Origin of the sequence: Emticicia sp. BO119, assembly GCF_013912375.1 — a bacterium.
Classification (GTDB): Bacteria; Bacteroidota; Bacteroidia; order Cytophagales; family Spirosomataceae; genus Emticicia.
The window spans coordinates 57,672-115,342 of sequence record NZ_JACETV010000003.1; the positions used below are offsets into that span (position 1 = coordinate 57,672).

Annotated in this window: 35 protein-coding genes and 1 tRNA gene (2 of these 36 cut by a window edge); 19 read left to right on the forward strand and 17 right to left on the reverse strand. The window is 40.9% G+C overall.

The features are described from left to right. Positions 1-732, reverse strand: partial view of a sigma-54 dependent transcriptional regulator gene (locus H1R81_RS11735; RefSeq protein ID WP_181840920.1) — the 5' portion only. Its footprint begins 432 nt before the window's first position; 732 of the gene's 1,164 nt are visible here — the first part of the coding sequence; it begins with the start codon at positions 730-732; the stop codon falls past the left edge of the window. 461 nt (positions 733-1,193) lie between these two features. Here H1R81_RS11735 and H1R81_RS11740 point away from each other — a divergent pair, with 461 nt between their 5' ends. The 3 genes from H1R81_RS11740 (at position 1,194) to crtD (ending at position 5,086) form a co-directional block, all read left to right on the forward strand. Then, positions 1,194-2,279, forward strand: a complete 1,086-nt coding sequence (locus H1R81_RS11740; protein ID WP_229251115.1) for a GRAS family protein — start codon at positions 1,194-1,196, stop codon at positions 2,277-2,279. Positions 2,280-2,321: 42 nt separating this feature from the next. Next, positions 2,322-3,473: a histidinol-phosphate transaminase gene (locus H1R81_RS11745; protein WP_181840921.1), complete on the forward strand. Its 1,152-nt coding sequence runs from the start codon at positions 2,322-2,324 to the stop codon at positions 3,471-3,473. A 128-nt stretch (positions 3,474-3,601) separates the two neighbouring features. Then, positions 3,602-5,086, forward strand: a complete 1,485-nt coding sequence (gene crtD / locus H1R81_RS11750; RefSeq protein ID WP_181840922.1) for a 1-hydroxycarotenoid 3,4-desaturase CrtD — start codon at positions 3,602-3,604, stop codon at positions 5,084-5,086. Between the two features lie 15 nt (positions 5,087-5,101). Here crtD and H1R81_RS11755 read toward each other — a convergent pair whose 3' ends face one another. The 4 genes from H1R81_RS11755 to H1R81_RS11770 all read right to left on the reverse strand — a co-directional run bounded on the left by H1R81_RS11755 (position 5,102) and on the right by H1R81_RS11770 (position 7,974). Beyond that, a complete protein-coding gene (locus H1R81_RS11755; protein ID WP_181840923.1) occupies positions 5,102-5,482 on the reverse strand; it encodes a hypothetical protein in 381 nt (126 codons plus the stop codon). A gap of 39 nt (positions 5,483-5,521) precedes the next feature. Then, a complete protein-coding gene (locus tag H1R81_RS11760; protein ID WP_181840924.1) occupies positions 5,522-6,286 on the reverse strand; it encodes an alpha/beta fold hydrolase in 765 nt (254 codons plus the stop codon). A 197-nt stretch (positions 6,287-6,483) separates the two neighbouring features. Then, positions 6,484-7,353 (reverse strand): aldose 1-epimerase family protein, encoded by an 870-nt coding sequence (locus tag H1R81_RS11765; protein WP_181840925.1) that lies wholly within the window; start codon positions 7,351-7,353, stop codon positions 6,484-6,486. Between the two features lie 207 nt (positions 7,354-7,560). Beyond that, entirely contained in the window at positions 7,561-7,974 is a 414-nt protein-coding gene (locus H1R81_RS11770) for a hypothetical protein (protein WP_181840926.1), read from the reverse strand. Between the two features lie 356 nt (positions 7,975-8,330). On the opposite strand from H1R81_RS11770, the gene H1R81_RS11775 reads away from it, so the two are divergent. Beyond that, entirely contained in the window at positions 8,331-9,635 is a 1,305-nt protein-coding gene (locus H1R81_RS11775; protein ID WP_181840927.1) for a TolC family protein, read from the forward strand. 18 nt (positions 9,636-9,653) lie between these two features. Here H1R81_RS11775 and scpA read toward each other — a convergent pair whose 3' ends face one another. Further along, positions 9,654-11,798, reverse strand: a complete 2,145-nt coding sequence (scpA, locus tag H1R81_RS11780; RefSeq protein ID WP_181840928.1) for a methylmalonyl-CoA mutase — start codon at positions 11,796-11,798, stop codon at positions 9,654-9,656. Between the two features lie 155 nt (positions 11,799-11,953). Then, positions 11,954-12,256 (reverse strand): helix-turn-helix domain-containing protein, encoded by a 303-nt coding sequence (locus tag H1R81_RS11785; protein WP_181840929.1) that lies wholly within the window; start codon positions 12,254-12,256, stop codon positions 11,954-11,956. A gap of 521 nt (positions 12,257-12,777) precedes the next feature. On the opposite strand from H1R81_RS11785, the gene H1R81_RS11790 reads away from it, so the two are divergent. Then, positions 12,778-15,204, forward strand: coding sequence for an ABC transporter permease (locus tag H1R81_RS11790; protein WP_181840930.1), 2,427 nt, complete (start codon positions 12,778-12,780; stop codon positions 15,202-15,204). Between the two features lie 234 nt (positions 15,205-15,438). Then, positions 15,439-16,803 carry an aldehyde dehydrogenase family protein gene (locus tag H1R81_RS11795; RefSeq protein ID WP_181840931.1) on the forward strand — a complete coding sequence of 455 codons (1,365 nt, stop codon included), beginning with the start codon at positions 15,439-15,441 and terminating at the stop codon, positions 16,801-16,803. Here H1R81_RS11795 and H1R81_RS11800 read toward each other — a convergent pair whose 3' ends face one another. The 4 genes from H1R81_RS11800 to rsmA all read right to left on the reverse strand — a co-directional run bounded on the left by H1R81_RS11800 (position 16,804) and on the right by rsmA (position 20,071). Next, positions 16,804-17,388: a Uma2 family endonuclease gene (locus H1R81_RS11800; protein ID WP_181840932.1), complete on the reverse strand. Its 585-nt coding sequence runs from the start codon at positions 17,386-17,388 to the stop codon at positions 16,804-16,806. 80 nt (positions 17,389-17,468) lie between these two features. After that, positions 17,469-17,921, reverse strand: a complete 453-nt coding sequence (dtd, locus tag H1R81_RS11805; RefSeq protein WP_181840933.1) for a D-aminoacyl-tRNA deacylase — start codon at positions 17,919-17,921, stop codon at positions 17,469-17,471. Between the two features lie 5 nt (positions 17,922-17,926). Continuing rightward, positions 17,927-19,282 (reverse strand): magnesium transporter, encoded by a 1,356-nt coding sequence (mgtE, locus tag H1R81_RS11810; protein ID WP_181840934.1) that lies wholly within the window; start codon positions 19,280-19,282, stop codon positions 17,927-17,929. Positions 19,283-19,291: 9 nt separating this feature from the next. Beyond that, positions 19,292-20,071, reverse strand: a complete 780-nt coding sequence (rsmA, locus tag H1R81_RS11815; protein ID WP_181840935.1) for a 16S rRNA (adenine(1518)-N(6)/adenine(1519)-N(6))-dimethyltransferase RsmA — start codon at positions 20,069-20,071, stop codon at positions 19,292-19,294. 173 nt (positions 20,072-20,244) lie between these two features. Here rsmA and H1R81_RS11820 point away from each other — a divergent pair, with 173 nt between their 5' ends. The 4 genes from H1R81_RS11820 (at position 20,245) to H1R81_RS11835 (ending at position 28,033) form a co-directional block, all read left to right on the forward strand. Then, entirely contained in the window at positions 20,245-20,922 is a 678-nt protein-coding gene (locus H1R81_RS11820; RefSeq protein ID WP_181840936.1) for an OmpA family protein, read from the forward strand. Positions 20,923-21,025: 103 nt separating this feature from the next. Beyond that, positions 21,026-21,898, forward strand: a complete 873-nt coding sequence (locus tag H1R81_RS11825; protein ID WP_181840937.1) for a hypothetical protein — start codon at positions 21,026-21,028, stop codon at positions 21,896-21,898. An 85-nt stretch (positions 21,899-21,983) separates the two neighbouring features. Then, entirely contained in the window at positions 21,984-25,355 is a 3,372-nt protein-coding gene (locus H1R81_RS11830) for a PAS domain S-box protein (protein WP_181840938.1), read from the forward strand. Positions 25,356-25,489: 134 nt separating this feature from the next. Continuing rightward, positions 25,490-28,033, forward strand: a complete 2,544-nt coding sequence (locus H1R81_RS11835; RefSeq protein ID WP_181840939.1) for a zinc-dependent metalloprotease — start codon at positions 25,490-25,492, stop codon at positions 28,031-28,033. 57 nt (positions 28,034-28,090) lie between these two features. Here the strand turns inward: H1R81_RS11835 and lysM are convergent, their stop codons facing one another. Beyond that, the gene (gene lysM, locus H1R81_RS11840; RefSeq protein WP_181840940.1) at positions 28,091-28,549 is read right to left on the reverse strand and encodes a peptidoglycan-binding protein LysM; all 459 of its coding nucleotides are present in this window, start codon (positions 28,547-28,549) and stop codon (positions 28,091-28,093) included. Between the two features lie 398 nt (positions 28,550-28,947). On the opposite strand from lysM, the gene H1R81_RS11845 reads away from it, so the two are divergent. After that, positions 28,948-29,478, forward strand: a complete 531-nt coding sequence (locus H1R81_RS11845; protein ID WP_181840941.1) for a nuclear transport factor 2 family protein — start codon at positions 28,948-28,950, stop codon at positions 29,476-29,478. 59 nt (positions 29,479-29,537) lie between these two features. Here the strand turns inward: H1R81_RS11845 and H1R81_RS11850 are convergent, their stop codons facing one another. From H1R81_RS11850 to H1R81_RS11860, 3 genes are all read right to left on the reverse strand, one after another. Continuing rightward, positions 29,538-30,605, reverse strand: coding sequence for a hypothetical protein (locus tag H1R81_RS11850; RefSeq protein WP_181840942.1), 1,068 nt, complete (start codon positions 30,603-30,605; stop codon positions 29,538-29,540). A 144-nt stretch (positions 30,606-30,749) separates the two neighbouring features. After that, entirely contained in the window at positions 30,750-33,398 is a 2,649-nt protein-coding gene (locus H1R81_RS11855) for a TonB-dependent receptor (RefSeq protein ID WP_181840943.1), read from the reverse strand. Between the two features lie 197 nt (positions 33,399-33,595). After that, the gene (locus tag H1R81_RS11860; protein ID WP_181840944.1) at positions 33,596-34,339 is read right to left on the reverse strand and encodes a LytTR family DNA-binding domain-containing protein; all 744 of its coding nucleotides are present in this window, start codon (positions 34,337-34,339) and stop codon (positions 33,596-33,598) included. Positions 34,340-34,579: 240 nt separating this feature from the next. Between H1R81_RS11860 and H1R81_RS11865 the strand changes: the two genes are divergently transcribed. From H1R81_RS11865 to H1R81_RS11895, 7 genes are all read left to right on the forward strand, one after another. Further along, on the forward strand, positions 34,580-34,972 hold the full coding sequence (locus H1R81_RS11865; RefSeq protein WP_181840945.1) for a hypothetical protein: 393 nt from the start codon (positions 34,580-34,582) through the stop codon (positions 34,970-34,972). A gap of 36 nt (positions 34,973-35,008) precedes the next feature. After that, positions 35,009-37,516: a DUF4132 domain-containing protein gene (locus tag H1R81_RS27715; protein ID WP_181840946.1), complete on the forward strand. Its 2,508-nt coding sequence runs from the start codon at positions 35,009-35,011 to the stop codon at positions 37,514-37,516. Positions 37,517-37,658: 142 nt separating this feature from the next. After that, entirely contained in the window at positions 37,659-39,029 is a 1,371-nt protein-coding gene (locus H1R81_RS11875) for a cytochrome ubiquinol oxidase subunit I (RefSeq protein WP_181840947.1), read from the forward strand. Next, entirely contained in the window at positions 39,029-40,063 is a 1,035-nt protein-coding gene (gene cydB, locus H1R81_RS11880; protein WP_181840948.1) for a cytochrome d ubiquinol oxidase subunit II, read from the forward strand. Before H1R81_RS11875 ends, cydB begins: the two co-directional genes overlap by 1 nt. 22 nt (positions 40,064-40,085) lie before the next feature. Then, positions 40,086-40,568: a lipocalin family protein gene (locus H1R81_RS11885; RefSeq protein ID WP_181840949.1), complete on the forward strand. Its 483-nt coding sequence runs from the start codon at positions 40,086-40,088 to the stop codon at positions 40,566-40,568. 333 nt (positions 40,569-40,901) lie between these two features. Continuing rightward, the gene (locus H1R81_RS11890) at positions 40,902-43,667 is read left to right on the forward strand and encodes a response regulator (RefSeq protein WP_181840950.1); all 2,766 of its coding nucleotides are present in this window, start codon (positions 40,902-40,904) and stop codon (positions 43,665-43,667) included. 240 nt (positions 43,668-43,907) lie between these two features. Beyond that, the gene (locus H1R81_RS11895; protein ID WP_181840951.1) at positions 43,908-54,314 is read left to right on the forward strand and encodes an Ig-like domain repeat protein; all 10,407 of its coding nucleotides are present in this window, start codon (positions 43,908-43,910) and stop codon (positions 54,312-54,314) included. A gap of 185 nt (positions 54,315-54,499) precedes the next feature. Here the strand turns inward: H1R81_RS11895 and H1R81_RS11900 are convergent. Continuing rightward, positions 54,500-54,571: transfer RNA gene (locus H1R81_RS11900), tRNA-Arg, on the reverse strand. An 83-nt stretch (positions 54,572-54,654) separates the two neighbouring features. Continuing rightward, positions 54,655-57,009, reverse strand: a complete 2,355-nt coding sequence (locus H1R81_RS11905; RefSeq protein WP_181840952.1) for a family 20 glycosylhydrolase — start codon at positions 57,007-57,009, stop codon at positions 54,655-54,657. 246 nt (positions 57,010-57,255) lie between these two features. Here H1R81_RS11905 and H1R81_RS11910 point away from each other — a divergent pair, with 246 nt between their 5' ends. Beyond that, positions 57,256-57,671, forward strand: the start of a protein-coding gene (locus H1R81_RS11910) for a hypothetical protein (RefSeq protein ID WP_181840953.1). It continues 1,186 nt past the right edge of the window; 416 of the gene's 1,602 nt are visible here — the first part of the coding sequence; its start codon is at positions 57,256-57,258; the stop codon falls past the right edge of the window.

The window sequence follows — 57,671 nt, forward strand, 5'->3', positions numbered from 1 at the left end:
GCTCATATCGCCAATTTCATCAAGAAAAAGCGTACCGCCATCTGCCTGTTCAAATTTACCGATTCTCTGTTTGATTGCTGAAGTAAAAGCACCTTTTTCATGTCCGAAAAGCTCACTTTCAATCAATTCTGACGGGATTGCCGCACAGTTTACTTCTACAGATGGTTGGTTACAACGGTTACTTTTTTCATGAATCTGCTTGGCAACCATTTCTTTTCCGGAGCCATTTGGCCCTGTAATGAGCACACGGGCTTCGGTAGGTGCAACACGGTCAATGGTATCCTTTACTTTTTTGATCAGGTCTGACTCCCCGACAATCTCATTGATTTTATAGATTCTGCGTTTCAGTGTCTTGATTACCTCCACGTCTTTGCTCTTTTCTATGGCATTGCGTACCGTTACAAGCAGGCGGTTTAAATCAGGTGGTTTGGTGATGAAGTCGAAAGCACCACGTTTAGTGGCTTCAACGGCATTTTCGACGTTCCCGAAAGCAGAAATCATGACAAACTGGGTCATTACACCTTCTTCTTTTGCTTTCAGTAACATTTCCAATCCATCTAACTTGGGCATTTTTATATCGCACAAAGCTACATCATAATGGGTTTTCAGCACCATTTCTAATCCTTCTTCGCCATCTTTCGCCTCATCTACTTCATATTCTTCATATTCCAAGATGTCTCTTAAAGCATCCCGAATACTCTTTTCATCATCAACAATTAATAATTTAGCCATTTGGGTTTATTAAGGAGAGTGTAAAATTACGCAAATAAGGTATATCGATTTGTATGACGCAAAATAATGAAAAAATAATAGAAATCTTTAGTAAATTCTTTTAAAAATAGATTTTAACCGACGAAATTGTTTAAGATTTTATTAAATGATGTCACTTTTTCATAAACTACACCGCTAATCCGGTTATCTTTAGGTTGAAAGAAATATGCAGGATTCTAAACAGGTTATACCGCATATATAAAAACAGCAGCCGATAAAGCATTGTAGTGCCTGAAATAGCCGGTCTCAAAAAAAGTATCATGTAATTTAAGAATTATTCGGAAATCTGATAAACGGAATTACGATTCATTTCAATCCTGATACAATTCAAGTACAATTTCTTATCGTTCGCCTGAAAAAAATTTACAGGCTAAACTCTAAATGATAATTTTGAATCATCAATCAAAACAAATAAATATTCTATGAAAACTGCCTTAGCAAGCACTCAAGTGATTCTGAAAGACCTGGCAAGCCGGATGCCTGACTCATTAACTGAAGTGGATAAAGCCTTACTGAATGATATTTACCATGAATCGTTAGAAGATTTAGATGAGCCGGAAGCTATGTTTACCTATACTCTGGCCAAAGCTATGCGGAAACATCTGACAGATGGGCAGTTGCAGGAACATATTTATTTACAACGTTTTGAGATTCCACAGATTCGCCTGTTTGAATTACTCATTCAGCAATTCCCACTGGCAAACCTTAGTCAGCATTGTACCAATACATTGTTGATTGATGTCCTGATAAACCATCCAAATCCGGTTTTGATGGATATTGGTATCGGAACGGGTTTTCAGGTAAGCAATATTATTGAAGGGCTTTCAAAAAAAGCTGACAACCAGATAAAATGTCTGACTATTATCGGAATTGAGCCTTTTGCTGATGCGTTAAGAATGACCGAAGAGAATATCAAACGTGCCAGCCAGAATGCACCTTTTGAGATCAGATTGATTATAAAAGAGGCATTTATTGAGCAAATGACACAAGAAGAGTTATCCCGGATGCTTCCGGCCGAATACGATGGCTTATATATAAATGCCTCTTTTGCCTTGCACCATATCAGGTTGATCTCTCAAAGAAAAGCGGTGTTTGAGGTATTGAAAAATCTGAATGCAAATGCTTTTGTATTGAGTGAACCAAACTCTGACCACTTTGAGCCCTCTTATGAGAAGCGTTTTCAGAATTGTAAATATCATTATGGTTTACTGTTTCAGATTATAGATACGTTGCCGATTACAGCTACGGAAAAGGCTGCATTGAAATTGTTTTTCAGCCGTGAAATTGATGACGTGCTCGGCAACACCGAGGAAGTGCGTGTTGAGAAACATTTTGCTACCGAACAATGGGTTGAGTTACTGAAGGAAACGGGCTTTACACTTCAGAAACGCCAGGCTTCGTTTGAGTACCTTGAACTAAACGGAGCATATATAAAAACCGGTTTACCCGACAGATATGCCACCGATTTTAAAGGAGAAGAAATCACGAGTCTTTTCTGGGCGATTTAATACCAACCAACAATCTATTGAAACTTTTCTAAAATTATAACCATGAATTCGACAGAACAATTAATAGCATCTACAAACAAAGTACCCGATTACTCACAAATAGAACAAATGCTGTGCGCAGAATCAGGCTCTCATGACATCATGAGATTACATTGTAACGAAACTGCTTTTGATATTCCACAAAACCTGAAACAACAGTTGGTCAACAAGATGGCTGAGGCGGCCTGGAATCGTTATCCTGATTTTCATCAGACACAATTACATACGTTAATAGCTAAAGAGGCAGGTTTATCGCCCGAAAATATCGTATTGGGTAATGGCTCGTCTCAATTGATTCAACAGATAATTAATTGTTGTTCAAAATTTCTTTCAGAAGCCATTATTGAGAATCCAACGTTTACGCTCTATCATCAGATTTGCCAGAATGAGCGAATGCCTTACAGACAGTGGGATATATGGGAAGGCGGGTTCTTTAATCTGAATGCTTTCCCAAAGATCGCAGAACCCTCGCTGATTATTCTGACATCTCCTAATAATCCGACAGGAGCCAGTTTGCCTCTGACAACCCTGAAAAACCTGTTAGGCCAATATGCCAACTGTATTTTTGTTGTTGATGAGGCTTATGGAGAATTTGGCGGAGAATCTGCCTTAACTTTGGTGAATGAATATGCTAATCTGGTAGTTCTGAAAACCTTCTCGAAAGGCTACGGCTTACCAGCTATCCGCTTTGGCTATGCTGCCGGAAGTGCATCGTTAATCAGCCTGATAAAAAAATACACGATTCCATTCACCATCAATGTTTTTACGGAAGTGGTCGTAACTGAAGCATTGAATAATCCGGTATTTATCAAAGCTTTAAAGGTAAATCAGGAGAGAGTCAAAAATCTTCGGGACTTTGTTTTGTATTTACTGAATGAAATGGCCGACGAAACTTCTTTCAAAGCATTGCCTTCTGCTTCAAACTTCATTTTATTATATTTTCAAGATACCCGTTTATTGGAGCAAGTCAAAAGCGTATTGACTGCAAGAAATATCCTGGTAAGTTACCCGCTTGCCCAATGCCTCCGCCTGACGATTGGTACTGAAGTAGAAATGAATACTGTTCTAAGGTTGATTAAATCGGCGTTGAACCAATATAACTCTTCTATTAAAGAGTTGCTGGCAATGTCATCCGAACATGAAGTAATATCATAAAACCTTTATTATTACCTTTGCGCTCTCTTAGAAAATTTTATCCGATAAGGTTTGCTTATTCTTAACGAACAAAAGTTAATCCTGTTTGTTAATAAGAAGCAAACTATATTGATTATTAAACTGACTCTATGAAAGCAGGGATTATTGGTGCAGGTATTGGTGGCATTGCTACGGCGATTCGTTTACGCACCAAAGGTTATGAAGTAGAAGTATTTGAAGCCAATAGTTATGCAGGGGGCAAACTCAGTAGTTTTGAGCAAGGCAGCTATCGTTTTGATGCAGGGCCTTCGCTGTTTACCATGCCACAATTCGTAGAAGAATTATTCGAAATATCAGGCAAAAAAGTCAGTGACTATTTTGAATATATCAGATTGCCAGAGGTATGCCGCTACTTCTGGGAAGATGGCACCCGCTTAAATGTGTCTTCTGATTCGAAGGAATTTGCCCTGGAAGCTGAAAAACAATTAGGTGAACCTGCCGATAAAATAATAAAAATGCTGCAAGACAGTGCTTTCAAATATGAAATACTGAGTGGATTATTTCTGGAAGATTCTTTGCATAAACTTTCTACCTGGACATCAGCTAAGGCATTTAAAGGCTATCTGAACCTGCATAAATTAGGTATTTTTAATACCATGAATGCCGCCAATGAGCAGTTTTTTTCTACACCCAAAGCCATACAATTATTCAATCGTTATGCCACGTACAATGGGTCTGACCCTTATCAGACACCTGCCACAATGAATATCATTCCGCATCTGGAATATAATATCGGTGCATTTTTTCCGAAAAATGGCATGTATGGCATCACCGAAAGTCTGGTGGCTTTGGCTAAAGATTTAGGCGTGAAATTTCATTTCAATACCCGGGTGAAAGAGATAGTAGTAGAAAATAAAAAAGTGAAAGGGCTAAAAATTGAAGATGCAAACGATAATAAAACCGAAGATTTTCGGGAGTTTGATACAGTAGTAAGTAATATGGATATTACCCCTACATACCGCAAACTCTTACCCTACGCCAAACACCCTGAAAAACTATTGAACCAACCTAAAAGTGGCTCAGGGTTGATTTTTTATTGGGGAATCAAAAAGGAATTTCCGGAATTGGGTTTACACAATATCTTCTTTTCAGATAACTATAATACTGAATTTGAGCATCAGTTTCAGAAGAAAACCATTTACCACGACCCAACGATTTATCTGAATATCACGTCCAAATACAAAAAAGGCGATGCCCCGACAGGTTGTGAAAACTGGTTTATCTTACTAAACGCCCCCGCCAATGAGGGACAAGACTGGGATAAAATCATTGCAGAAGCCCGACAAAATGTAATAGAAAAACTCAGCAGAAACCTCAAAATAGATATTGCCCCATTAATAGAATCAGAAAGCATTCTTGACCCCAGAAGTATTGAGATGAAAACCTCTTCGGTACAAGGTGCTTTGTATGGCAATAGCTCTAATAATAGGTTTGCGGCATTTTTGCGCCATGCTAATTTCTCTTCTCGTATCAAGAATTTGTATTTTGTGGGAGGAAGTGTGCATCCGGGTGGAGGGATACCTCTGGCGCTTTCTTCGGCTAAGATTGTTGGGGGGATGGTTGGAGTGGGGTAAAAAAATCAATACTTCTCATATTTTCTTAAAAAATATTCCTACTGATAAAATGGCTGCCACATTAAATACAAATAGTAGTAAAAGCATGAGTTTTACTCCAAAACTACTCATTTCTATCATGTTTCCCATGTTATACGCATATATCACTATCATTACAGATAAATTCACTTCTATTATTTTATAGGACAGATTTACTTTTTTGAAAATCAAAAAAGACATGCAAAAAAGAATGATTTCAAGGATTGTAGTAACAAAAAATAAGATTATTAGAGCAAGTGCAAACATTCCGACTGTTTGAGAACCTCCTTCGGCTGGTATAAAGAAACAAAAAAACAGCCCGACAACTCGGATAATAGTTTCTACCGCTACTATCTTAAAAAGTGCTGACCAGTTCATTTACAGTATTTCTTACTAATAGTTTTTAATCACAGGAAGTTACCCAATAAACCCAACCACCATCTCCACAAACACATCAGGCTTATCAGCCTGAATCCAGTGGCCTGCGCCTTCAATGGTTTCTACTGTAGCATTCGGGAATATTTTTTTAATGGCAGGAATGTCTTCATCATAAATATAGCCTGACTCGCTTCCTCTGATAAACAAAACTGGCTCCATGACTTCGTGGGTATCGGTAAAATCACCGCCTATCTGATAGATTTCTCGACTTAGAACCGGAAGATTCAAACGCCAGTCGAATTTACCTAACTCGTTGCGGTAGAGGTTTTTTAAGAGGAACTGACGTTCGCCTACACTTGTTACATAGCGGTCTAATTGCAGTTCAGCTTCTTTTCTATTGGTGAGTTTATCTAAATCTATGGAGTTTAGCCCCTGAATGATATGTCCGTGGTGCGAAGGATAATATTTAGGGGCAATGTCCACAATAATCAACTTACTGAACTTCCCTTCATATTTCATGGCAAAGTGCATCACGGTCTTCCCTCCCATCGAATGCCCAATAATAATCGGTTTATCTAATTGGTGTTCATCGATAAATTCGTTCAGATCATCGGCCATCAGTTCATAACTGAACTCTTCACTGCGTGGCGACTGTCCATGATTACGGGCATCTAATGCATAAACAGCAAAGCCTTTGTCGGCAATCATTTTACTAATTGTAAACCAGTTGTCGGAAGAGCCAAAAACGCCATGAAGAATTAATACAGGCTGACCTTCGCCTGTTTTTCTGTAAAAAAGTTTCATCTGTTGGTTATAGTTAAGCTATATTTTGGCAAAGATATGAGATTAGTCTTAAACTTTGCCTCGACGGCGGACCGTTTAAACTGATTTAAGGATTACACTGATTGGAAATTTTGTTTTCAAGATTATATTCATAATTAATCAAATCAGAAAAATCAGGTTAATCTGGTAAATCACAGTTCAAGACAAAAATCGTTAATTCACTCAACTCTCACCCCCCACGTTCTTTCAAAAGTTTCATTCATATTCAATTGATTAATTCCCTCTTTCTCAGTCAATTGCTGATTATGGTTGGCACTATCCGCAATACCAAACCAGGGTTCAATGCATACAAAGTCGGCATTTTTGGCTGCCCAGATACCTAAGAACGGAAAGCCTTTGAAATCAAATTTTAATTGATGTGATGTTTTATCTGATTTCAGGGTAACGCTATCTGACTGCAAATGCTTAAAAACGAGTGCATCCTGATAAAATAGTTCTTTGGTCAGCGGCAAATGGCTGTCATCTACGAGAAGTTTCTCTGGCGCTGCTTCAATTAAACCTTCTTTGGTTAAAGGCCAGCGCATCAGGTCTTCTGCTACATTAAATTCCAGATAAAAATCCTCATAACTTGTTCCGGCTACTACAGGTACTTTAAAAGCAGGATGCCCTCCTACTGAAAAGTACATTTCCGCCTCTCCTGTATTGGTCACTTCATATTTTACATGAAGCTGGTTTTCTTCTATTTTATAATTTAAACGAAATTCAAACTCAAAAGGGAAGACTTTCAGAGAAGCTTCATCTGATTTTAAAAGAAAAGTAACACTATCTTCTGTTTGATTTTCTACAACAAACACACGGTCACGGGCAAAGCCGTGCCGTGGCAAATGATAGGTTGTATTTTTATAAATAAAAGAATCCTCTTTCAAAGACCCTACAATCGGAAACAACACCGGCGAAGATTTACCCCAGAAAGCAGGGTCAGCCGACCACATAAAGTCAATTTCGGAAGCATGGTGAATTAGGCTTATCAATTCGGCTCCCTTAGGGTTAATCGTAGCACCAAGGTCGGCATTCTTTATAGCTATCATACAATTGAGTCATAAATAATCATTTTGCAAGTTACATATCTAAGTTAATTCTTACTTAAAAGCGGCAGATTATTTATCAATCATTTAGTGCTGGTTGTTTCATAAGCTATTTCTATAAAAAACAATGGGTAAGGTTAGTACCTTACCCTGTCCTTTACGAAAAAGCATTATTAATAAAACTCATTTATTAATGTCTTCTACCATCTGTTAGAATCTTTTGCCGTAACGGTCGTTATAACGGCCACTGGCATATCCTCTGCTGTAATCTTCGTAGGTTACACGGTCTCTGTCACGTTTTTCACGGGCAATCCAGCTATGCAATACGGCTAAATCCTGCTCTAACTCACGGCGTTCAAAATTATCTAATCTACCATCACGTTTGAAACGGTTTTCTTTCACTTCAATTCTTTCAGCTTCACGTAATAACTTTTTAGCTTCGTTTGAGGTAATTCTGCCTGTCTTGATGCCTTGGGCAATTTCGTTGCGGGCCTGAAACTGATAGCTTTCTATTACATTATCGTTTCTGCCATATCGGCCACCGTCACGTTTGTCATATCCTCTTTGCGCATTAGCACCGATGGCTCCTGCCACCAACATTGCTATCATGATTAATTTTTTCATAGTGAATTTCTGGTTATTGTTAATTTTCTGTTTTTTAAACTTATTTGATTCTTAGATGTAAAAGAGCCGCCCGGGGTTTATTGCGTATTTGTTAACGATTCGTTAAAGGGTTTTAACAGGCTTTAAATGAGCAGATTAAGAAGACTTTTGATAGCTGAAATTTAATTAAAAGAGTGTTTTCAGGGGGGTTGGTTTAATTTTAGAAGATTATTTTTACAATACATGAACTATTTTAATCTTCGTTTGTAAACCCTCAATCCAAAATCAAGTGATTTAATAGTGATTTTTTTCCGTCTTATCAAAAAAATTATACACCCCTTTTGATAAGTATATACCTTTGAAGAAAAAATTAAATTATGACACGAGTTATTCTATCATTTATACTTGGCTTTACGGTATCAGCCACATTTGCTCAAACCCTTACGCTTGAACAGGCAGTTCAGAAAGGTCTGGAAAACCGGATAGAACTGAAATCTCAAAACCTGAACTTGCAGATTGCTTCTGCTGAAAATGAGAAAGTAAAAGCGAAATGGCTACCCCAGGTGAGTGGCAATGCCGATATACGCTGGAACACCCAGCTTCAAACCACAGTATTGCCTTTTGCTCTACCAGGTTCTGGAGAGTCGCAGACCGAAGTAAAGTTAGGGCGCCCATTTAATAACAGTTTTATGCTACAGGCCGAGCAGAAGGTATATGATGCTAACAGAAAAGTAGACCGGGCTGTGAACGACACCCAGGTTGAAGCACAGAAAAACACCCTTGAACAAATACGCATCAACGTAAGGCAGGCCATTACAGAGGCCTATTATAATAGTGTGTTTGCTAAAGAAAAACTGAGCCTGTCGGCATTAGCCTTGCAAAGAGCCAATAGTTATTTTGAAGTTGGCAAGGCACGATTTGACCAGGGAGCTATTCTGAAAAATGACCTGGATAAACTTGAATTAGATGTGAGTAATGCAAAACTGGCTCAAACAAAGAACCAGCAGGATTATGACCTTAGCCTGATTGCCTTTCAATACCAATTAAATACAACAGATACCGTTGAACCAGCCGAAGATTTGCAGGCCATTTTCAACTACTCGCAGATTACGGACAATCAATCTAATATTGAAAGACGTACAGAACTGAAAGCAGAAGAGTTGAATCTCAGATTAAACCAACTGAATATGCAGAAGCAACTGGCAAGAAACAAGCCGATGGTATCGGCCTACGGCAATTATTCTTATTTCCAGTTGGCCGAAACGCTGAATCCTTTTGAGAAGGGCACGTGGTTTCCGGCTAATTATATAGGTATCAGAGCCAATGTACCCATTTTTGATGGACGACAAGCCCGACTTGCAGCCAATGATTTCAAGGTGCGCCAGCAGATTAATACTTTGAATGCCGAGCGGTTGAGGAATGATTTCGGTTATGAATCAAAAAGTACCTGGAACACCCTGCAACAATCGAAACTGAATTTAGAAGAAGCAAAGAAAAATATCGCTTTGGCTCAAAGAATTTTAGAAACAGATAAATTTCGTTTTGAGAAAGGGGTTATTCTGCTCTCGGATTTAAAGAATACTGAGTATTCACTACAGAGTGCAGAGAATCAGTATCTCTCAAGTATTTATAATTTTCTGATTGCGAGTGTAAGGTACAAAAAGGCGAGTGGGAATTTGTAGGGAATGGGAGTAGGAACCCTACTCCCCCATCAACTCCTTCAAAATCTTCTGCGCCGCAACAGAAATAACTGTGCCGGGGCCGAAAACACCTTTTACGCCGGCATCATACAAAAACTGGTAGTCCTGCGGAGGAATGACCCCTCCGGCTATCACCATAATATCTTCTCTGCCTAATTTTTTAAGTTCTTCTATTAACTGCGGGACGAGCGTTTTATGGCCTGCTGCCAGACTGGATGCCCCTACAATATGCACATCGTTTTCGGCGGCCTGTTGGGCGGTCTCCTGCGGTGTCTGGAAGAGTGGGCCAATGTCTACATCAAAACCTAAATCGGCGAAACTGGTGGCAATTACCTTGGCGCCTCTGTCGTGGCCATCCTGACCCATTTTGGCTACCATGATTCTTGGTCTGCGGCCTTCCAGTTCTGCAAATTTATCAGCCATTTCTTTGGCAATCCTGAAATTCTCATCATCAGAAACCTCTGATTGATACACACCCGAAATAGACCGGATAGTAGCTTTATGACGACCCACTTTTTTTTCCATAGCATAAGATATTTCGCCCAGGGTAGCGCGTTTGCGTGCCGCTTCAACTGCCAATGCCAATAAATTATCCTCTATTCTGCCCGTAGCATTGGCTGTTACCTCAGTAATTTTATTGAGAATCTGTTCTACTTCTTCGTTGTTCCGTTCCTTTTTGATTTTCTCTAACCTTTCAATCTGTTTCTGCCGTACACTCTGGTTATCAACTTCGAGTAATTCTATGTCAGTTTCTGCATTAGTTTTATACTTGTTTACTCCTACAATCACATCTTTGCCCGAGTCAATTCTGGCCTGTTTTCTGGCTGCCGCTTCTTCTATACGCATCTTAGGCAATCCTGTTTCTATGGCTTTGGTCATTCCGCCCAATGCCTCTACTTCTTCAATCAATGCCCAGGCTTTTTCTACTAATTCTTTGGTCAGATACTCTACATAATAAGAACCTCCCCAGGGGTCAACTACCCGGCAGATTTCGGTTTCGTGCTGAATATATAACTGGGTATTACGGGCAATACGCGCCGAGAAATCAGTTGGCAGGGCAATGGCTTCATCTAACGAATTGGTATGTAATGACTGGGTATGCCCGAGAGCAGCGGCCATCGCTTCAATAACCGTGCGAGCTACATTATTGAAAGGGTCTTGTTCTGTCAACGACCAGCCCGAAGTCTGGCAATGGGTACGTAAGGCTAAGGATTTGGCATTTTCAGGATTAAACTGTTTCACGATTTTTGCCCACAATAATCTTCCAGCACGCATCTTGGCGATTTCCATGAAGTGGTTCATTCCTATGCCCCAGAAGAACGATAATCGTGGCGCAAAATCATCAATATCCATTCCGGCGGCTATACCTGTGCGAATGTATTCCAAACCATCGGCCAAAGTATAAGCCAGCTCCAGATGCGCAGGCGCGCCCGCCTCATGTATATGATAGCCAGAAATAGAAATAGAATTGAAGCGGGGCATGAACTGAGATGTATAAGAGAAAATTTCTCCTACGATTCTCATCGAAAATTCTGGCGGATAGATATAAGTATTACGCACCATAAACTCTTTCAGAATATCGTTCTGAATCGTACCTGAGAGTTGTTCAGGACTTACCCCTTGTTCTTCTGCGGCTACTATATAAAATGCCATAATGGGTAGTACGGCTCCATTCATGGTCATTGAAACCGACATTTCATTTAAAGGTATCTGGTCGAAAAGGATTTTCATATCCTCAACTGAATCTATGGCCACCCCTGCTTTTCCTACATCACCCACCACACGGGGGTGGTCTGAGTCATAACCCCGGTGCGTAGCCAGATCAAAAGCTACAGACAAACCCTTTTGACCGCCTGCCAGATTTCTCCGATAAAAAGCATTTGACTCTTCAGCTGTTGAAAAACCTGCATACTGGCGGATTGTCCAGGGTTGCATTACATACATTGTACTGTACGGGCCTCTTAAAAACGGCGGAATACCCGCTGAAAAATGCAGATGCTCAGCATTTTGAATGTCTGCGGCGGTAAACCGTGGCTTAATGGCTATTCCCTCGGCTGTTTTGAAAACAGGGGTGTTGACTCCGATTAAGTCTGGAGTAGTATCCTTTTCCTCAAAAAGATTTATTTTAGAAAAGTCGGGTTTCATAGTTTGTCAGATACAATTGCTGTGGTAAATATCTTCTTTTTTGAAAAGAATGCAATACAATTTACCAAATTTGCAAGATACTATAACAAAAAAAGTTTGCCCCTAACAGGAACAAACTTTAATAAAAATAGAAGTAGATTTGTTTCAAAAGTTTCTCAATGATACATCAGTTCCTTTGTTTGTAGTGTAGTACTACTTATTTTTCTTAAAGGAACATTGTGCGATTGCTTGGGTAAATCTTTCAGTCCTTTCATTCCTCTTGTTTCCCAGGCATCCAACCAATTTGTAATGGTTGCTCTGCTTACCTCAAAAATGTCTGACAATGTCGTTACGTTATAGCCTTTAAAACTTAATAATATGGCTTTTGCCCGCTCACGTTCTCTGTAATTTCGGCTACGACGAGACACTTCTCTCAAATACTCCACCTGATCGGGAGTGATTTTCCTTACGTAACGCATAGGCAAAACGTTTTAAACAGTTTAATTCAAGTATCGCTTTTTCTAAAAAAGCTGCCGCGCTCATCTTCCTTCCCTTGCTTCACAGGTCTCAACCAAAGCGTGGCAGACTTTATAAACATAAGACGTTTAAAGTTTTATGAACGCTGTGAAATTTTTAAAATAAATTTTAAAAATTTAAAACCAGGCAGTTGCATGGATCAGTACCTGTGATTACCAAAAATTATTGTCTGAGCCAATACGAAAAAAAACTGATGAAGGTTGCTTAAGAATAATTGTCTGGCGGGAGATTTTGCTTTTATGATTAGCAAGGATAATGTAAAGATTTCTGAAATTATCAGAAGGGAGTTTTTCTTTTAAATCATTAGCAGGCTATGAATACGAATCTGATCCTGAGATTTTTTTAAAATTCGTCCCATTTTTAGATGGGTTTACATCATTTTTTTATTCGGCTTATAATACTTTAGTAGTTTTACCAACTATCTGAATACAAGGACTTGTAAAACTATATTACATTAAAGATTATGATTGGAAGCTACATTAAAACGGCAAAACGGAACTTGTTACGCAACAGAATGTTCTCGTTTATCAATATTATTGGTCTCGCCATCAGTATGTCGGTAGGTTTACTATTGATTGCTTTTGTACTTGATATGCGGTCGTACGACAGATTCAACAAGAATGGTGACAGAATCTATCGCATCACCAGCGTACTGACAGAAAACCGCAAGCAAAGCAGTAAGTTTGCCACTACTTCAATCAAGACAGGCAAACTGATTAAACAGAAGGTAACGGGCATTAATGATGTAACCACTCTACGACAAGGTTTTTCTCAGGATGCGAAAGTCGGAGATAATGTACTTCCGGTAAAGGGCTTCTGGGCAGACCCTTCAGTATTCAGGATTTTTACATTCCCTATGATAGAAGGCTACCCTGAAACAGCATTAAAGGATCCCTACTCGATTGTACTTACACAGACTGCCGCCAGAAAACTCTTCGGTAACGATAATGTACTGGGTAGGGTGATCAGATTTGATACCCTTGATTATCAGGTAACTGGTGTTATGAAAGATGTTCCGTTCTTTTCGCACATTAACTTTGAAGCGTTGGTTTCTCTGTCAACCGCCGAACAGCTTAACAAAAATAACAGAAACTTTGACGAATGGACAAGTATGTCGTCGAACTATGTATATCTACTACTACCCGAAAGTGCAGACATTACTTCTGTTCAGTCTCAACTGAACGCCCTTGCAAAAGAGGAAAATCTTGCTGAAGAAAATTTGAAAATCGAGCTTGAGATGTTGCCATTATATAAAACTGTGGTTGGCGAAAACTTCCGGCAGTCGGAAGGAGGTCCAGGCTCTACTGGCCCGCATATGGCTCCGGTGGTGCTTTGGATACTTGGCGGGCTTGCACTGGTAGTGATATTATCTGCGTGTTTCAACTATACCAATCTGTCGATAGCGCGTGCCATGCGCCGCTTTAAAGAAGTAGGCATACGGAAAGCTATCGGGGCGCAGAAGAGTCAGGTATGGCAGCAGTTTCTGGTAGAGTCAATCATGATTTCGCTGTCGGCTCTTCTTCTCTCATTTTTTATCTTTCTTCTACTGCGTCCACAACTCATAAACCTTGCACCTGAGATGCAACGCACGGTAAAACTTGCGCTCACACCGACTATGGTCATAGCCTTTGTTTTCTTTTCGGTTATAGTAGGTATTATTGCCGGTTTCCTGCCAGCACTGTTCTTTTCCAGAGTCAACGCCATCAATGCACTCAGAAATGTATCGTCGGTAAAAGGGTTTAAATTCGCAACATTCAGGCGTGTGCTTGTGGTAGTTCAATATACACTTACCTTGATTTTTATTACTACAACTGCCGTTGGCTATGTGCAGTATAAAAACATACTGGCATTCGACCTCGGATTTAATACAGAAAATATCCTGAACATAGATATGCAGGGTAACAAGCCTGAGGCACTTCTGAAGGAACTAAGTGAAATACCAGAAGTAACGGCGTTGTCACGCTCATTAATAATTACGAGCGTTGGAAACGCCTGGGGAGGGTTTATGAAATATAAAGATTCCCGCGACTCCGCATTAGTAATGACTAACCACGTAGATGAAAACTATCTGGCATTGCATGAGTATAAACTTATTGCAGGAGGGAACTTCAAGGCAAGACCTACAACTCCTGAAGCCGCCACAGAAATAATTGTTAACCAACAGGTTTTAAAACGATTTAATATTGGTGACAATAACCCTGAGAAGGCAATCGGAAAGGAGATTACATTCAGCAGCTTCCGTATTCATGGGCGGAAGATGACGATTGTCGGTGTAATAAAAGACTTTCATTATGGCAAGATTGATAACCTTATTGAGCCGGTTGCATTTATGTTCTGGACACCCGGAGACAGGGCTGTTATTAATGCCAGGATTCAAAGCACCGATCTACCGGCAACTATGGCCAGGATTGAGTCGGCATGGAAAAAAACAGATCGGGTACACCCATTAGATGCTAAATTCTATGATCAGGAAATAGAAGATGCCTATAGTGAATTTTCTGTCATGATAAAAATCATTGGCTTCCTTTCAATTCTGGCTATTTCTATTTCATCAATGGGGCTTTTTGGTATGGTTGCTTTTACTACCGAAACCCGACTGAAAGAAATAGGTATCCGCAAAGTGATGGGTGCGAGTTCGGGTAGTCTGGTATTCTTGCTGAGTCGTGGGTTTCTGATTATGCTTTCGGTATCGGCACTTATTGCTCTGCCTGTAACTTATATTTTCTTCGAAAAATATGTGCTTCGCAATTTTCCTTATCACACACCCGTACATATTTTAGAGCTACTCATTGGCCTGGCAGGTGTATTACTAATTGCCTTTCTTATGATCGGCTCACAGACAATGAAAGCAGCGGAAACCAATCCGGTGAAAGTTCTGAAAAGTGAGTAAAGTTCACCGACTACTTTGCTTTTTATTATATAACTGCCTTCTGATTAAATTTAACCGGAAGGCATTTTTTATGATTTATAATAGTGATTACGGCTACTGTTAAAAGCAAAAGATTTATTTGCAACAATTGTTTGTAAATGGCTGTTAGTAGTCTGAATACTGTCTTTTACTGTATTATTTTGTAGATTTGCCTTGTCAATATTACCCACATTCTATTTGTATCATTAAGCACATATGCAAGTTATAAATCCGGCTACCGAAGAAATTATTACTACGCTCGTTGAAGATAATGCAGAAACGCTTCAGACAAAACTGAAAACGTTGCAAAAAGGGCAGAAATCATGGGCAAGAACTCCTTTGAAAAAGCGTATTGGCATCATTGCCCGGTTTTCAGAATTAATTGCTGAAAATATAGAAGAATTAGCAGCTACACTTACCTCTGAAATGGGTAAGCCTTTACAACAGGCGCGCAATGAGGTAAACGGTGCCAGAGCCAGAATCAGATATTTTGTAGAAAACTCACAGAAATACCTGAAAGATGAAGTAGTAACCCGTCAGGATAATCTGACCGAACGGATCTCTTATGAGCCTTTAGGAGTTATATGTAATATTTCCGCCTGGAACTACCCTTTCCTGGTTGGTGTCAATGTTTTTATTCCGGCTTTAATCGGTGGGAATGCGGTTTTTTATAAACCTTCCGAGTTTTCTACTCTGACTGGACAAAAGATTGAAAAATATCTTAAAATAGCAGGAATACCGGAAGATGTTTTTCAAGTAGCCATTGGTGCCCGAGAAGTAGGTGAGTTATTGTTGGAAATGCCCTTAGATGGCTATTTTTTCACAGGTTCGTATCGTACCGGGCAATTTATTTATGAAAAAGTAGCCCATAAAATGGTGCCTTGCCAACTTGAATTAGGAGGCAAAGACCCATTGTATGTAGCTGATGATGTAGCTGATATTCAGGCGGTAGCTGCCGGAACAGCCGATGGAGCTTTTTATAATAACGGCCAGAGCTGCTGTGCTGTTGAGCGGATTTATGTGCACGAAAAGGTTTACGACCAGTATGTAGAAGAATTTGTAAAAGAGGTAAATGGCTATAAAATTGGCGAGCCGAAAGAAGAAGGCGTTTATATCGGGGCATTGAGCCGTCAATCCCAACTGGAGTTTTTAGAAAATCAGGTGCAGGATGCTTTGAAAAAAGGCGCAAAACTTTTGATTGGTGGTAAAAGTATTGCCGGACAAGGTTATTTCTTTGAGCCAACAGTATTGGTAGGCGTGAATCATCAAATGAGTGTAATGAAAGATGAATCTTTCGGGCCTATCATCGGTATCATGAAAGTAAAAGACGATAAAGAAGCTACCAAACTCATGCAGGATACGGAGTATGGGCTGACAGCAGCTGTATATACCGCAGACAAAAAACGCGCGGAAAAAATATTAAAACAGGTAAATGCCGGAACAGGCTACTGGAACTGCTGCGACCGTGTATCTGCTCCCCTACCCTGGAGCGGCCGTAAAAACTCCGGCTTTGGTGCAACGTTGTCTCATGCCGGGATAAGAGCCTTTGTTAAGCCTAAGGCCTGGCATTTGAGGGGGTGATTATTCCTCAACAGGAGGTATTTGAAAGCCTTTTTCAGCAAGAATCTGTTCAATAGAAAAGGAAATATTTTCAAATACCTCCATTTTTGTTTGCCAGTTGATGATACTCCAGGTTGGGTTCTCTTTTTCGGCTACAATCACTTGCCGTTGGGAAGTAAGAATCCAGAATACTTTTTCTACACCAAATTCCAGTAGTTTTTTGGTTTTGCGTTGGATATAATCATAATCTTTCCCTTTTTCCAAATCAATCTTTACGTCCACCTCTAAAACTACCTTAGGCGCAATATCCAGATATTTGGTTGAGAATATATTCCCGATTTCATTAATATCTACAATGGCAATATCGGTAGAAAGATTATTCTTCTTAGATAAATTAACACCTGATTCGCCTGTCAGCGCATACCAGTTTTTAGGAAGCAAGCCATTCACATAAGTACCTATGAAACTCACAATAAATGCCTGAAATACACTTGCGCCAATAATGTCATCAATTGTCTTTGTACCAGCTAAAACATCTTTATAACCCTTGCGATAATACTTTTTACCATCGATTTCGTCGCGCACAAGTATAGCAGGTATCTTCATACCGCTCGCTTTACTCCTCGTTTTTTCGGAAATCTCAACCATTATCGTTCTTAATTATTATCAAATTTAACGAATTCTATTCAAATCCTATTCTTCGTATCAATAATTATCGTCACAGGGCCATCGTTTAATAGTGCTACTTTCATATCAGCCCCAAACTCTCCGGTTTCAATGGGTTTACCAGAGTCCTGAGTTAATTGAGCAATCATTTTTTCGTAGAGTGGGATAGCTACCTCCGGGCGTGCCGCTTCAATGAATGAAGGTCTGTTGCCTTTTTTTGTGCTGGCATGCAAGGTAAACTGGCTAATCAATAAAATTTTACCGTCAACGGCAGAAATATCCAGATTCATCTTTCCTTCTGTGTCACCGAATACGCGCAGTCCTACAATTTTCTTTGAAAGCCATTCTATATCTTCCATTGTATCGGTATGTGTAATACCCAACAATATCAGAAAACCTGTGCCTATTTGTCCTTTTACGATATTGTCAATAGTAACTGATGCCTGACTTACACGTTGTATAACTGCAATCATAATATTTAGAGATGTAGCAATAAATCTGCGATAATTAAATAAGTACCAATACCGATAATATCATTGGCAGTAGTAATAAAAGGCCCTGAAGCAATGGCAGGGTTTACTCCTATTCTATCTAAGAGCAGAGGTGTAACCGTGCCCATAAAAGAGGCTAATACTACCACTGATAATAAAGAGAAGCAAACCACTAAAAAGAGGTCTGGCTCACCTATCAGGTAAATATAAGCCCCAGCCAATGCGCCAATCACCAGGCCATTTACAAGGGCAACTAAAATGATTTTCAGCAGCCGTTGCCATAAACTGGTGGTAATACCTGTTTTCTCGGCAAGGCTCTGTACAATGAGAGAAGAGGTCTGGATACCTACATTACCTCCAGTAGAACCCATAATCGGAATAAAAGCAGCTAAGGCAGCCACTTTCTGAAATTCGGCTTCAAAACTTTTGATAACCGTGGCCGCTAAAAGACTTCCGGCCACCCCTACTACCAACCAGGGTAAACGAGCTTTAGCGAGGTGCCATACAGTATCATCTTCTTCGGCTTCACCTGTAATACCGGCCATTACCTGAATATCTTCTTCGGCTTTATCGGTAACAAAGTCAAGTACGTCATCAATTGTAATCCTACCCAGTAACCTCCCTAAGGTATTTACTACCGGAATTGCCTCCAGGTCATACTTCTGCATCCTGTCGGCTACTTCTTCGGCGGGGTCTGTAGTTTCTACAAATACAATATCTCCGTCTAAAATATTTTCAATTCTGGTGTTTTTCCGAGCCAGTACAATCTGCTTCAGCGATACAATCCCATGTAATTTCTGGTCGTCATCTACTACATAAATTGCATATACTTTTTCAACATCTTCGGCCTGCCGTCTGATTTCCTCCACACACTCACTTACTGTCCAGTTTGTGTTTACCTTTACTAATTCTTTCTGCATCAACCCTCCGGCAATATCCTTGGGATAATACATCAGGTCTATAATAAAGCGTGCCTGCTCACGGTCATCCAATAAAGCAATTACTTTCTCACGCACCTCTATCGATTGCTCGTTCAATAAGTCTGCTGCATCATCCGAATCAAAAAGGTTTACATATCTGGCAATTTCCTCAACCGTAAACTGTTCTTTAATAAAAGTCTTACGTGCATCTGGTTCAATATGTGAAAGTATTTCTGCACCTACCGCTATGTCAACCACATTCAACAGGTAATGTCCCTGCGTTGCATCAAGCTCGAGCAGGATTCCGGCAATATCAGCCGGATATAAATCTTCCATTTCGGCTTTCAGCAGTTTTTCGTCTTTCTGCTCAATAGCCTCCTCCAGTTTTTCTATGTACTCCTTGGTTAGCTCAAAAGTAGTCATGTCTACTCATTAGTTTTCAGTAAATGCCTTTGTTAGTAGTACAAACTCTGCCACGCCTAATTGTTCAGCTCGTTTATTCAGTAATTCATGTTCAAAATTCAGTCCAATAGGTTTTAAAGCATTCCGCAGGGTTTTACGTCGTTGGTTAAAACCTGCTTTTACAACCTGAAAAAACTTTCTCTCGTCGCACTCCAGTTTATCAACCCCATTTCTTCGTAGACTAATCACGCCGGAGTCAACCTTGGGTGGAGGATTAAATGCCCCGGGTAATACAGTAAATTCATACTTAATCTCATAAAATGCCTGTAAAAGCACACTCAGAATGCCATAATCTTTATTACCGGGTGGAGAGGCAATGCGTTTGGCTACTTCTTTCTGCAACATACAAACTACTTCTACAACGGTATCTTTATGTTCCAATACTTTAAAGAATATCTGCGAGGAAATATTATAAGGGAAATTGCCGATAATAGCTATGGGTTCGGTGCTATCAAAACCTTTCAGGTTGGTTAAATCCATTTTCAGAAAGTCTTCCGAAAAAATACGGTCTCCTAAATCAGAAAAATTTTTGTTGAGATATTCTACTGACTCTGTATCTATTTCAACCACAGAAGTCTGGTAATCAGTCTTTTTCAATAAAAACTGTGTCAGTACACCCATACCGGGACCTATCTCCAGAACTTTCGTATAATTTTGATGGCGTGAAAGCAAATTCACAATCCGTTCGGCGGCATTCAGGTCTTTAAGAAAATGCTGCCCGAGGTGTTTTTTAGGTTTGACTTTTTGCATGCCCAAAATTAGTTCTTTCTGCCAAGAATGATATTGAATTGATGGAATTTTGTTGATTATCCTCTACATTTTGTCTATGCTTTTGCACTTTTTAGCCCCTACTTTATAAAAACATGATGTTTGGAACAGCTTTTTAAACATATTAATAAATTATTACCAAAAATATTAAAACCATGCAACGTAATATTGTTTCAAAATCGCTTGTTTTAGCCGCCTCATTATTAGCAGTCGGTTATACAAATATGAGTTGTCGGTCAACAGGTGGAATGTCAGGAAGAGATATATCGACCAATGACAATCAGACAACGATGATTACCCCACCACATGACGAGCAGGCGGCTATTTCGACTGTATCTTTAGGTGGAACTTCAGGAGAAGAAATTAAAAGAATGATGGCCGGATATGTTCCGGCATTGAATGAAAACCTCGGCGATATTGCGATGGTTGAGACCTATGATGAAGGGCTGATTGTGACCATGAACAAAGGTAATATATTCAATGTTGATTCATACATGATTAATGAAGAAGCAAAAGGAGACCTGTTAAGAGTGGCTTACTCTTTAAAACAAATGCCAAATACTTTTGTGGTAGTAAATGGCCACACAGATGCTACCGGCAGCAAAGAATACAATGAAAACTTATCAAAAAAAAGAGCGATTCAGGTGGCAAATTATCTGAAAGGTGCGGGTATTGAAGAAAAAAGACTTTTAGTTGACGGATATGGGGAGAAGATACCGAAGTATTCGAATAAGAGCTATACCGGCCGGAATAAAAACCGTAGAGTTGACTTTATTATTGTAGCTGATAACAACATTCGTGAAAATGTAATCAATACAGGTTCGATAAGATAATATATTACTATCTTACCAAAACCTTAATCGGGGTAGCTGTTTAGTTGCTCCGATTTTTTTGTTTTATGTTTTTTATGATACTTTTGGTTTAAAAACCAGATACATGAAACGAATCCTTACCTTTTTATACCTCCTGCTCCCCTTTATAAGTGTTGCCCAGGGAGGCACTGAAATCTATCTGTTTGATTTAAAATTCAGCAATAACCAGTTCAGTTTATCCAATCCTGTTAATATTACTATGCACAAAGGCTATGATAGCCAGCCTTTTTTTCATCCACAGTATCCTATCGTTTATTACGCTTCGGCCAATGATAGTGGTAGAACAGACATTAAAGCCTATGATTACTCCAAATATTTTACCAGACAAATTACGAATACATCTGAAAGAGAATACTCCCCTACTGTCACACCTGACGGTTATAATTTATCCTGCATCATTCAACGGGATAACGGCCAGCAGGATTTAGGGCAATACATGATTACCGGAGGAAACTCTCCTGCCAAAGTATTAATAGATAATCTGAAAGTGGGTTATCATACCTGGATTGATGCCAATAGTCTGCTTCTGTTTGTATTGGCTGACTCTACCAATAATCTACATGAGTATAACCTTGCTACCAGCGAAACCACGATTATAGCCCGAAAGCCCGGGCGTTCGCTTCACAAAATCCCTAACCAGCAAGCATTTAGTTTTATTGATAAATCTTCTGCTGACCAATGGGTAATCAAACAATTTGACCCTGCTACCAAAGCTATAAGCCCAATCATAAATACATTTGGCAAATCAGAAGATATATGCTGGACGACCAATGGCTATATTCTGACGAGCGATGGTGAAAAACTATATGCTTGCAAACCTCAATCAGGCAAAGCATGGCAACAGGTTGATACTAAAGATTTGCCTATGCTCAAAAAAATCACCCGCATGGCTGTGAATAAGGAGACTAACCGGTTGGCGGTGGTGGTGAGTGAGTAAAATTGTATAAGCCCTCTATATAATTAACATTTAAAATCTTCATCTTTCTTCGTAGATTTGGCTCTGTTAAAATACTACCCAAACGATGACGGTTGAGAGATCCCAGGAAGAATTATTGTTTGAGATTGAAAAACTCAAACGCAAGCTCGATGAAGCCGAGCATACCAATGCCATTGACCAGCTACAGGATTTAGTTGATAATACTTCAGAAATTATCATGCTCCTTTCGCTGAGTGGTCGGTTTTTGTTTGTGAATAAGGCTTTCAGAGAAGTATTAGGCTATAGCAGTGAAGAGCTTGCCCGGCTTTCTTTACAGGATATTCTGCACCCGCAATTTGCGCAGGAAATGCTTGATACTCTGGAGCAAATCAAGGCAGATAAGCAGGTAGTGGATTTTCAGACTGTTATGCGCAACAAAGAGAGCAAACGTGTGTATCTGTCAGGCGACATCAGTTGTCGGTTTGAAAACGGGCATCCTACAGCTTTCCGGTGCTTGTTCAGAGACATTACGCTACGTCGTCGGGCTGAAAGAGCACAACAACTATACTATACCATTGCCCAGCTTAATCTCAACACGCTTAGTCTTAAAGATTTTCTGACTCAGGTACACGAGGAACTGCAAAAGAAAATTCAGGCCAATAACTTCTTTGTAGCACTTTTTGAGCCGGAAGATGGCACCATTTATTACCCGTATGTAGTAGACGAGTATTACGAAACGAGCGAGAATTTTCTGCGTCGTAAACTTGGTAATGGTATTATTGAGTACTCAATGGTGCAGAATAAACCCCTTTTTCTCTACAAGGAAGATATTGAAAAATTAGCAGAAACCGAGCGTTTAACCCTATACGGCTCCTCATTGCCGGAAGTGATGCTATGTGTGCCACTGAAAGTAGATACCAATACAACTGGGGTAATTGGCGTACAATCATATAGTGACCGCAATAAGTTCAATATCAGAGACTTAGAGCTATTAGAGTTTATTTCGGGACAGGTAGCTGCCGCTTTGGTAAGAAAACAGAATGAGGAAGACCTGCTCCGCCAGACATCTCGTCTGAATGCTGTGTTTGATAGCAGTTCACACGTTATCTGGACGGTCAATCTGAAACGCCAGTTGAGCTCTTTTAACAAGAATTACGAAGAACTGATCAAGAAAAATCTTGGGTTTCCGCCTCAGATCAATTCAAGTACAGAAAAAATAGGCTGGCGGTTAATCGCACCCGAAGACCGCCCGGTTCTACGGGATAAATACAATGAAGCCTTTAAGGGCGTACCTCAGTATTTTGAAATGCACTGGGGGCAGATAGATGGAGGTGATGATTGGTATGAGTTTTATCTGAACCCTATTTTGTCGTCTTCAACCGGGCAGATTGAAGAGATTTCGGGTATTGCCCAGAATATTACAGAGAAGAAAAACTCAACCATTACACTTCAGAAAAGTGAGCAGAAATTCCGTGATACGATCGAGTCATTCATTGATATTTATTATAGAACCGATTTGGCCGGAAACATCAGCATGATTTCTCCGTCAGTATATACTCATACGGGCTATACTGTTGAAGAAGTAATGGGCAACAAGGTGGATAAATTTTTTGAGAATGCTATTGATAGTTCAAAAAATATCAAAAGCCTGCTGAAATCGGGTAGTATTACGAATTTTGAGGTAGTTGTGAAACGCAAGGATGGAGAATTGCGACAATTTATGCTCAATATCCGAATGATTAAAGACGCAAAGGGGATTCCTGTAGAGGTAGAGGGCGTAGCACGGGATATTTCGGAATTGAAAAATGCTAATGAAGATTTGCTTATTGCCAAAGATGAAGCCGAACGGTCACTAAAAGTAAAGGAACGTTTCCTGGCCAATATGAGCCACGAGATCCGAACGCCAATGAACGGGGTGATTGGCATGATTGACCTGATGTACGAAACACCCCTGAACCCTGAACAAAGGGATTATGTACAGACCATCAAGAAATCGTCAGAAACGTTGCTGACGATTCTGAATGATATTCTTGATTTATCAAAGATCGAGGCAGGCAAGATGGATTTGCATAATGCTCCGCTGGATATTAAAGAGCTACTTGAACGACTGGTAGCATTATTCCGCCAGAGAGCCATTGAAAAAAACAATAAACTTACCTACCATATTGCCGAAGATGTGCCTGCCTATCTGATAGCAGACCAGACACGCTTGCTACAGATTTTCTCGAATCTGACCTCTAATGCCCTGAAATTTACCGAAAACGGAACTGTAACCGTTTCTTTGTCTAAGGTTTCTTCCAATGGTAAAATCCATGTACTGAAAGGAGAAATCAAAGATTCGGGCATTGGTATTTCAGAAGAAGACCAGAAACTTTTGTTCGGAGCATTCCAGCAATTAGATAATTCGACCAAGAAATCCTTTGGCGGAACAGGCCTCGGCCTGGCCATTTCAAGAGAATTGTGCCGGTTGATGAAGGGTGATATGGGTGTTATATCTAACGAAGGCAAAGGCAGTACTTTCTGGTTTACGATCGAAGTACGTTCAACCAGTATCAGCCCAAGTGTTTCTGATAGCAATGAAAATGAAATACAACTCACAAACTTCTTTCACACTTATTCCCCTAAAATTTTATTGGTAGATGACAATCAGGTAAACCGGAAAGTAGCCTCAGAAATATTGCAGAAGTCAGGTTGTAAGGTAATTACTGCCGAAAGTGGGGCAAAAGCCATTGAAATTTTCGGAAACGATACCTCCTTTGATCTGATATTTATGGATATTCAGATGCCTGAAATGGACGGTATAGAAACCACCAAAAGAATGAGAACCTTGTATGGCACGTCTTTGCCCAAGGTAGTGGCAATGACCGCCTATTCAATGCAGCACGATCGCGAACGTTTTCTGAGCGAAGGTATGGACGACTACGTGCCTAAGCCTATCCGGGCGGCAGTGCTGGTGCAAAAAGTAAACGAACTGGTAAAAACCGGAGGCCGTGAAGAAAATAATTTACCATCTGACAGAGGCTCAGCTATCAGCCCTGAAACAACGCATATCCCATTTCAGCAGGTTGCCGAAAAGATTGCTTCGGAAACTATTTCAACTAACTCTGATCAATCTACACCTGATTTCAGTGTATCAGCGGATATACCTATGTTTGATATGGAAGTAGTAAACCAGTTGAAAGAAATGGTTGGCGAAGAAATGTTACTGACTGTCTTTGAAGATTTTGAAACCGAAGCACAGGAACAGATTCAGAATACCAGAGAGGCATATCCTGATAACGTTAAAACCATTCAGAGCGAACTACATACTTTAAAGGGAAACTCGGGTACAATCGGCTTATCACGCATACATGAAATCACTAAAAATATAGAAGTGCCGTCAAAAACAGGTGATTTATCGCATTTCATCGAAAAAATGATTGTTTTGGAAGAAGAATTTACTAAATTTAAGACTGAATATCACAGAGTTTTATCGTAACCACTTTCTGAGTTTATCTACTTTTGCTGAAGACAGCTATTTGGGCCTAATGAGTGAAGTCCGAATAGTTCCGTGTCTTGTTTACCCGAATCCCGTAATTGTTTTTTACGCTATTGAAGAGTGAATCTTTGAGAATGAAGACCCTTTTAACCTTTACAGTTTTGCTACTTTTGTTGGGGCAAAGTGAAAATCTTTTCGCCCAGTGGCATTGTGGTATGCCTTCTCCGACAACTCAGGAAAAAAAGTCACTCTTTACACAGTATCAGAGTTTCATTCAGCAAAAATCTTCAGGCAAGGCTCGTGTAACCAACTATAAAGTTGCCGTAAAAATCAATATCATTTCAGGCACAAACACCCCGGCAGCTTCAGTGCTGAACGAAACCGATGTAAGAGGTATCATAGCCCATGCCAATACTTACCTGCAAAATATCAATGTTGAGTTATATCTGCTCAATAATCAGGTCTACACTATTAAAGACGATAAGTATTTTGAGTTTAAAGTGGCCAACGAAGCAGAACTCAGGAAAAAATATGATGTCCAGAATGCCGTAAATATCTACTTTGCAAAAACTATCAGTCTGGCCGATTTAACCGTTTTAAGTGGCTATGCTACTTTGCCAAGTCTGGCCTCTAACAGCAACCGTATTTTCTACTCCTATTTTGAAAATACTGCGAATGATATTCAGAGCCTCAAAAACAAAACTTTTCTACATGAATTCGGGCATTATTTCGGGCTGTTGCATACCTTTCAGGACAGTAACAATCCTGATGTATCTGAAAGAGAGCTCGTTACAAGAGGGGCAGGTTCTAATTGCGTAATGATGGGCGACCAACTGTCTGATACCCCCGCTGACCCGTTTGAAAGATTACCTATTTCGGCTGCCTTTAACTGTACAGACCCGGCCCCATCAAATGTGGTAGATGCCAATGGCGACAGGTTTGCTCCTGCAACCGACAATTTTATGTCGTATTATCAGAATTGCGGGAGTGTCTTCACTGAGCAGCAGTATCTGAAAATGCAGGCTTCGTTCGGAATCAGGTTTTCACCATCTGCCGAATACCAGATTGCAGGGCAGAGTCTGAGCAATTTTGTGGCAATAAAGAACCTGAATAAAAGCATGTATTGCGTGGGCGATTCGATGCAAATCACTTATAACTTAGAGGGTTTGTTTGAAGAGGGAAATCAGGTCATAGCAGAAATATCTGATAATGCGGGTAAAAATTATAAGTTTATTGACTCAAAAAGACGTGGAAGCAGGGTAATATTACAACTACCTTATGATTTGCCGGAAGGAGAAAACTACCACGTCAGATTAACAGCCACCCTTCCACAAACTACGAGTCCAATCAGTGAGAGCTTTGCGGTTCGCAGTTATCCGGCGGCCTATTTAATTCCTGATAAAACAGCTATTGATGCAGGCGAGACTATCAATTTCACGCTTAGCCTTAAAGGGAGTGGTACATGGTCGTTTGATTTATCTGATGGTACATCTGTTAAAGATACCCGCCAGAATACCTTTACGTTTAGCAAAATACTGAACGAAACTACTGTTTTTGCCGTAACATCTGTTCGTAATATGTGTGGTGAAGGAGAAAAAAACGGAAATGCCACCATCAATGTAACACAACCTCAGATACGTGCTACAGGATTAAGCACGACAACCATTTGTCAGGGGCAAGCTATTAAACTTTCAATCAGTATTTCGGGCTCACTTTCTTTCGATAATCAGCTAAGCATACAGATTTCAGATCTATCAGGGCAGAATTTCACAGACTTACCTACACAGGTATCGTTATTTAATCTATCGGCACAGATTCCTGCCGATTTCAGAACAGGTTCGGGGTATCGTTTAAAAGTAGTGGCTAAAAACTCATCTTTATTCAGTGCTGCAATAGGGCCACTGACTATTGTTTCACCGCCTGACCCACCTCTGGTTAATCCGGTTATTAATTTATGCCAGAATAGTGCTCCTCAGACTTTAACAGCCACAGGGGCAAATATCAAATGGTATGTAGACGAAAACGATTTGAAATCTTATAATTCACTAATACCCCCTACCACCAAAGAAGGCATATTTACCTATTTTGTAACGCAGACGAATGGGTCTGGTTGTGAAAGTAGTAAAGCTAAGATAGATGTAAAAATTCATGCTTCACCTACCGCTACCCTAAGCGGAGATAATACGATTTTATTAGGTGACAGCTCTGCACTGAAACTAAATATTACAGGTAGTTTTCCGGTTTCGGTAACTTTATCAGATGGTAAAAACTTTGCTATCAATACCAGTTCTTTTGTAATAGGTGTAAAACCCGCCCGGACAACCACTTATGAACTCACCGAAGTAAAAAACACCTGCGGAGCAGGGGTAATATCGGGCAGTGCACGAATTATTATTCTGGAGCCGTTAGCAACCGAAGAAACCATAAAAGAAAGTATCAGGGTATTTCCGAACCCTGCCAGTGAGCAACTTACGGTTGAGTTTCTTTCACCCCAACCTGCTACTACAGTGATTTCACTGGTAGATATAACCGGCAAAGTGTTACGACAGGATGTATCAAAAGCTAATCAGAGAAAGCAGGAATTTATTGATTTAACCCCTTTTAATACCGGGAATTATATTCTAAAAATTACAGTAGGAGAAAAAACAATCAATAGAAAAGTAGTGATTACCAAATAAAGTTTAGAAACGCTGAAACAAAAGAAAGCCCTCTTACGAGGGCTTTCTTGTATATTATTAAAGAGCCGGAATTCTCAATACCTGACCCGGATAAATTTTATCAGGGTGGGTCAGCATCGGCTTGTTTGCTTCAAAAATAACCGGATATTTCATCATATCGCCGTAGTAGGTTTTTGCGATTTTAGACAAAGTATCACCTTTTTCTACTGTATGGAATTGTGCCTCCGGTTCAGGGGTAGCTACAGTCAACTGATTGTCAACCATGTGTACACCTTCAACGTTACCAACTGCCAAAGCAATTTTCTCGGCATCTTCCTGTTTGTCTACTTCACCCACTAAAGTTACAGTATCACCTGTTGTTTTAATGGTCAATGTATTGAATGCCAAACCAAGTTTCTGAACATGAGCTAAAAGAACGCTTGCTTTCAATTCTTCTTTTTTCTCAGCCGGTGCTGCTTCTTCTTTGTGGCCGAATAGTTTTTCACCTACTCCTTTAAAAAATGACATTAATCCCATTTTCGTAATTGTTTTGTTAATAATTGATAAATAATAAGTACTGCAAATGTATTAAAATCCTGATACCTTCACCAAAAAATACGATAATTATTTGGCTATACGTAAATTTTGGATGCGGTATCTGTTTGCAGTCGGTTTTTAGACGTATCCGCTTGCTAAAGTAACAGAAATACTTAATTATTTTTTAGATTTTATTTTAAAATTTGATTAATTACAAAATTCAGCCCAAAAACAAGATTTTTTATATCATATAAAACAAAAATTGATCTTATAGAAGATAAAAGGAGGGATTTTGCATTAAAAAAATATTAAGAATTCAGGAAATAATGCAGAAAAAAGTTGCAATACTCCGGTATTATTTTCGTTAATTTGAGGAGAAGATTAAAACCATTATACCGATGAAATGTAATAGATTATTACTCGCTTGTATCTTATTGCTTGGCTTTTCTGTGAAAGTCAGTGCACAATCGGACGACGACGCTATCAAGGAAACCCTCTACAATTATCTTGACGGGGGTGCTGCAGGAGATTCTGCCAAACTGAACCGTGCATTTCATTATGCTGCCAATCTGCGTAGCTTATCTAATGGCCGTATTGCCGAGATTCCGGTAAAGAAATTCATTGCATCGGTACCTGCCGGAGGGGCTAAATGGAAGAGCAATATTGTAAGTTACAGCTATGCCGGAACGGCCGGAACAGCCGTAACTGAAGAAGAATTTGATACCTTTAAATATGTAGATTTTCTGAATCTGCTGAAAATAAACGGAGAGTGGAAGATTGTAAGCCGTGTGTTCTCAAAAGTTGACAAAGGCACTTTAGTAGCTGCCAATGGTATTACAGCTCCTGCTGCAGGCACATTAAAAGCAGGTAATACCCCTGCCGGTAAAAAGCCTGCCGCCAAACCAAAGCCATCTGATGATGGTTGGTGATACGGAATAAGTTCTTAAGTCTTTCAAACTCCCTTTCCTGGCAGAAAGGGAGTTTTTTTTCAGGCATCAACTTCACTCAGCCACATCTTCACTTTTTGTGCCCATTCGGCTTGTTTGAAGGTATCTATGCTATGGCGGGTTTGGTCGTCGTATTCTCTTTGCAATCTGTTCATTTCTTTGTATGACTCGAGGTATTCATACTGAATCATGCTATTCAAATCTTCTATACTTTCGGCATGCATAGCCTTTATTTTTTTCTTGAAACGCTCTACCACCAGTTTGGTAATATCAAAATGCAGTTGCTCGTGCGCCAGCGAATAGTCGGTCTTGGCGGTTTCGTTAGCCCACGACATTCCTCTGACCATATAAGTTCTGGTTTCAATATATGCCTGAATCAGCCCTTTTGAAACTTTGAAAGAAGAATGATAGCCAAAATTACTGAAAATAGCGGCACCATACCGGGTAACTGATGCGGGTCTGCCCCTGAAATCGTCCCAGTTTACCTTACGTGTTTCGTAATAGATAGTATCCCTGTCATTTTTTGTATAATCCGGCAAAAGAGTTATCTCCACACCTTTGCTCAGCGCTTCGTGTTTCTCATGATTAATAGCTATCCAGTCTGTAAAGTAGTCGAGGGTCTGAACAATCAACTGATGGAGTACCGACTCAAGGTTGTTCATATTAGGTGTAGCCACTACCGAACGTTTATAGTCCATAAATACGTCGGAATTAACCAATGAAATGGTATCGTTTCTTCCGATACGTTCAAAACTCACTGATAACGACATCCTGCCATTGATGCCCCCCTCTCGCCTTGTCTCGGCGATAGTTAATTTTTTTATATGATAAAGGATTGGAACTGTATTCACATCTTTAGCCAGGGTTCTGGCGATAAAATTCTGAATGCCGTTCTTTACACCACCTGTTACAGACACAGGTTCTTTTTCATTGAGAGAAGTAATAATTGTGCCGATGTTATTTGTCTGAGGTCGCCCGTCTTTCACCCCGGCAATATGGTAGCCAACGGGTTTTATATCAATCCGTGTATCTTTTAAAGTAATCGAATATTGAGCCCAAACTGTCGGCATAATAGCCCAAAAGAAGGCCAGTATAGCTAACTTACGCATTTGCGAAATAGATTATCCTGAACTTTGATTTAACTCATTTGATGATTTCACTAATTAAAAATAGAGATTAATCATTCTCCAAGTTAATGAATTTCCACAAAAAATCAGTCCAATCATTAAATCAAAGTTCAAGACACTTAACGCTTATTTGCCATTTTTATTGAAATTGAGGTCACAAACAATTCCGGCATAGATAATACGGGTAATTGGTGCAGACCCATAAACCGTAATGGCGTTGGCGTTGGTAAGGTTTGTGCCTCCTACTTTGACAGTACTATGAATATCTTTCAGATAATAGTTCAACTGCGCATCTAAAGTGCCAAAAGCCTTGATTTCTCCCTCATCAAAAGGCATAAAATACATATAAGTGCTGCTCCAACGGTAATTAAGCGCGTATGAGAAGTTCTTTGTAATCAAACCGTTTGCGCCAATGTTAAACTTGTGCTCAGGAGTATTGAATCCGGCAATCAGGTCTTTAATATCTGAAATTTTAGCCCAGGTATAATTGCCATAGACACTTAGTTTACTATTCACCCGATAATCAAGGCTTATAAATGCCCCTTGTGTTGTAACGGGCTTATCAAAGTTAGCCCAGGTCTGAATGAACCTTCCTCTGGTGCGGTCGGGGGCTGTTTTTGACCAGTCGCCTGTTTTTTGCTGGAAATTTCCCTCAGGCATTTTGCCGTCTTCCCTTCCCTGGAAACGAACGATGCCTATAAAGCCATTATATAAACTACGGTAGTAGCTCAGGTCTATCTGCAAATCTTTGGTTAGTAATCCTTTGTAGCCTAACTCCCAGCTATTCATTTTTTCAGGTGCCAGTTTTTTTACTTCATAAGGCTGTGTACCCGCTGAACTGAGACCTTTAAAACCGTTTTCGACGTTGCCTATCAATAAAATACTACCATAATCTAAGTAAATATACTGGTCAAGCTGTGCAGGGGCCCTGAAAGCCGTGGCATAATTTGCTCTGAAATTATGACGACCCACTGAATAGACTGCCGAAATACGTGGCGAAAATCTGGAGCCAAAATTCTGGAAGAAATCTACCCTGCCTGCCGCAGCCAAGGTTAGTTTATCAGCTAAAAGTTTTTGCTGAATCTGCCCATAAACGCCTGATTCCCAATTGACAATGGCATTTCGCTTTTCTCCGGTCAAGGGTGAGAAATTACCATCAGAAAGCAATGTGCCGTTTGATTTCAAGAGGTAGGTACGATAAGCTCCGCCTACTACAATATCGGTTTTATTAAACTTAAACTCTCTTTGTGCCGAAAAATCTGTATAGCGGGCAGTATTGGTAAAAGCTGCGCCTTTTACCGTTGAACCGTTGATTGATAAATCGCCTACTCCATTGGCTACCTTGTTTGTTATCTGTCCAAATTGCGAAGCAGAGGCCCCTGCGGCCGTCGGGCTTAGTTGCAGGTTTTGTGTAAGATTAAAGGCTAATTTAGCCGCATCCTGAACAGATTGCCCACCCTGAATGGCTGGTATGGAAAAACCGGTTGGAACGCCCCCGTTTATCTGGTCTGGTGTATAAACACCAGAGAGGGCGCCTCCACCAGAGCCATTGCCCCGTGCGGCAGCAAATATCTGATTCCATGCATTGAAATAATTAGCTGCAATAGTAGGGAATGACCCATTTTCAGGACCCGTCATACGCACATTCTGCAAGGCATTAGCTACCCCTCCTATCTCATAGGCCTTTCCCCCGTAGTCGAACATCGAATAAGCCCGGATAAACCAACGGTTATTTTTTATTTCAAATTTATGCAAATCATACTGCATTTCACGCCAGGCAAATCGGCTGGTACTCTGAAAAATACCATTACCCATCGACCATCGATATTCATACGAAGCCTGTGTTCGGTCATTAATCCTGAAATGCAAAGACGGGTTCAGGCGTATGCTTCCTGCCTGAAAACTATTGATATTAATAAACTTACTTCCGGCATTAGCCCCGATAATATCAGCCTCTTTGAAACCCGGCATATAAATGCGGTAGGGCTGGTTATTATTGTATTGAGTATATTTTGGGTCTGAGACTGTCAGGCCTACATCGCCAAAATAGTTGATTTTATTCCAGCCAAAAGGTGAGCCGTAGGCGTTATTAGCCGCATCAGACCCTGCCAGCCCTCCTGCCGTAACAGCTTTGATAGCGGCATCAGATTCGCCCAGAAACTCTTTACCTTGTGTAAAATTGGCATTGAGTTTAAAAGCGAAACGCTTACCAAATACCTGTGCGTATCTCATCTGTCCATCCATCAGGTTTCTGGAACCTCCCCGGACAGAAAGGGCTAATCCTTGATGCTTGAAAGGGTCCTTCGAGTGCATCAGTATCACGCCATTAAAAGCACCCGACCCATAAAGGGCAGAATTTGCTCCATAGATCACTTCAATATTGTCTATATCCAGATCGGGCGTACCCATCCAGTTGCCTCCATATAAAGAGGAGGTTGGCGACATAAAATCGACATAATCAGCTAATTGCAGGATACGCTCGGCTTTAGAGCTGTTGAATCCACGGGTGCTTAAGCTGGTTACAAACCAACTTGACTGACTCACATCTATTCCTTTGTAGCGCGATAAAGAAGAAATCAATTCAATACCCGGGGATTGCTGGAGTTGCAGGGCAGATACTTTGGTAACCGAAACAGGAGCTTTAAAAATACTTTCTTCAATTCTTGATGCCGATACCACTACTTCATTCAACGCTTTGGCACTATCTGCCGGGTTTTCCTGTGCCCATGCCCAATGCGTGGCTAAACAAGCAATTAAGTAAAGCTTTCTTTTCATGATTTTCTTTAGTTTTATAGTAAGAGTATGTTTAAAAATTATGATTCGACCTACAAAGCCATCTTTTTCCGCTACACTGCGTTGTATTTTTTCGATGTAGCTGCTGGCTACATCTGCAAAATACGCCTTGCTTTGCAGAAAAATCTGTGCTTTTCGGTCAGAATAACAAAATTTAAACCTACTCTAATGGTTTTGTTTTATCCTTCAATCCATTTTCTGAACTGTGCTGCGTTTTCCTGACTTATACTCACTTCAGCCTTTGACAGATGCATTAATTCTAAAGCTATTTTCCCTTTAAATGAGGGTTTAAAGCTCCTGATAGCATCTATACTTACAATAAATTTCCGGTTCACTCTGAAAAACTGCCGGTTGGGTAATTCCAACTCCAGTTCGCTCAGGTTCTTTTCTATAATGTATCGTTCTCCGGTTTTATCAATCAGAAAAACCACCCTTGATTCGGTATAAATAAATGCTACTTCATCGGTTTTCATAACATAATAATTCGTACCTTTCTTCACAGTCAACCGGTCTTTGGCTGAAAACCCTTTATAATCGGGGCGTGTTTTTATAACCGCCTGCAAAAAGTGCTTGCCAAGTGTCTCGTACTTATCCAATACCCTCATTACTTCGGTCTTTTCAATGGGTTTTCTTAAATAATCTATGGCATTAAGGGGCATTGCCTGCGACCAGTATTTATCATAAGCCGACATAAAAACTACCGGAAACGCTACATTTATTTGCTGAAAGATTTCAAAACTCAGTCCGTCTGCCAGTTCTACTTCAAAAAAACCCAGACTTATCCCATCGTTCACGGCCAACTCAGCCAGAGTTTGCTGAATACTCTGGCAATGAATCAGGTCTGACATCGGATAATATTCAGCTAATACCTCAGCTATCAGCTTGAAATTATCTTCTGTTTTTTCTACAATCAGAATAGTCATTGGCTATTTCGGGGTCGTGATTTCCACTTTCAGGCAAAATATCTCGGTCTTGGCGAAAAAAAATTTGCGTTGCAAAATTACAGAGAACAAATTAGAATAATGCGAAAGCGGCAATTTCCTTCCACATTTGCCTGATTATCTCCCATCTGAAAGCAAAATCATAAAATATAGTTTCTATAATTAAGCCAAAAGTATTAATTTAGAAGTTTATGAAAACACCCAACATTACTCTGAATTAGAATGAAAACCATCACAATTAATGACGAAACTGCTGTCGGCAAAATCCTCAATCAGATTGAGATAGAAGTCAGAAATGAAACAATTACCGTCAGGGATTTAATTAAAGCCCGCATCTACACCGAAGTAGAAGCCTATAACCAGAAACCTGACAACCGCTTCTTCGGGCTTATTCAACCAACTATGATAGAAGCTATATTAAACAATTCTGAAACAAAGCAAAAGCGGCAGATAGATGCCGAAAAACAGTTTTATATTGCTTTAGATGCCTTTACCAAAAACGGCTTTTTTCTACTGGTTGACAATTACCAACCTGATAGCCTTGATGAAGAAATACTTCTTACTGATAGCACCACAGTAAGTTTTATTAAATTAACCCCATTGGTTGGAGGCTGAAAAATACACACCTCTTAAACCAAAAATAACAAGTCTGTGAACACTACAACTCCCCAATCCAGAAAGCCGATAAGTGGTTTATCTGGCGACGAATTTGAGACGGCAAGGGCTATCTTTGTTACAATTGCAGAAGAACTAAAAACTGCGTATGAAGATAGCTGGCGTTATCGGTTAGAAAATACTACTTCTTCTGAAAGATTAAAAACTGAAAGCCTTGAAACAAAGAAAAATCTATGCTTGTACTGTACTTTTCTTTTGTTTTCTTATCAACAATTTATTAATAGGGTAGATTATGAAACAATGTCTGCCGCCTCTCAATTGCTATCCCATTTGCTAAAATCTAAAAATGGTTTAGCTGAAAAAGAGTTGTTACATATTCTTCATCAGATTGCCGGACTATCCAGAGAATCCTATGATAATTTCGCATATTTCCCACATCTTCTTTTTTTGACTTATATAGAAAAATACGGGAAGACAAATCCATTGTCGGAGGAACTCAAAGAGGCGGTTTTTTCTTTGAAAAGACCGAATAATCAATATGACAATAAAGCGATTAATGCATTAGTCAAAAAAATAGGGGCTCCACCCAAAGAATTTTCTCTTAACCAGTATATTGTTAATAAAGACTCTGTTGGTAATTATCTGTTTAGTTATTTTAAGAATCTATCATCTCAAAAGCAGGAGTTATTAATTAATCTGTCTAAAGAATCCGATAAATCAGTTCCGACAAAGAAATGGGCTACAATTATTAACCCTATTATTGATAAAATCGGTAAAACTGAAATAATAGAACTTGGTTTGGCAGTTTTTGATATAACCATTGAACTTTTACAAACGCTTCATAAAACCAATCCTCACACTTTATGGAGTTTGCATCAGGAAGGAGCAGGATATTATGATAGCTCAAAACATGATAAATGGTTTTTTGATAAAAATGAAGATATTTTAAGAGGCCTTGCATGGATAAGTGCTTATTTAGAATCTCCGGCTTATGCTGATAAATTAGTTGAATTGTGTATAGCTGCTTATAAAAAGAAACCAGAAATAGGGGCTTTACTTCCTCGTCTGGGAAATGCCTGTATTTTTGGGCTCTCACAATTGCCTTATAAAGAAGGCTCAGCTTATCTGACAGTTCTTAATCAGAAAATAAAAAATACCAACGGGAATAAGGTAATCAATAGCCGTTTGGCTGAAATGGCGGCAAAGTCAAATAAAACGAAAGATGAGATAGAAGACGAAGGTGTACCCGATTTTGGTTTGAATAGTGATGGTATATTGGTAGAACAATTCGGCTCTTATGAAGCCCGACTTAAAGTAAAAGCATCAGGCAAAACTGAAATTGAATGGAGTAAAGGAGGTAAAGCACAGAAATCTGTGCCTGCTGAGGTTAAAAATTCTTATCCGAACGAATTAAAGTTATTTCAGCAAAAGGTTAAGAAAATTGGTGAGACCATCGCTGCGCAAAGTACCAGAATCGAAAGTTTCTTCCTGAAAAACCGTAGTTGGAATTACGCCAACTGGCAGGAAACATTTCTGAAAAATGGCTTATTTAAAGTCATAGTAAGCCCCTTAATATGGGCATTTGAAAAGGACAATAAAAAATCCGTTGGCATTTATCTCAATGATGAATGGGTTGATAATGAAGAGAATGTTATTGCATGGATTGATGATTCAACTCAGGTACAGCTATGGCATCCGCTTGGTTATGAGGCAGAGTTCACCCTATTATGGCGTAATTTACTGGAAAAGCATCAGATCATTCAACCATTTAAACAGGCTTTCAGAGAACTCTATCTTCTTACAGAGGCAGAAATCCGAACCCAAACTTACTCTAACCGCTTTGCAGCACATATTCTCAAAAATTATCAATTTGGTGCTTTATTGAAAACCAGAAGATGGGGTGGTTATAATCAGTTCCATGATGGAGGATTACCTGAGATACATCTCAAAGACTGGAATCTGAGAGTTCAGTTCTGGGTAGATTTTGTAAATGAGGCAAATCATGGGAATGACTATATTTCTACCGATCAGGTGAGGTTCTGCAATAATCATGGTGCTATCAATTTAGCTGATGTACCGCCCATTGTCTTCTCTGAAATGATGCGGGATGTTGATTTATTCGTAGGCGTATGCAGCATTGGTAATGACCCCAACTGGATTGACGGAGGTAATAGATTTGGAAATAATTACTGGCAAACTTATTCTTTCGGCGATTTAGGCGAACTGGCTAAAACACGTAAACAAGTGCTTGAACGCCTTATACCAAGGCTTAAAATAGCTAAAGTCGTAGAAATAACAGGCAATTTTCTGGTTGTAAAAGGGAAGCTGCGCACTTATAAAATTCATGTAGGTTCAGGCAATATATTAATGACCCCAAACGACCACTATCTGTGCATAGTACCAGATAGAAACCCAAGTGCAACAGATAAACTTTTTTTACCATTTGAGGGAGATGCAGTACTTTCTATCATTTTAAGCAAGGCCTTTTTATTGGCAAATGATGATAAGATAACCGACCCGACCATCACAAGACAGATTAAGTAAAATCTATCTCACCTTTAAAAGTTGCTATTTTTATGCCGTATTCAAACAATAACTTTTCCAGACAGAATGCTTAAAATAAACCCGATTTTCCTTGTTCCGTATTCGTTTGGGTCTGAAATTCGCCTCATCTAACATAGGTTTTATGAACACTGAAATACTCTCCCGAATACAGTTTGCATTCACCATCGCTTTTCATTATATATATCCTCCTTTAAGTATCGGTTTAGGTGTTGTTATGGTTATAATGGAGGGCCTTTACCTCCGCACCCGCAAGCCAATATACGAACAAATGACCCGTTTCTGGATACGCATCTTTGCCCTGATTTTCGGGATTGGCGTAGCCACAGGTATAGTCATGGAATTTGAATTTGGTACTAACTGGGCTGTTTATTCACGTTATGTCGGTGATATTTTTGGCAGTGCTTTAGCAGCAGAAGGTATTTTTGCATTTGCACTTGAATCAGGCTTTTTAGGAATCCTGATTTTTGGGTGGAATCGGGTAAGCCCACGTGTGCATTTCTTCGCAACATTGATGGTTGCCCTGGGTTCTATGTTTTCAGCTATCTGGATTGTGGTGGCTAATTCATGGCAGCAAACTCCTGCGGGCTATAGAATTGAGGGTGAGGGCATGAAAGCCCGGGCGGTTATTACCGACTTCTGGGAAATGGTCTTTAATCCTTCCAGTATAGACAGGCTTTCCCACGTAATTATCGGTGCATTTCTGGCAGGTTCGTTCTTAGTGCTGAGTGTCAATGCTTATTATATTTTACGTAACAGGCATTTAGCTATAGCCAAATCAGGCTTTAAGATTGCTTTGGTAGTAGCTACAGTTTCTGCTTTAATGCAATTGTTTACGGGGCATCGCTCGGCAGATATAGTAGCCCGACACCAGCCTGCCAAATTAGCGGCCTTTGAGGGTCATTATGATTCGCTGGCTGTGGCAGATATGTATCTGATGGGTTGGGTTGATAATAAAACCCAGAAAGTAACAGGCATCAGTATCCCTGCCGGGCTGAGCTTTCTGATTCACCAGGATTTTAAAGCCCCTGTTCGGGGGTTGAATGCTTTCAAAAAAGAAGATCGGCCATCGGGTGTCAATTTTGTTTTTCAGACATATCATTTAATGGTGGCTATCGGTATTACTTTAATCGGACTTACAACACTGGCTTCTTTTCTATGGTGGCGGGGAAAACTATTTGAGCAGCGATGGTTACTCCACATTTTTGCATGGGCTGTTCTATTGCCTCAGGCGGCAAATCAGTTGGGTTGGTATTCGGCTGAGGTAGGGCGGCAACCCTGGGTTGTGTATAATTTACTACGGACTTCCGATGCGCTGTCGCAATCACTTAAAGCTGAACAGGTGATATTCTCTCTGATAATGTTTACCTGGGTCTATGCCTTGCTATTTGTTTTGTTTCTGTATTTACTTAATAAAAAAATAAAGCATGGGTTTATGGGCTACGACGAAATGATTCCTGAATATTCAAAACGTGATAACCCCCTGCTGAAATAATGGAAACAATACTCGGACTCAACCTGGCCACCTGGTGGTTTTTAGTCATTGGTGGCGTATTCAGTGGATATGCCATCTTAGATGGTTTTGATTTGGGCGCAGGTGCCTTGCATCTGTTTTTCAATAAAGAAGAAAGCCGCCGCAAAGCACTCAATGCCATTGGCCCTGTGTGGGATGGTAACGAGGTATGGCTTGTAATTGGCGGCGGGGCACTGTTTGCGGGTTTTCCGGTGGTTTATGCCACTATTTTCTCTGCATTTTACGAGCCCTTTATGGTATTTCTGATTACGCTTATTTTCAGGGCTATTTCTATTGAGTTCCGCTCAAAAGAACCTATGCTCTGGTGGCGCAAAGGCTGGGATATCAGCTATAGTGTATCGAGTATTATCCTTACGTTATCACTGGGGCTTATTCTCGGTAATATCATTCAAGGCATAGCTCTCGACCAGAATTTTATTTACAAAGGTACCTTGGCTGATTTCTTCAACCCTTACGCCGTATTGATAGCCTTTACAACGCTATCTTTATTTATGATGCATGGGGCAATTTATCTGGTAATGAAAACCGAAAACAGACTTTATGCCAAGCTGACAATCATTGTAAAGAATACTACTATTTTTTTTGTGGTGATGTTCAGCATTACATCGGTTATAACCTTGTTGTTTGTACCACACATGGCCGAGCGTTATGAAGAAGTTCCGTATATGTTTGCCTTTCCGGTTTTAGCCATTTTAGCCGTAGTTAATATCACCCGTCAGATTGCCAAACGCAAATACCGTTATGCCTTCATGTCATCAGCTGTTGTAACTGCCTTGCTCATGGTACTGGTAGCAGTGGGGCTTTTTCCGAACATTATTTTATCAAGCATCAATTCTGCATACAGTATTACCGTTCATAACGGTTCTTCTACTGATAAATCTTTAAAAATTATCCTTTTGTTTGCCGTGATAGGTGTGCCGATTGTTGCTACTTATACTACCTTTGTTTTCTGGACGTTCAGAGGGAAGGTAAAATTAGACGATGCAAGTTATTAATCACCATTTAAATGTGTAAACTATGCAAGACCTTGTTAACACCCAAAGTATTTTTTCTGCGCTGGTAGGTGCCTGGTTTGTTTGTTACAGCAGTTTCCCGATGTGGCTGGAAGGTGACAAAACCAATCCTGAGTTTAACTACACTGTTTCCAACCGAAAAGGAGAAAAAGTATTATCAGACGAAGTAAAATACCTTAAAAAAGGCAAAGAAAAAACCATCGAAGGATATGACTACCCGGATAAAAAAGACAGTTCGGCTTTCATCTGGCATGGGAAAGGTATTTTAGGACTTTTGAAAAGTAAATGGCGTGTGGCTCTTATGGACCCAAAAGGTGAATGGGCGGTAATCGCCTTTTCCAGGACCCTGTTTACGCCCGAAGGGGTCGACATCATCAGTAGAACTCCTGAAATTACGGAGGACACTTTTCTGAAGATAAAAAACCTGATGGAGAAAGATGAGGAATTGCGGGGGTATTCAGAGAAGATCGTGCGCTTAAAGAAATAGGCGTCAATCTTATAATTGTTATAAACTTCTTGTTTTTTAAGACTCTTTAAGTAAGACCGGAATATATTATCTACGTGATAAAGTTATATTTAAAGTCTTTTACCCGTGAGTAGACACTCTGTTTACTATTGCCGACAATCGTATAAAGGTTTTATATACGAAAAAAGCGGGGAAAATAAAAAAACCTGAAATTTCAACCGCTTCCGGAGAGGTTTGAACACTCTTCTGATTCTCCAACAAAAAACGCATCTGTTATAAATAATATTTAAGTATATTGGGGATTGGTTTATTTTACATGCCGCTATTGATTGTTTCCATGAAAATATTTTTACGATGAGATATCTATGCCCGATTTTTTTACTGTTTGCCTATTATAGTTGTTTTTCTCAAAAAGTTATTCTGAATGAAACTAATTCCCAAATAAACGTTGCCTCTGATTTTTCAGTTTTTGAAGACAAATCAGCCAGGTTAACCTTTGAAGAAGCCCAAAAACTCCCCTTTAAAAAAAACAATAAAAGAGTTCTTTTTTTTCCTTTTACCGACGCTGCCTATTGGCTGAAATTAGAAATAGAGAATGCCCACCCTACACAAGAAAAATGGGTTTTGAAGTGGGATAACTCACTAATGGAAAGAATTGATTTTTATATTCCTGACGAAACGGACAGGTATCAGGTCAGTGAAATGGGGGCGTTATCTGCCCATCAGAAATTCAGATATTTTGAATATTTCCCAAATCTTAATCTGTCAATAAAAGAAGGACAGACTAAGGTGATTTATGTCAGAGTAAAAAGTGAAAGAGGGCATAATGCAGAAGTATTTATCTCTACGCCAAAAATTTATGATGATAATTATTCAAGAGCACTATTTGTTCAGGGTATTATTATAGGTCTGATTTTCTTACGTTTGTTTTATGTCTTATATATATCAACATTTGCCGTAAAAGAAAAAGAATTCAGACGATACTCTCTTCTGCAAATCATTCGTTCTCTTGCTTTTTTAGGATTAAACAGTGTATTAGGCGGCATATTTACAAAAGATCCGTATCAGGCAAATATTATTAATTTTCTTGCTCAGCATATTGCTCCTATTGGTCTGGTATTAGTAATAAGAGCCATTTTACCCATTCATCGGCTTCACCCTATTATAAATATTATACTTCATGCCATTATAATCTCCAACATCATACTGGTTATTCTTATTGCTTTTGATTACCGCTGGCAATGGCTCATGGCCAGTACTTATATTTTTCTTTTCATTGAGTTTTTTGTTTTATTATTGTTTCTCTATTCATTCCTCCGTAAAATACCCTTTAACAAATATTATTCAATCCCCTTTCTTTTAGGTATATTCAGCTATTTATTTGTTCAGCTTCGATTGGTATTCGGCTTGTCTTATGCGTGGGTTATACCGTTTGCCAATTTTTGTTTTGTTGCCGAGCTGCTTGTTTTTGGCTTTTTCCTTGGAAGAATCATCATTGATTATGAAAAATCGCGTTCGGCTTCTGAAAAACAGTTGATTCTGAACCAGGAACGCACCCAGCAATTAAAAGAACTTGATACGCTTAAGACAAACTTCTTTACTAATATCTCTCATGAGTTCCGTACACCTTTAACTCTGCTTATCTCGCCATTGATTGATTTACAGAAAGAGTTTCCGAAAAGAGAGATTTTCCGCACAATGTACCGCAATGGCGAACGGCTATTAGCCTTAATCAATCAGTTACTTGATTTAAGCAAATTAGAGGCGCATCAGATGAGTGTCGAGCTTTCTGAGGTTGAACTGGTAAATTTCTTCAGAACCCTTACCAGTTCGTTTTCATCACTGGCACAGGGCAGAAATATTGCTTTTGAAGTTTCTCAGAATAAACACGTATTCTCGGCATTAATAGATAAAGACAAAACCGAAAAAATAATTACAAATCTGCTTTCTAATGCTTTCAAATTTACTCCAGAAAATAAAAGGATAGAAATCACTATTGCATATCTGCACAAAACGCCTCAAACCTCAACAGCAAAAGCAATAATAAAAGTGAAAGACGAAGGAATAGGAATTTCAGAAGAAAAACTATCCAAAATATTTGACAGGTTCTATCAGGTTGATAATTCGTCGAGCAGAGAGTTTGAAGGAACAGGTATTGGTTTAGCATTAGTTAAAGAATTAGTAAGTGTACTTAAAGGAAAGATCAGTGTAGAGAGCAAAGAAAATAAAGGAACCTGCTTTACACTTGAGCTGCCAGTTGAGGAAATTAACCAGTCTAAAACCAGTATTGAGGATAATTCTGATATAAAGCCCGCTTCAAAAGAGAATAAACTCAGTCAGGCAACTGTATTATCCGCTCTTGATATAAAAGAAAACATCCTGCTTATTGTTGACGACAATGATGATATAAGGCGATATGTAAAAAGTATTTTTGAGAAAGAATATAAAGTGATTGAGGCCAATAATGGCAAAGAAGGCATTAGAAAAGCAAATGAGCAGATCCCGGATATTATTATCAGCGATCTGATGATGCCTGAAATGGATGGTTTTGAATTTTGTCAAAACATTAAATCAGATGAAAAAACCTCTCATATTCCTGTTGTTATGCTTACAGCTAAAGCTACTGTTGACAGCCGGATTCAGGGTTTGGAATTAGGTGCTGATGATTATCTGATAAAACCATTTAATTCGGTTGAAATTCAGATAAGGATTAAAAATCTTATCGAAAAACAGGAACGTCTCAGACAATATTATACCAGAAACCTGACCAGTGCCAAGCCCTTAAATAACACTACAAATACTTTAGATATAGCCTTTTTGCAAAGAGCAAAAGATATAGTGGAAAGGCACTTAGGCAATAATTTATTTAATGCCGAACAACTGAGCGAAGAAATGCACCTGAGTCAGTCGCAGTTATTGCGTAAACTCAAAGCTCTGACGAACCTTACTATTGTTGAGTTTATCAGACAGTATCGTCTGGAAAGAGCCGCCGGGCTTCTGGTTAAACAGAATGCCACGGTTTCAGAAGTTGCCTTGCAGGTAGGATTTGAAAATATGTCTTACTTTGCCAAGGTTTTTCACGACCAATACGGTGTGTTGCCCTCCGACTACCGGAACTAAACTTTATCAGCATTTAAACGAAAAAAGCTCCATAATGGAGCTTTTTTCGTTTAAATGCTGAATATGTGGTAACAGATGCCGAATATGAGTTACCTGTTTTTGGATAGGGATAGCACCTTTGTTATACTCTTTCGTGGTTAACGAATACAGGGAGAAGGCACAAGCATCAGCTTGACGAAGCCGATGTTCTTCTCTCCTTTTTTATCAACCCGAAAGGCGTTAACCCGAAAACATATTACCATGAGAAAACTTCTATTCTGCTTTTTGCTCGCCATTCAGTTTGTCTATGCCCAGACATCCCCAAAAAGTAAATCTGTAAAAAAAACAGCCGGCAACTCTGCCATCTTACCATCAGAAACCCTGAAAGGTCTACTCTCTGAAAAAGACACATTAGTGCACCCGATGATAGATTTTTTAGGCCAGACCATAGCTACCAGAAGCCTGACAAAAGTTGAATTGTTTGTGATGAGCCAATGCCCCTATGGTGTGCAGGCTGAAAAAGAAATGCTGGGCTTTATTGAAGCCAACAAAGACAAATTTGATTTCAGGTTACATTTTATTGTCCATGAAGACACGCACGGACAACTGAAAAGTTTGCACGGGCAGAATGAAGTGGACGAGGACTTCCGCCAGTTTGCAATCTCAAGGCTATACCCCGAAAAACTATTTGCTTATTTATTGCAGAGAGCTGAAAATTATCAGGAAAACAACTGGGTTTCTGTGGCAACAAAGACAGGAATTAACCCATCTGATATTGAAGAGGCAATGAAAAAGCCCGACTTCAAAACGCTGTTTCTGGATAATATCAGACTTTCAAATGATTTGGGAGTATCAGGGTCTCCGACCGTATATGTTAATGATGAAATTTTCAAGGGTTCAATCTTACCACTATTGACCAATGCCAATTCTTTAAAAGAAAACTCCATAGCTACATCCTGTACTGCTGGCAGTGTATCTCGTTGTAATGATAATATTGCCTGTACACGCGAAACATGCGTAAATTTTACATGCACCTACACTACATTCTCCTGCCCGGGTAATGCCTGTTATAACAGGTTTTGTAATGGTGTAGGATGCACATCCAGAGCTTATGACATTAGTGAAACTTTTAGTGATTGTGGCACTATTATGAATATCAATGTAAGTGCAACAGTTATTATTCTTGGAGAGAGCGTTACCTTATCGGCCTCCTGCGACAACTCAAATACCGTAATCTGGTATGACACCTTAAACTATACCGACGAAAAAACACGGAATATTACTTATGTTCCAGGTTCAGGAGGAATATTCCCGCAAAACAGCTCTATTGGTTCAGGGAATACCTTAATAGTTTCGCCGACCCACAATACGAGGTATTATGCGTTTTGTAGCGGGCCGAATGGAAGTTACCTGAAAATGGATTCCACCTCGGCCGTAACCGTAAATTCAACCCCTGTTACTCCCAGAGACGCCAGCAATACAAGTATCTGTTATAATTCAACGGCCACCCTAACGGCCTCATGCCCCCTTGGTACTATCGGTTGGTACAATGCAAGCAGTTCGACTTTACTCTCTACGGCATCATCTTTTGTTACACCGGCTCTCACTACCAATACAACGTATCTTGTACGCTGCGAGTCTGGTGGAGAAAACAGTGATTTCATTTCGGTACTGGTTAGTGTCGAGGCTTTTATTGCTGCTCCTACGGTTACATCTTCTACGCCAGTTTCAGTATGCTCACCTACACCCATAATCATGACAGCAAGCGGTTGTACAGGAACAGTTGCGTGGTCAACGGGCAATACAGGTACAAGTCTGACCATTTCCGAACCGGGTGTATATGATAATATTTCAGCCCAATGCACAGTTGGTTCGTGCACAAGTGCATCAGGTTATGGTCCGACAAGAGAAATATTGGCACAACCTGCCCCCCCATCCCTCACAATGATTTCCAATAAAACGGTCTGTTATAATCAGAACCTGTATGTGGAAGCAAGTGAATGCGCCGGAACTGTCAGATGGTACGATAATAGTACGGGTTCGAGCTTAATAAAATCAGGAGTTGGCACCTATACTTTTTCTGCAAACTGCACAGTAGGTACATGTACCAGCAGAGATTCGGTCATAACAGGTTTAGAGATACTCCCCGCACCTGCAACGCCTGTCATAACAGGGCCCGATGTGAAAGTTGTTGCGGCACCAAATACGCTAACCCTCACCTCCAGTGGTTGTACAGGTGTTCTTTACTGGTCTACAGGAGCCACCGGTTCAAGCCTGATACTTTCCAGTGCAGGTAATTACACAATTTCTGCCAGATGTTATATAAATAATTGTTATAGCCCCTATAGCAATACGGTTTCGGGTTTAAGTATCACTGCTCCGACTACAACTACGCTTAGTACCGAATCGAACCCGATAAGCCTGGGAACAAGGGCAACACTTACAGCTATGGTTTCTCCGGCTACTGCTTCGGGTATTGTTACTTTTAAAGAGGGCACAACAGTTTTAGGAACTGCCTCATTACTGAACGGAAAAGCGGTATTTGGTATAGCTTCATTTGCCAGAGGCTTACATCAGATTACGGCATTCTATGAGGGAGACGGCTCGGCACTTCCAAGTACTTCAAATACAATTACCCAGGTAGTTAATGGGCTTTCGGCACCAAAACTCAGTTTACTGCGCCAGCAGGACAATCTGAATCGAGTTTCGGATGCAGTTATTTATGGCATGAGTAATTTAGCCGATTTTGCAAGTGATGCCCAGGGGAATATTTATATACTTGGCACTATCAATGGGCTTTTTACTTATAGAGGTATCAGTATTGAGCCGTTCAATTCAGTTTATAATATTGATATGTTCATTATGAAGATTGATTCAACCGGCAAGCCTCTATGGGCGAAAAGAGCTGGTGGGTCAAAGTCTGATTATGCCAAAACCATAGCCATCGAAGGAAATAGTATTTACACTGTGGGTTCAACAAGCGGCAGCTCAACGCTAAACTTTAACACACCTTCGGCTCCTGGCACCAATGATTTGAACATTACCTCTTCCGGTACTACCTATTTCATGACTAAATATGACCTGGATGGTAACTTTAAATGGGCCAGAATAATAAACGACAATCTCTATGATGTAGCTGATATTTCTGCTTACAGGAATAATGTTTATATATCCGGCACTATGAGGTCAAATACAACAGTTGATATGAATAATAGTGGTGGTTCACCCATTAATATCACCAGTGTAAGTTATGATGCATTTGTTGCCAGATATGATTCGGCAGGTATATGTAAATGGGCAAGAAGAGGCGGTGGCGATTATATAGACTACGGAATATCAATACAAGCAACAAAAGGTGGGGTTTATTTTTCAGGAATATTTAGTCAAAGCGCAGGTGTTTTTAATGCAAAAGCTAATTTTAATACTCCTTATCAGACCGGAGTTAATGAATTGACTTCTGATAATCTGAATGGTAATACTTTCATAGGTAAATATGACCCCCAGGGAAACTTACAATGGATAAAGAGAGGTAGCTCTGGCAGTGATAGAATTGATATCGCTGTTTCCGGAGCAAGTGTATTTATTACCGGTGATATGGTTAGTGGTAATTTTAACACACCCTCTTCCAACGCCAGTAATACTTTTACAAGTGTCGGACTCAACGATGCTTTCATTGCCAGATTTGACACCCTGGGTAATTTTCAACAATCAAAAAGAGCGGGAGGTGCAAGTTCGGATTTTGCAGACAAGATTGTCATAAAAGGTAACAAATTATATATCTCCGGCACTTTCAGGGAGTCTATGAATTTTGATACCCCATCTGCCGGTGCAGGAAATATAATTATATGTGAGGGAGACCGTAATTATTTCATAGCCCAATACGACACTACGCTTAACTTTAAATGGGCCAACCGGGCAGGCTCAACTTCTGCAACCAACAGCATATTAGGTGCAGCCGGAAGTGCTGTATATTGGGGCACATTTGCAAGTGCAATTGGCACTGTATTTAATTTTAATAGCCCATATGTGGCAGGGAGCAATGAATTAACAGGAAAGAGCGATTTGTTTTTTGCCCGGTTTACAGATGTTATTACACCTACCACTACCACCCTGACAATAAATACTAATCCGGCCAATATAGGTGATGCTGTGCAGTTTACAGCTACCGTCTTGCCCGAATCTGTTGGAGGAACAGTAACCTTTAAAGATGGGACTACGGTGCTTGGCACTGCCCCATTAGTGGGAGAATCAGCCACTTTTTCAACTAATTCATTAACTCAGGGTACGCATACAATTACGGCAGTTTTTGAGGCGGCCGGTGTATATGGAGCAAGCACTTCTAACACTATTACGCAGGTGATAAATCCTGATTGCACTCCTCCAACAATCAATATTACAGGAAATACCAATTTAAGCTGTACAAACAGTACTGTAACCAGAACTGCCAGTATCGGAAGCGGAACCCCCACATACTTGTGGTCGAATGGTTTGGGAACCAATGCAACTGCTACAATCTCTTTACCAGGAACTTACACTGTAACTGTAACAGTATCAGGTGGCTGTTCAGCTACCGCTACTACGACCGTAACAAGAGATGCCACTGCACCACCAGCCAGCATCACAGGCTCTACAAACCTGAGTTGCTCCACTTTAAGCGTCACCAGAACAGCCGCAGGCGGAGGAACTTACCAATGGTCGAATGGTTTAGGAACCAATGCTATCGCTACGATCACCGCACCAGGCACTTATACCGTAACTGTTACAGGTAGCAACGGTTGTACCGCTACTGCTACGACTACCGTAACAAGAGATGCCACTGCACCACCAGCCAGCATCACAGGTTCGGCTAACCTGAGTTGTTCTACTTTAAGCGTCACCAGAACAGCCGCAGGCGGAGGTACTTATCAATGGTCTAATGGACTGGGAACCAATGCCATTGCCAATATCTCTGCTCCGGGTACTTATACCGTAACTGTTACAGGGGCTAACGGTTGTACGGCTACTGCTACCACAAGTGTCACACAAGATGGTAGTCTGCCATCAGCAAGTATTTCCGGTTCAGCGAACCTGAGTTGTTCTACTTTGAGCGTCACCAGAACAGCCGCAGGCGGAGGAACTTATCAATGGTCCAATGGGTTGGGAACCAATGCCATTGCCAATATCTCCGCTCCGGGTACTTATACCGTAACTGTTACAGGGGCTAACGGTTGTACGGCTACCGCTACCACAAGTGTCACACAAGATGGTAGTCTGCCAAATGCCAGCATCACAGGTTCAGCGAACCTGAGTTGTTCTACTTTAAGCGTCACCAGAACAGCCGCAGGCGGAGGGACTTACCAATGGTCCAATGGACTGGGAACCAATGCCATTGCCAACATCTCTGCTCCGGGCACTTATACCGTAACTGTTACAGGTAGCAACGGTTGTACGGCTACTGCTACGACTACCGTAACAAGAGATGCCACTGCACCACCAGCCAGCATCACAGGTTCGGCTAACCTGAGTTGTTCTACTTTAAGCGTCACCAGAACAGCCGCAGGAGGAGGGACTTACCAATGGTCTAATGGACTGGGAACCAATGCCATTGCCACCATCTCTGCTCCGGGCACTTATACCGTAACTGTGACAGGTAGCAACGGTTGTACGGCTACTGCTACCACAAGTGTCACACAAGATGGTAGTCTGCCAAATGCCAGCATCACAGGTTCAGCGAACCTGAGTTGCTCCACTTTAAGTGTCACCAGAACAGCCGCAGGTGGAGGGACGTACCAATGGTCTAATGGACTGGGAACCAATGCCATTGCCACTATCTCCGCTCCGGGTACTTATACCGTAACTGTCACAGGGGCTAACGGTTGTACCGCTACTGCTACTACAAGTGTCACACAAGATGGTAGTCTGCCAAATGCCAGCATCACAGGCTCTACAAACCTGAGTTGTTCCACTTTAAGCGTCACCAGAACAGCCGCAGGCGGAGGTACTTACCAATGGTCGAATGGTTTAGGAACCAATGCCATCGCTACCATTACCTCACCAGGCACTTATACCGTAACTGTGACAGGTAGCAACGGTTGTACGGCTACTGCCACTACGAGTGTCACTCAAGATGGTAGTCTGCCAAATGCCAGCATCACAGGTTCAGCTAACCTGAGTTGTTCCACTTTGAGTGTCACCAGAACAGCCGCAGGCGGAGGAACTTATCAATGGTCTAATGGTTTAGGAACCAATGCCATCGCTACCATTACCGAACCAGGCACTTATACCGTAACTGTCACAGGTAGCAACGGTTGTACGGCTACTGCTACGACTACCGTAACAAGAGATGCCACTGCACCACCAGCCAGCATCACAGGCTCTACAAACCTGAGTTGTTCCACATTAAGTGTTACCAGAACAGCCGCTGGCGGAGGAACTTACCAATGGTCTAATGGACTGGGAACCAATGCCATTGCCACCATCTCCGCTCCGGGTACTTATACCGTAACTGTTACAGGGGCTAACGGTTGTACGGCTACTGCTACCACAAATGTCACACAAGATGGTAGTCTGCCAAATGCCAGCATCACAGGTTCGGCTAACCTGAGTTGTTCCACTTTGAGTATCACCAGAACAGCCGCAGGCGGAGGAACTTATCAATGGTCTAATGGACTGGGTACCAATGCGATTGCCAATATCTCCGCTCCGGGTACTTATACTGTAACTGTCACAGGTAGCAACGGTTGTACGGCTACTGCTACGACTACCGTAACAAGAGATGCCACTGCACCACCAGCCAGCATCACAGGTTCGGCTAACCTGAGTTGTTCCACTTTGAGTGTCACCAGAACAGCCGCAGGAGGAGGGACTTATCAATGGTCTAATGGACTGGGAACCAATGCCATTGCCACTATCTCCGCTCCGGGTACTTATACCGTAACTGTTACAGGTAGCAACGGTTGTACGGCTACTGCTACTACAAGTGTCACACAAGATGGTAGTCTGCCAAATGCCAGCATCACAGGTTCAGCGAACCTGAGTTGTTCTACTTTAAGCGTCACCAGAACAGCCGCAGGTGGAGGGACGTACCAATGGTCTAATGGGCTGGGTACCAATGCCATTGCCAACATCTCCGCCCCGGGTACTTATACCGTAACTGTTACAGGGGCTAACGGTTGTACCACTACCGCCACTACGACTGTTACAAGAGATGCCACTGCACCACCAGCCAGCATCACAGGCTCTACAAACCTGAGTTGTTCCACTTTAAGCATCACCAGAACAGCCGCAGGCGGAGGCACCTATCAATGGTCGAATGGTTTAGGAACCAATGCCATTGCCAATATCTCCGCTCCGGGCACTTATACCGTAACTGTCACAGGTAGCAACGGTTGTACGGCTACTGCTACGACTACCGTAACAAGAGATGCCACTGCACCACCAGCCAGCATCACAGGTTCAGCTAACCTGAGTTGTTCTACTTTAAGCGTCACCAGAACAGCCGCAGGCGGTGGTACTTATCAATGGTCTAATGGACTGGGTACCAATGCCATTGCCACTATCTCAGCTCCGGGTACTTATACCGTAACTGTCACAGGTAGCAACGGTTGTACCGCTACTGCTACCACAAGTGTCACACAAGATGGTAGTCTGCCAAATGCCAGCATCACAGGCTCTACAAACCTGAGTTGTTCCACTTTAAGCGTCACCAGAACAGCCGCAGGCGGAGGAACTTACCAATGGTCTAATGGGCTGGGTACCAATGCCATTGCCAATATCTCCGCTCCGGGTACTTATACCGTAACTGTTACAGGGGCTAACGGTTGTACGGCTACCGCTACCACAAGTGTCACACAAGATGGTAGTCTGCCAAATGCCAGCATCACAGGTTCAGCGAACCTGAGTTGTTCTACTTTAAGCGTCACCAGAACAGCCGCAGGCGGAGGGACTTACCAATGGTCCAATGGACTGGGAACCAATGCCATTGCCAACATCTCTGCTCCGGGCACTTATACCGTAACTGTGACAGGTAGCAACGGTTGTACGGCTACTGCTACGACTACCGTAACAAGAGATGCCACTGCACCACCAGCCAGCATCACAGGTTCGGCTAACCTGAGTTGTTCCACTTTAAGCGTCACCAGAACAGCCGCAGGCGGAGGAACTTACCAATGGTCTAATGGGCTGGGTACCAATGCCATTGCCAATATCTCTGCTCCGGGTACTTATACCGTAACTGTCACAGGTAGCAACGGTTGTACCGCTACTGCTACTACAAGTGTCACACAAGATGGTAGTTTGCCAAATGCCAGCATCACAGGCTCTACAAATCTGAGTTGTTCCACATTAAGTGTCACCAGAACTGCCGCAGGCGGAGGGACTTACCAATGGTCTAATGGGCTGGGAATCAATGCCATTGCCAATATCTCCGCTCCGGGTACTTATACCGTAACTGTCACAGGTAGCAACGGTTGTACGGCTACTGCTACGACTACCGTAACAAGAGATGCCACTGCACCACCAGCCAGCATCACAGGTTCAGCGAACCTGAGTTGTTCCACTTTAAGCGTCACCAGAACAGCCGCAGGCGGAGGAACTTACCAATGGTCTAATGGGCTGGGTACCAATGCCATTGCCAACATCTCCGCTCCGGGTACTTATACCGTAACTGTCACAGGTAGCAACGGTTGTACGGCTACTGCTACGACTACCGTAACAAGAGATGCCACTGCACCACCAGCCAGCATCACAGGTTCGGCTAACCTGAGTTGCTCCACTTTGAGCGTCACCAGAACTGCCGCAGGCGGAGGGACTTACCAATGGTCTAATGGACTGGGAACCAATGCCATTGCCAACATCTCTGCTCCGGGTACTTATACCGTAACTGTTACAGGGGCTAACGGTTGTACCGCTACCGCCACTACGACTGTTACAAGAGATGCCACTGCACCACCAGCCAGCATCACAGGTTCGGCTAACCTGAGTTGTTCCACATTAAGCGTCACCAGAACAGCCGCAGGCGGAGGGACTTATCAATGGTCTAATGGGCTGGGTACCAATGCCATTGCCAATATCTCCGCTCCGGGTACTTATACCGTAACTGTCACAGGGGCTAACGGTTGTACCGCTACTGCTACTACAAGTGTCACACAAGATGGTAGTCTGCCAAATGCCAGCATCACAGGTTCAGCGAACCTGAGTTGTTCCACATTAAGCGTCACCAGAACAGCCGCAGGTGGAGGGACGTACCAATGGTCTAATGGACTGGGAACCAATGCGATTGCCAATATCTCCGCTCCGGGTACTTATACTGTAACTGTCACAGGGGCTAACGGTTGTACCGCTACTGCTACTACAAGTGTCACACAAGATGGTAGTCTGCCAAATGCCAGCATCACAGGTTCAGCGAACCTGAGTTGCTCCACTTTAAGCGTCACCAGAACAGCCGCAGGAGGAGGGACTTACCAATGGTCTAATGGACTGGGAACCAATGCCATTGCCAATATCTCTGCTCCGGGTACTTATACCGTAACTGTTACAGCATCAGGCGGTTGTACCGCTACTGCTACCACAAGTGTAAGTTTGATAAACGATACTCAGATAAGTATCTCCAATACAGGCCCTTATAACATAAACCAGACTATTGAGTTATTTGCCTCAGGAGGTACAGAATATAATTGGACCGGTCCTGCGGCATTTTCCAGTTCTACTCAGAATCCTGCCATTCCGAATGCGCTGATTAGCAATGGTGGTATTTATACCGTAACAATTATTAATGGTGTATGTACTGCTACTGCTACGACAAGTGTTATTATCAATGGCATCGATCCATGCGCACAAATTATTGATTATCAATATGTAAAATCAGGAAATCCATACCAGCCATTATTCTCTTTAAAAGATGGCATGGTCATTCAGCAAATTCCAGATCAGGTATCAATCATGGCAGTGCCTATATGCCCGAGTATTCAGGTCGGTAGCGTAGATATGACCATTGTTGGGCCTGATATTAACTGGACAATCCTGCAAAATGTTGAACCTTTTGCTATTTTTGATAACCTCGCAGCAAATTTCAATGGACGTAATTTAATTCCCGGAACTTATACAATGACAGTAACCGGGTATCTGGAAGATAATAGAATTGGCGGAATAGTGTACGGTCCGGTTGTGACAACTTTTACCGTGACAGGTGGTGTATCAACCATTTCAACACCACAGGTATCATCTGATAATCTATGTGCCGGGAGTACAATAAACGTTAATTTTTCAACGACGGGTGCTTTCTTTCCTGACAATACCTTCCGGATTGAACTTTCAGATACACTTGGCAGGTTTATCAATCCACTAATTATTGGTATAAATTCTTCTGCCGGTACAGTGGTCTGTCAATTACCAGGAAGTCTGGTAGTCAGTGATAACTATTTAATTCGGGTTATCTCCTCCAATCAGGTAATAGTCAGCAATCCAACAATTAGTTATTTATCTGTTATTCCTGCAATAAAAAATATAACAACAGATTTCAATTCGGGAGTAATACGAGAACAATCATCTCTTCAGATAAATGCTAATAATAAGGTTGCCTCTGATGCTGATGTAATTTATCATGCGGGCAAATCTATTATATTAATACCCGGATTTACGGCTGATAGTGGAGCAGTCTTTAAAGCTGAAATTAAATCCTGTCCGAATTAAATCAATCTTTATTATTAACAATCATATTCTGTAAAAGCCGTTGAGTCTATCTTGAAATGAATTTCAAGATAGACTCAACGGCTTTTTGTCTCCTGACAGTACGTAGCTGACTTTGTGTTTATGCCAGCTGCCAGGTTCAGTAAACTTCTATCGGTGAGACGCTCACTATAAAGAAGATAAATTTGTGACCTCGCCGGGAATCGAACCCGGATCTAAAGTTTAGGAAACTTCTATTCTATCCGTTGAACTACGTGGTCTATAGTTGAGTTAGCGTAATCTAACTCAACTACAAATTTGAGCAATTTTTTGTTTCAATTCATGAATTTTATTTAAAAATTGGCTATTCAATGGCAATTTCATCCACAAATAACCAGGCAGGGTTGCCATTACCCGGGTGGTTGTCGGGTAGCTTGCCATAATTTTTGGCAAATACTCTTACATAGCGGGCTTTTTTGCCGTCAACCGCCACACCTAATTGTTGCACAGAACTACCTTTGGGAGCAGTAGCAGCCATCGGTATTTTCTTCGCACTGGTAAAGCTTTTTCCATCATTTGAAGTAAACACTTCAACTTCTGTTGGCAGCATAATCCACGAATCACTTGCGCCTTTGAAAGCAAAGGACACTTTATTGATAGTCATAGATTGCCCTAAATCAATGGTTATATCCAGGTCTTTGCCTTCAAAGCCTACCCATGTGGCACTATTGGCATCTTCACCTTTCACGCCGTTGGTTAAGCCATAGGTTTCGCCTCCGGTATAGTTTTTAGGTTGGTTTACGAGGGTATATTTACGTCCGGTTGCTTTGTTGATAAAGAAATACTTGGTCAGAATCTTGCCCAATTGTTCTCCTTTGGCAGAAAATGCTGCGGCTCTTACGCTCCCATCTTTCGTAATCACAACCCCCGACGGTTTATAAACCGGAGAGTCTGCCGTAGGTTCAGAACCATCGAGGGTATATCTGATAACGGCAGCTTTATCAACCGATTGCAGTTTAACCACCACCTGACTTTTATCATTCATAGCCGATGACGCTGTAATGTCATAATAACTTCTGGCATAATTGACCGCAAGGTATTTTAACCGCTCAAAATGGGTCTTCAGACGAGCCGTAAAATCATCATAATTTTTTAGTCTGGCCGATGTCCAGCCTGTTTCTGCAATAGCACAGGCCCGTGGATACGCCATATATTCTACCTGGTCTGGGGTTTGAATATACTCTGTCCAGAGATTGGCCTGAATACCTAAAATATGTTTAGCTTGCTCAGGAGTCAGAGCTTTAGGTGTCGGGTCATACGAATACACTTTTTCTAAAGGCAGATAACCTCCGATAGCCAGAGGCTCGGTTGAGGGGTCTGACTGATAATAATCCAGATAACAAAAGCCTGTAGGAGTCATAATGGCATCATGGTTTTGTTGAGCGGCAGCAATGCCACCCTCTACCCCACGCCAGGACATGATGGTGGCATTCGGAGAAATCCCTCCTTCCAGAATCTCGTCCCAACCAATTATTTTCTTCCCTTTTGAAGTCAGGAATTTATCGAAATGCTTGATGAAATAGCTTTGCAACTCGTGTTCATCCTTCAATCCTTCTTTCTTCATCAGATCCTGACAGAACTTGCTTTGCTTCCATGCGGTTTTAGGGCATTCATCGCCGCCAATATGCACATACTCACTCGGAAATAAAGCTACAACCTCTGTCAATACATCTTCCAAAAATCTGAAGGTTGTTTCGGTCGGGCAGAAAACATCATCATGCACGCCCCATATTCCCGTAACTTCATAAGGCCCGCCTTTCAGCGATTTTTCAGTACAGCCTAATTCAGGATACGATGCCAAAGCCGCCAACGCATGGCCGGGCATTTCTATTTCGGGGATAATCGTAATGAATTTTTTCTGAGCATAAGCAATTACGTCCTTTATTTCTTCCTGTGTGTAAAAACCACCGTGGGGTGTACCGTCAAACTTCCAGTCGTTATAATGCCCTTTCATGCTCTCTTTACGCTTCGAGCCTATTTCGGTTAGTTTCGGATATTTCTTAATCTCAATTCTCCAGCCCTGGTCGTCGGTTAAGTGCCAGTGGAAACGGTTCATTTTGTGGAGTGCCAATAAGTCAATATATCTTTTCACAAAAGAAACCGGAAAGAAATGACGTGCTACATCAAGCATACTGCCCCGATGCCCATAACGTGGGCGGTCGAAGATAGTACAAGCCGGCACAGCCCATTTGACACCCTTTTGCGGCGAACTACTGAATATCTGTGGAGGGAGCAATTGCAACAAACTTTGCAGGGCATAAAACTCACCTTTGCCGGTAGCTCCAGCCAGAATTACACCTTTGGCATCGGCTTTCAAAATGTAGTCTTCTTCGCCCAGCATTTTATTCATTACCTGCTCTTTGAGTGGTGCAAAAACAATAGTCTTGTTGGCAGGAATTAAACTATTTGGGATGTCAGCTTCTTCAATCGGCAACTTTATACCTGCCGTCACCTCCACACGTTCGGCCAGCATTTCGGCTAATGGTCTGATTCCGGCAGCACCTTTCGGAATCAGGATTTTAGTTTGAGTGTCAAAAGTAAACTCGCCAGCCAGAGGTGTCAGTTCTAATGGTTGGGGGATAATCGCATATTTATTCTGAGCAATAGTAGAAACCGAAAGAATAAGAAGCAGGCTTAACAAGCCAAATATTTTTTTCATGTGCAACGTTAGGTTTTATTGATTCCCGGGCAAAAATAAGTTTTATCTGTTAAAAAACTTGGGAATAGTGGTGTTTTTTGCATATAAAGGAATAAACCCATTTTTATTATGCTTAGTGAAGTGTATTTGAAAGCTGAAATATCCTTTTTTACCATTTAGTAAAATTTGGCGCAATTTCTACCCTAAAATCAAACAAAATAATCAAATAAGACAGAAATTCGTTTAGTATTAAACCGTTCAAAAGTCATGAAAAAATATATCCTGTTATTGCTTATAATTAATTGTACTGCTCCCCTCCTACTTGCTCAAAAAATGAATTTATCAAGAGAGGAAAAAATCAAGGCCGTTGAAATGCTTTCGGATTTTTTCGGAAAGCCAACTCCCAGCAAAACGCCTGTTCCTGATGTCATTTCCGAGAAAGGCTTGCCAACCAATCTTAATTCTGTAGACTTTGACAAGAAATTAGCTTTGTTTACGAATAGCTTTTATTTCAAGCAATCAAGTTTCAGAGATAATGAAGCACGCATTGAAGCCGATGTTTTTCATTTACCCAATATGGATCTGGTAAACGGGCAGTTTATCTGGAATAAAGCTACTGCCAAAGAGGGTGGAAACTTAGAGATAGTGCCCAAACCTGATGGTAATATGATGTCTTCAATGGA

Excerpts from the sequence above, each read along its gene's own strand:
- H1R81_RS11740 (WP_229251115.1), top strand. The coding sequence starts at position 1,194 with ATGAAAACTGCCTTAGCAAGCACTCAAGTGATTCTGAAAGACCTGGCA.
- H1R81_RS11745 (WP_181840921.1), top strand. The coding sequence starts at position 2,322 with ATGAATTCGACAGAACAATTAATAGCATCTACAAACAAAGTACCCGAT.
- crtD (WP_181840922.1), top strand. The coding sequence starts at position 3,602 with ATGAAAGCAGGGATTATTGGTGCAGGTATTGGTGGCATTGCTACGGCG.
- H1R81_RS11755 (WP_181840923.1), bottom strand. The coding sequence starts at position 5,482 with ATGAACTGGTCAGCACTTTTTAAGATAGTAGCGGTAGAAACTATTATC.
- H1R81_RS11760 (WP_181840924.1), bottom strand. The coding sequence starts at position 6,286 with ATGAAACTTTTTTACAGAAAAACAGGCGAAGGTCAGCCTGTATTAATT.
- H1R81_RS11765 (WP_181840925.1), bottom strand. The coding sequence starts at position 7,353 with ATGATAGCTATAAAGAATGCCGACCTTGGTGCTACGATTAACCCTAAG.
- H1R81_RS11770 (WP_181840926.1), bottom strand. The coding sequence starts at position 7,974 with ATGAAAAAATTAATCATGATAGCAATGTTGGTGGCAGGAGCCATCGGT.
- H1R81_RS11775 (WP_181840927.1), top strand. The coding sequence starts at position 8,331 with ATGACACGAGTTATTCTATCATTTATACTTGGCTTTACGGTATCAGCC.
- scpA (WP_181840928.1), bottom strand. The coding sequence starts at position 11,798 with ATGAAACCCGACTTTTCTAAAATAAATCTTTTTGAGGAAAAGGATACT.
- H1R81_RS11785 (WP_181840929.1), bottom strand. The coding sequence starts at position 12,256 with ATGCGTTACGTAAGGAAAATCACTCCCGATCAGGTGGAGTATTTGAGA.
- H1R81_RS11790 (WP_181840930.1), top strand. The coding sequence starts at position 12,778 with ATGATTGGAAGCTACATTAAAACGGCAAAACGGAACTTGTTACGCAAC.
- H1R81_RS11795 (WP_181840931.1), top strand. The coding sequence starts at position 15,439 with ATGCAAGTTATAAATCCGGCTACCGAAGAAATTATTACTACGCTCGTT.
- H1R81_RS11800 (WP_181840932.1), bottom strand. The coding sequence starts at position 17,388 with ATGAAGATACCTGCTATACTTGTGCGCGACGAAATCGATGGTAAAAAG.
- dtd (WP_181840933.1), bottom strand. The coding sequence starts at position 17,921 with ATGATTGCAGTTATACAACGTGTAAGTCAGGCATCAGTTACTATTGAC.
- mgtE (WP_181840934.1), bottom strand. The coding sequence starts at position 19,282 with ATGACTACTTTTGAGCTAACCAAGGAGTACATAGAAAAACTGGAGGAG.
- rsmA (WP_181840935.1), bottom strand. The coding sequence starts at position 20,071 with ATGCAAAAAGTCAAACCTAAAAAACACCTCGGGCAGCATTTTCTTAAA.
- H1R81_RS11820 (WP_181840936.1), top strand. The coding sequence starts at position 20,245 with ATGCAACGTAATATTGTTTCAAAATCGCTTGTTTTAGCCGCCTCATTA.
- H1R81_RS11825 (WP_181840937.1), top strand. The coding sequence starts at position 21,026 with ATGAAACGAATCCTTACCTTTTTATACCTCCTGCTCCCCTTTATAAGT.
- H1R81_RS11830 (WP_181840938.1), top strand. The coding sequence starts at position 21,984 with ATGACGGTTGAGAGATCCCAGGAAGAATTATTGTTTGAGATTGAAAAA.
- H1R81_RS11835 (WP_181840939.1), top strand. The coding sequence starts at position 25,490 with ATGAAGACCCTTTTAACCTTTACAGTTTTGCTACTTTTGTTGGGGCAA.
- lysM (WP_181840940.1), bottom strand. The coding sequence starts at position 28,549 with ATGGGATTAATGTCATTTTTTAAAGGAGTAGGTGAAAAACTATTCGGC.
- H1R81_RS11845 (WP_181840941.1), top strand. The coding sequence starts at position 28,948 with ATGAAATGTAATAGATTATTACTCGCTTGTATCTTATTGCTTGGCTTT.
- H1R81_RS11850 (WP_181840942.1), bottom strand. The coding sequence starts at position 30,605 with ATGCGTAAGTTAGCTATACTGGCCTTCTTTTGGGCTATTATGCCGACA.
- H1R81_RS11855 (WP_181840943.1), bottom strand. The coding sequence starts at position 33,398 with ATGAAAAGAAAGCTTTACTTAATTGCTTGTTTAGCCACGCATTGGGCA.
- H1R81_RS11860 (WP_181840944.1), bottom strand. The coding sequence starts at position 34,339 with ATGACTATTCTGATTGTAGAAAAAACAGAAGATAATTTCAAGCTGATA.
- H1R81_RS11865 (WP_181840945.1), top strand. The coding sequence starts at position 34,580 with ATGAAAACCATCACAATTAATGACGAAACTGCTGTCGGCAAAATCCTC.
- H1R81_RS11875 (WP_181840947.1), top strand. The coding sequence starts at position 37,659 with ATGAACACTGAAATACTCTCCCGAATACAGTTTGCATTCACCATCGCT.
- cydB (WP_181840948.1), top strand. The coding sequence starts at position 39,029 with ATGGAAACAATACTCGGACTCAACCTGGCCACCTGGTGGTTTTTAGTC.
- H1R81_RS11885 (WP_181840949.1), top strand. The coding sequence starts at position 40,086 with ATGCAAGACCTTGTTAACACCCAAAGTATTTTTTCTGCGCTGGTAGGT.
- H1R81_RS11890 (WP_181840950.1), top strand. The coding sequence starts at position 40,902 with ATGAGATATCTATGCCCGATTTTTTTACTGTTTGCCTATTATAGTTGT.
- H1R81_RS11895 (WP_181840951.1), top strand. The coding sequence starts at position 43,908 with ATGAGAAAACTTCTATTCTGCTTTTTGCTCGCCATTCAGTTTGTCTAT.
- H1R81_RS11905 (WP_181840952.1), bottom strand. The coding sequence starts at position 57,009 with ATGAAAAAAATATTTGGCTTGTTAAGCCTGCTTCTTATTCTTTCGGTT.